Source organism: Falsiroseomonas stagni DSM 19981 (assembly GCF_900114315.1).
Taxonomy (GTDB): domain Bacteria; phylum Pseudomonadota; class Alphaproteobacteria; order Acetobacterales; family Acetobacteraceae; genus Falsiroseomonas; species Falsiroseomonas stagni.
The window spans coordinates 55,328-111,362 of the sequence record NZ_FOSQ01000004.1; the positions used below are offsets into that span (position 1 = coordinate 55,328).

Genomic DNA, 56,035 nt, shown 5'->3' on the forward strand with positions numbered 1-56,035 from the left:
GCGACCAGTTCGTAGGTGCCCTTCGGCTGCCGGTCGACCCATTCCATGAATTCGGGAATGGTCAGCAACCCGGGCGGCATCTCCAGCCGTTCCGACATGGCGCCGATCCTACGCCACCGCCCCCCCTTACCGGCAAGCGCGCATTATGGCACCCAAAGGCCAGGAATCGGGCGGCCCCGGCCGGGGGTGGAAACGCACCGACAGCAACAGGGAAGACCGCCCGAATGACCCAGTGGGACAAGTCCAAGCTGCCCAGCCGCCACACCACCATGGGGCCGGAACGCGCGCCGCATCGCAGCTACTACTACGCGATGGGCCTGACGAAGGAGGAGATCGCCCAGCCCTTCGTCGGCGTCGCCACCTGCTGGAACGAGGCCGCGCCCTGCAACATCGCGCTGTCCCGCCAGGCGCAGTCGGTGAAGATCGGCGTGAAGGAAGCCGGCGCCACGCCGCGCGAATTCACCACCATCACCGTCACCGACGGCATCGCCATGGGCCACCAGTCCATGAAGTCCTCGCTGGCCTCCCGCGACATCATTGCGGACAGCGTGGAACTCACCATGCGCGGCCATTGCTATGACGGGCTGGTGGGCCTCGGCGGTTGCGACAAGACGCTGCCGGGCCTGATGATGGCGATGATCCGCCTGAACGTGCCCTCCGTCTTCATGTATGGCGGCTCCATCATGCCGGGCCGCCACCGCGGCCGCGACGTCACCGTGCTCGACGTGTTCGAGGCCGTGGGCCAGCACGCCGCCGGCAACATGAGCGATGAGGAACTCCAGGAGCTGGAGGAGCACGCCTGCCCCGGCGCCGGCGCCTGCGGCGGCCAGTTCACCGCCAACACCATGGCCTGCATCTCCGAAGTCATCGGCCTGGCGCTCCCCGGCTCCGCCGGCGCGCCCGCGCCCGACCAGCGGCGGGACCATTGGGCGGTCGAATCCGGCCGGGCGGTGGTGGATCTGATCCGCCGCAACCTGCGGCCGCGCGACATCGTCACGATGGACGCGCTGTTCAACGCGGCCGCCATCGTCGGCGCCACCGGCGGGTCCACCAACGCCGCCCTCCATCTGCCCGCCATCGCGCATGAGGCCGGCATCAAGTTCGACATCCATGATGTGGCGGAGATCATGCGCGCCACCCCGCATATCGCGGACCTGAAGCCGGGCGGGAAGTATGTCGCGCTCGATGTCTTCAACGTCGGCGGCGTGCCGGTCATCATCAAGGCGCTGCTGGAAGGCGGCTACCTCCGCGGCGATGCCATCACCGTTACCGGCAAGTCGCTGGCGGAGAACCATCGGGAGGTGATCGTCCCGCGCGACCAGGATGTGGTGCGCCCGACCTCCGACCCCGTCTCCGCCATCGGCGGCGTCGTCTCCCTGAAGGGCACGCTGGCCCCCGAAGGCGCCATCGTGAAGATCGCGGGCATGAAGTCGCTGCGCTTCGAAGGCACGGCGCTGTGCTTCGATTGCGAGGAGGATGCCTTCAAGGCCGTGGACATGCGCGCCTACAAGCCCGGTGACGTCATCATCATCCGCTACGAAGGCCCGAAGGGCGGGCCGGGGATGCGGGAGATGCTGTCCACCACCTCCGCCATCTATGGCCAGGGCATGGGGGACAAGGTGGCCCTCATCACTGATGGCCGTTTCAGCGGCGCGACGCGCGGCTTCTGCATCGGCCATGTCGGGCCGGAAGCGGCGGTGGGCGGGCCGATCGCGCTGCTGAAGAACGGCGACCCGATCGTCATCGATGCCGAGAAGGGCACGATCGACGTGATGATCCCGGAAGCCGAGTTGGCCGCCCGCCGCGCCGCCTGGACGCCCCGGAAGACGGACTACACCAGCGGCGCGCTGTGGAAGTATGCGCAGCTCGTCGGCCCGGCCTCCCACGGCGCCGTGACCCATCCCGGCGCGGCCGGGGAGAGCCACGTCTACGCCGACCAGTAACCCGGTCGTGCCAGGCATGGCGGCCCGCCACGGAGCCGCCATGCGCCCCGGCTGGGGAGGGGGCCGCCATGAACCCGCCGTCATCGCCGTGACATCGCCCTGATCCCGCCCTGCGGCGGGCACGGGCCGGGCGCTTCATGATCAGGCGCGGCGGAATCGCCTTCGACCCTCCATCCCCGCCGCCGGAGACTGGTCATGCAACGCCTTCGCGCGCTGCTCCTCATCCTGCCGCTGGCTGTCGCCCCCGGCTGCGTCGTGGCCGGGGACCTGACCCCGGTGCATGGGGGCGGGTATTACGGCGGCGGCCATGGCTATGGCCGCCCCTACTACGCGCCGCCCCCGCCGCCGCCGGTCTACTACCGTCCGCAGCCGGTCTACCGCCCCTACTACGCGCCGCCGCCCCGCCACTGGGGCCCGCCGCCCCGGCATCATGAGCGGCGTTGGGACCGTCACTGGGACCGCCGCTGGTAGCCCTCCCCACTGCTCCTTCGCCAGGGTCCAACGGAACCTCGGAGCGCGGGACTCATCAATTGATGATGGTCCAGGGGGCTCTGCCCCCTGGCGGATGGGGCGCGGGGAAGGCGGCGCCTTCCCCGCATCACCAGCGCCCCATCCCCTAGCCCGCGCCAGCGCAGGGTACGGGCCTATCCCTCGATCTCGATGATCACCGGCGTGTGGTCGGACGGCGTGTCCTCCGCCCGCGGCGTCACATCCACCCGCGCCGCCACGAGCCGCTCCGCCAGTTCGGCGGAAAGCAAAGCGTGGTCGATCCGCAGCCCCGCATTGCGTTCGAAGGCGCTGCCATAGTCCCAGTAGGTGTAGACGCGTTCCCCGGGATGCAGCGCCCGCAGCGCGTCGGTCAGGCCCAGATTCTCCAGCGCGCGCCAGGCGGCCCGGGTTTCCGGCCGCACCAGCGCATCGGTCGCCGGCAGGGCGCCCGGCGCCAAATCCAGCGCCGTCGGGCAGACATTGAAGTCGCCCAGCACGGCGAAGGGCAGGAAGCGGTCCAGCCGTTCCTTCGCCAGCACCCGCAGGCGTTCCATCCAGGCCAGCTTGTAGGCGTAGCCGTCATCGCCGCCGGAATTGCCGTTCGGCAGGTAGATGCCGGCCACGTGCAGGCCGGCGGCGGCCACCTCGATGTAGCGGGCGTGGGTGTCGCCCTCGTCGCCCGGCAGCGACTCCGCCACCACCTCGAAATCCAGGCCCGGCTTCGCCAGCACGGCCACGCCGTTGCGCCCGCCCGGCTGCCCCACCGCCTTCATCCGGTAGCCGGAGGCGCTGAGTTCGAGTTCGGGGAACTCCTCCGTCTTGCACTTGAGTTCCTGGAGGAACAGCAGGTCCGGCTGCTCCCGCGCCAGGAAGCGCAGGATGTGGGGCGCCCGCTTGCGGACGGAGTTCACGTTGAAGCTGGCGAGGCGGATCATGCGCCCGATCCTACGCCAGGGCGCCCGGCCAGCCTACCCGACGCTGAAGCTGGTCCCGCAGCCGCAGGCGGAGACGGCCTGGGGGTTCTTCACGGCGAAATGGGCGCCGATCAGCGCCTCCGTCCAATCCAGTTCCGCCCCTGCCAGCAGGTCCAGGCTGACGGGATCGACGAAGACGCGGCCCTGCCCCTGTTCCACCACCAGATCGTCCGGCGCCGGCGCATCCTCCAGCCCGAATTTGTACTGGAAGCCGGAACAGCCGCCGGCATCGACCGCGAGCCGCAGGCCGGCATGGGGCTTGCCTTCCCGCGCCGCGATTTCGGCAACCTGCTGCGCGGCGCGGGGCGTCACGCGGAAGGCGGGGCTGATGTTCGTATCCATGGTGGGTCCGGTACTCCTTGAAGGGAAGATAGGACGGTCCCGCCCGGGTTTCCACGCCCAACGCTCTGTTGCCCGCCCGCGGCGGGCGGTGCTACGGCCTTGCGCATGGACCCGACGCGGCTTCCGGACGGCCTGGCCCCTTGGGCGGTCAGGGCCAGCGATTCACGGGGCCGGCTGCATGCCGAGCCCGGTGGCGGTGCTCGTTCGCCCTTCCAGCGCGACCGCGACCGCATCATCCACGCCACGGCCTTCCGGCGCCTGCAATACAAGACGCAGGTCTTCGTCTATCACGAAGGCGACCATTTCCGGACGCGGCTGACCCACAGCCTGGAAGTGGCGCAGATCGCGCGTTCCGTCGCCCGGGAACTGGCGCTGGATGAGGATCTGGCGGAGGCGCTGGCCCTGGCCCATGACCTCGGCCACCCCCCTTTCGGCCATGCCGGGGAGGATGCGCTGGATGCCGCGATGAAGCCCTATGGCGGCTTCGACCACAACGCGCAGTCCCTGAAGGCCGTGACGCTGCTGGAGACCCGCTACGCCGGCTTCGACGGTCTGAACCTGACCTGGGAGACGCTGGAGGGCCTGGCCAAGCACAATGGCCCGCTGCGGCGCCCATCCCCCTACATCGTCGAATATGACCGGCTGCACCCGCTGGACCTGACGACCCATGCGAGTGCGGAAGCGCAGGTGGCCGCGCTGGCCGACGACATCGCCTACAACAACCATGACCTCGATGACGGGGTGAAGGCCGGGCTGTTCACGCTGGAGGAGGCGGCGACGCTGCCGCTGGTGAAGACGGCCTTCGAGGACGCGAAGCGCCAGCACCCGACCCTGCCGAAGGACCGCGCGACCAGCGAGGTCGTGCGCCGCGTCATCAACGCCATGGTGAACGACGTGGTGGCGGAGACGCGCCGGCGAATCGCCGCCCTCAAGCCCGCCAGCGCCGCCGACATCCGCGCGCATGACCGGCCCGTGGTCGCCTTCTCCGACGCCATGATGGAGGCGAACAACGAACTCCGCGCCTTCCTGTTCCAGCGCATGTACCGCCACTGGCGCGTCAACCGCACGACGCAGAAGTGCAAGCGGGCGCTGCAGGTGCTGTTCAGCCTGCTGCATGGCGAACCCCGCCTGCTGCCGCCCTGGTGGCAGGAGAAAGCCGGCGACCCCGGCAGCCAGGCCGCGGCGCGCGCGGTGTGCGACTACCTCGCGGGCATGACGGACCGCTATGCGCTCGAAGAGCACAAGCGCCTCACCGACCCGACCATTCCCGGCTGACCGAAAGCGTTCCCATGACCCCGACTGACGACCTGTTTGCCGCCATGCGCGCCCATGTGGTGGAGGCGCTGGCCGCGCTGCTGCCCGAATTGCCGCCGGAAAACTTCGCGCGCGTGCTGGTGGAGCCGCCGCGTGATGCGGCGCATGGCGACATGGCGACCAATGCCGCGATGGTGGTCGCGAAGGCCGCGAAGCTGGCCCCGCCCAAGCTGGCGGCGAGCCTCTGCGAAAAGCTTTCCGCCCTGCCCATGGTGGTCTCCGCCACCCCCGCGGGCCCGGGCTTCGTGAACATCAAGCTGGCGGATGGTTTCGTCCGCGGCGTGGTGCCGGCCGTGCTCGCCGCCGGCCCGGCCTATGGCGATGGCCCGAAGCGGGAAGGGGGCCCCGTCAACGTCGAATACGTCTCCGCCAACCCGACCGGGCCCATGCATGTCGGCCATTGCCGCGGCGCCGTGGTCGGTGATGCGCTGGCGCTGCTGCTGCGGAAGGCGGGCTTCGACGTCACGCGGGAATACTACGTCAACGACGCCGGCGCGCAGGTGCTGGCGCTCGCCTATGCCGCCTACTGGCGGTACCTCCAGGCCCTCGGCACCACGATGACCGAGGAGGACTACGCCGCCGCCACGCCATCCGGCCTGCAATACCGCGGCGACTATTTGGTCCCCGTCGGCGTCGCCCTGCGGCAGATCTTCAAGGACACGCTCTCCGGCCCTGGTGCGACCCCGGCGGACCCGTCCCTCTGGCTCGACACGGTGCGGGACTTCACCGTGGAGGCGATGATGGCCGCCATCCGCGAGGACCTGGCGGCGCTGGGCGTCCAGCACGACATTTTCGTGAGTGAACGGCAGGTGGTTTCGGAAGGCTGGCTGGAGAAGGCGGAGGCGACGCTGACCGCAAAGGAGCTGATCTACACCGGCGTCCTCGAACCCCCGAAGGGCAAGACGCCGGATGACTGGGAACCGCGCCCCCAGGTGCTGTTCCGCGCCACGCAATTCGGCGACGACGTCGATCGGCCGCTCCGCAAATCCGATGGCTCCGGCACCTATTTCGCCAATGACGTGGCCAACCACCTGGCCAAGATCGATCGCGGCTTCCCGCAACTCGTCCAGGTCTGGGGCGCGGACCATGGCGGCTACGTCAAGCGCATGCAGGCCGCCGTCGCGGCGCTGTCGGACCGCAAGGTCTCGCTGGACGTCGTGCTGACCCAGATCGTCCATGTGATGAAGAACGGGGAGCCCGTGCGCATGTCGAAGCGCGCCGGCACCTACATCACGCTGCGCGACCTGATCGACGAGGTCGGCAAGGACGCAGTGCGCTTCACCATGCTGACGCGCAAGGCGGACGCGCAGATGGAATTCGACCTGGACAAGGTGGTGGAGCAGAGCCGGGACAACCCCGTCTTCTACGTCCAATACGCCCATGCCCGCTGCCGGTCCGTCCTGCGCCAGGCCGGCGACCCCGCGCTGGCGGACCTCGCCTCCGCGCCGCTGGACAGCCTCTCGGACCCCGCCGAACTCGCCCTGATCCGCCGCATGGCGGGCTGGCCGCGGACGGTGGAAGCCGCCGCGGTTGCACGGGAGCCTCACCGAATCGCGTTCTTTCTCCAAGACTTGGCCAGCGACTTTCATGTATTGTGGAACAGGGGGCGTGACGATTCCACGTTGCGCTTCATCCGGGCGGAGGAGCCGGAGGCAACCAAGGCGCGGCTTGCGCTGGTGGCGGCCACGGCGACCATTCTCCGCTCCGGCCTCGCGGTCATGGGGGTGGAACCCGTCGAGGAGATGCGATGAGCGACGCGATGGTGCCTTCCTATCGCCTGCACCGGCCGGCATCCGCCGTGCCATGGCGCATGATCGCCATGGCGGGGGGCGTGCTGGCCTTCGTCGCCGCCGGCGCGGCGGGATGGTGGGCGATCGAGCGAATCGGCGCCCGCAGCGTGCCGGTGGTGGAGGCTGATCCGCGGCCCTTCAAGGTCCGCCCCAGCGACCCGGGCGGCCTTCGCGTTCCCAACCAATCCGAACTCGTCCTCGAACGGCCCGGCCAGCGCGCCCAGGGCAACGCCGCCACCACCCGCGCCCCCGGCCTGGCGCCGGAAGCCGAGGCACCGAATATCGGCGGCCTGCGCGCCGCCGTGGCGCCGCCGCCCGTCGTCGCGCCCGCGCCGACCTGGCCCCCCCAGCCCGCGCCCCGCCCGGGCCAGGCGGTGCCGGGCCAGAACGCCCCCGGCGCCAGCGCGCCCGCCGCCGCCCCGCCAGCGAACGGCAACGCGCCTGCCGCGGCTGCACCCGCCGCGCCCCAGGCCGCCGCCCGGCAGGCGCCCGCCGCCGCGCCCCCGCCGGCGACGCCCGCCCCGGCCGCCACCGCCATCACCCCGCCGGCCCGCCCCGCCGGATCGGGCCGCGTCCAGGTCCAGATCGCCGCCCTGACCAGTGAGGACAGCGCCCGCGCCGAATGGGATCGCGTCGCCCGCCGGGCGCCCGAGCTCTTCCAGGGGCGCAGCCCGGCCGTCACGCGCCTCGACCGCGACGGGCAGGCCCCGCTCTTCCGCCTCCGCACCGGCGGATTCGCGGACCAGGATGCGGCGCGCGAATTCTGCGAACAGGTCCGCGCCCGCGGCGCCACCTGCATCCCGGTCCGCTGAGAGCTTGTGACTTAATGCCCGAAAGCGCCGGAATCCGAGGAAAAAGCCCAATGATTTCAACGGGCATTAATGCTCAAGCTCGATTTTTTCACAGGGTCTGAGGTTTCCATGACCCTTCTCGCCGCCGTGGTCGGCATCGCCGGCACGGCGCTCTCCGCGGAGGAGGCGGCGCTGTTCCGCCGCCATCGCCCGGCCGGCGCCATCCTGTTCCGCCGCAACGTCGAAAGCCCCGCGCAGCTTCGCGCGCTGACCGAGTCGCTCCGCCAGGAACTGGGGGCGGAGGCGCCGATCCTGATCGACCAGGAAGGCGGCCGGGTCGCGCGGCTGCGCCCGCCGCACTGGCCCGAATTCCCCCCCGCCGCCGCCTTCGAGGGCCGGCCCGAGACCACCGCGGAGGCGAATGCGGCGCTGATCGGCATGGCCTGCGCCGAATCGGGCCTTGATGTCGTCTGCGCGCCGCTGCTCGATTTGCGGCTGCCGGGGATGCATCAGGTGATCGGGGACCGCGCCTTCTCGGCCGATCCGGCGGAGGTCGCGCGCCTCGGCGCCGCCTGGATCAGCGGGCTGCGCCAGTCCGGCTGCATCCCCGTCATCAAGCACATCCCCGGCCATGGCCGCGCCCGCGTGGACAGCCACGAATCGCTCCCGGTGGTGGAGGCCGACCGCGCCACCCTGGCCCCGGATATCGAGGCTTTTCGCCTGGTCTGCGCCGAGGGGGCAGGGGACGGCCTCTGGGCCATGACCGCCCATATCCTCTACAGCGCGCTGGACCCCAGGCTGCCCGCCACGCTGTCACCGTCCCTGATCCGGGACGTGATCCGGGGCGAGATCGGCTTCGATGGCGTGCTGGTCTCGGATGACCTCGCCATGGGCGCCATGGCCGGCCTGTCCAACGACCTGGCCGGGGACACGGTGCGCGCGGGCTGCGACCTGGTGCTGCATTGCACGGGGGTGCTGGCGGAAACCGCCGCCGTGCTCGCCACCTGCCCGGCCCTGTCGGAGGATGCGGCGCGGCGCCTGGCCGCCGCCCGCGCCGCCACCGCCGCCGCCGCCCGCCCGCTCAACCCCTCGGCCCTGATTGCCGCGCGGGACACCCTGCTGGCCGCCGCCTCGTGAGCATCGAATGGGTGGGAGAGATCGCGGCCATCGCGCTCGCCGCGATCCTCGCCATCACCCTGCATGAAGCGGCGCATGGCTTCGCGGCCAAGGCGCTGGGGGATGACACGGCGGCGCGGATGGGGCGCGTCAGCCTCAACCCGATCCGCCACATCGACCTGGTCGGCACCATCCTGCTGCCGGCCTTCCTGCTGGTCTCCCAGCTGCTGACGATCGGGCGGGTGGAGGCGATGTTCGGCTGGGCGAAGCCCGTGCCGGTGAACATCTGGCGGCTGCGCAACCCGCGCTGGGGCATGGTGCTGGTGGCGGCCGCGGGGCCGGCCATCAACTTCGCCCTTGCCTGGGGCTTCGGCCTGGCGGCCCATGGGGTGGCGGCGCTGTCCGATTCGCTGCCGGAAGACGGCTCGGAATGGCTGCTCCGCTTCATCGCATTGAGCATGCTCTACAACGTGATTCTCGCCTGCTTCAACCTGCTGCCGCTGCCGCCGCTCGATGGCGGGCGCATCCTGGTCGGCATCCTGCCGGCGCCGCTGGCGCGCGCGGTGGCCAGCACGGAGCGCTTCGGCCTGCTGATCGTCATCGGCCTGATCTTCGTGCTGCCGCACCTCATCACGGGGTTCGATCCGCTGGGCACGCTGATCCGCAACGTGGCCCTGCCGGTGCTGCGCTTCATGTTCATGCTGGCCGGCCACGGGGGGTGATGATGACGGATCCCGTGCTGCATCTCCGGCTTGATGGCTATGAGGGTCCGCTCGACCTGCTGCTGGACCTCGCGCGGTCGCAGAAGCTCGACATCGCCAACATCTCCATCGTATCGCTGGTAGACCAGTATCTGGCGGTGATCGACCAGGCCCATCGGGACAAAGTCGGGGGCATGCGGCTGGAATTGCAGGCGGAATGGCTGGTCATGGCCGCCTGGCTCGCCTGGCTGAAATCCCGCCTGCTGCTGCCGAAGGAGGAGACGGCCGAGCAGGAGGACCCGGAGGCCCTGGCCGCCCGCCTGACCGACCGGCTGGCGGAGCTGGAGGCGATGCGCGCCGGCGCCGCCTGGCTGCAGGCGCGGCCTCAGCTCGGCCGGGATGTCTTCGCCCGCGGCGCGCCGGAAAGCCTGACGGTGGAGGATCGGTCGGGCATCCGTGCGGACCTGGCATCCCTCTGCCAGGCCTACGCCGCCGCCCGCCGCCGCGCGCTGGCGCAGCGGCCCTACCGCCCGAAACCGAGAAAGCTGTTCACGGTGCAGGAGGCGATCCAGCGGCTGACCCAGGTGCTGGGGGAGCTTCCCTCCTGGGCCGTGCTGCAGCGCTTCATGCCGGATGACGCGGCGCTGGACCCGGTGGAGCGCCGCGCGGCCCTTGCCAGCACGCTGATTGCAGGCTTGGAGATGGCCCGCGGCGGCGCGTTGGAACTGCGCCAGGACCGGGCCTTCGGCCCCATCCTGCTGCGCCGTGCGGAGGCCGTGGAGGGTCAGCGGGATGTGCGCGCCGCCTGAGGAGGAAGGGGAACCCCTGATGGTTCCCGACGCGATCGAGCCGCTGCCCGCCGTCTCGGCGGAGGCGATCCGCATCGCCGAAGCGTTGCTCTTCGCCACCGACCGCCCCCTGGCGCCCAACCGCCTGCAACAGGTGCTGCCCGAAGGCCAGGCCGCCGATGCCGTGCTGGCCGAACTCGCCATCCTGCTGGATGGCCGTGGCGTGACGCTGGTGGAAGTCGCCGGCGGCTTCGCGCTGCGCACCGCGCCGGAACTGGCGCCCGCGCTCACCCGCGTGGTGGAGGTGCCGAAGCGCCTTCCCCGCGCGGCGATGGAGGCGCTGGCCGTGATTGCCTGGCACCAGCCCGTGACGCGGGCCGAGATCGAGGAGATCCGCGGCGCCAGCCTGTCCCAGTCCACCCTCGAATCGCTGCTGGAACACGGCCTCGTCGCGCCGCGCGGGCAGCGGGAGGTGCCGGGCCGACCGACGCTGTGGGGCACCACGCCGCGATTCCTGGAACAGTTCGGCCTGAAGTCGCTGCGTGACCTGCCGCGGCGGGAGGAGCTGGTCAGCGCCGACGCCGCCGCGCCGCTGCTGGCGGCGATGCAGGCCCCGAAGGAACCGTACAAGCCGGCCGATCCGCCGGGCGAGGCCCCCACCCCTTGAGCATCCGATTCGAGGGCGTCTCCCATTCCTACCCCGAACGCGGCCAGGTGCTGCGCGGCCTCGACCTTGATGTCGGGCCGGGGGAGATCCTGTGCCTGCTCGGCCCCTCCGGCTGCGGCAAGACCACGCTGCTGCGCCTGGCCTCCGGGCTCGAACCCCTCCAGGCCGGGCGGATCACGCTGGGCGGGCAGCTGATCGCCGAGCCGGGGCGGGAGACGCCGCCGGAAGGCCGCGGCGTCGGATTCGTCTTCCAGGACTACGCGCTGTTTCCCCACCTGACGGTGGAGGAGAATGTGGCCTTCGGCCTGCGCTTCATCCCGCGCGGCCAGCGGAAATGGCGGATCATGGATGCGCTGGCGCGCGTCGGGCTGGAGGGTTTCGCCGCCGCCTGGCCGCACATGCTCTCCGGCGGCCAGCAGCAGCGGGTGGCGCTGGCCCGCGCCCTGGCGCCGCGCCCTTCCGTGCTGCTGCTGGACGAGGCCTTCGCCAGCCTCGACGCCAGGCTGCGCGAACAGGTGCGGGACGACACGCTGCATGTCCTCCAGGAAGCCGGCATCGCGACCCTGATCGTGACGCATGATGCGGAGGAGGCGATGTTCATGGCCGACCGCATCGCCCTGATGAATGCGGGCCAGATCGAACAGCTCGGCACCCCCACCGAACTCTACCTGACGCCCGCCACCCGCTTCGTCGCGACCTTCCTGGGGGAGGTGAATGTCCTGCCCGCGCGGGTCCATGCCGGGCGGGCGGAGACGCCGATCGGCACCGTCCCGGCGCCCGAGGCGCTGGGCAACCAGCCCGTGCAGGTGCTGCTGCGGCCGGAGGGGCTGCGGGTGATGACCGCGCCTTCCGCCGATGGCCCCGCGGCGCCGCTGGCCGGCGATCTGTCCGGCTGCGGGGCGGTGGCGGAGGTCGAGGCCTGCCGGCTGCTCGGCGCCACCACGCTGGTGCACCTGGCGGTGCCGGACGGGCAGGGGGCGCTGCTGCACCTGCATGCCCGGCTGCCGCCCGGGGTCTGGCTGGCCCGGGGGGAGAAGGTTTCCGTCGCGATGGATCCGCAACGGGCCTTCGTATTCCCGGCCGAGGCTCCCTAGATAGGGTTCGGGGTCATCGCCGCCGGATTGGCGCGACGCGGCGATCCTGCTAACGGGATGGGCCCGCAGGCCGGCACGATGCTCGGCGCGGGAATGGGGAAGAATGCTCGGTCTCGACTGGTCCGAACTCGCGCTGATCGCGGTGGTCGCGGTGGTCGTCATCGGCCCCAAGGACCTGCCTGATGCCGTGCGCGGCATCGCCAAGGGTATCCAGAAGCTCCGCCGCATGGCCGGGGAGTTCCAGGGCCAGGTGGATGAGGTGGTGCGCGAGGCGAAGCTGGATGACGTGCGGAACTCGATCAACGAGATCCGCAACTTCAACGTGCGCGACATCGTGGAGAAGGAGATCGACAAGGACGGGTCGATCCGCAAGACCTTCACGGAAGACCCGATCGGCAACCCGCTGCGGGATGCCTTCAACGGCGATTCGGTGCATGGCGCCGCCGTGACGCCGCCTCCCGCCGCCATGCCGGCCGCGCCGCCACCGCCCGCGGCTCCCGCCTTCGTGCCGCCCGGCACCCTGCCGCCCCTGCCGCAGCCGCCGCCGCCGCCCGCCGCCGTGGTGCCGCCCGCCTTCGTGCCACCCGCCTCGGTCCCCCCGGTATCGGTCCCGCCCGTCGCGACGGTGACGCCGCCGCCGGCCCCCGCGACGCCTCCCGCGCCGCCCCCTTCCGCAGCCTGAGATAACGGATCCCCCCCCGTGCCGCGTGATCCGGAAGACCAGATCGACGACAAGCCGATGCCGTTGATCGAGCACCTCATGGAGCTGCGCACGCGGCTCATGTGGTCGATCGGCGCCTTCATCATCGCCTTCGCCGTCTGCTACTATTTTTCCAGGCAGATCTACGGCTTCCTGGCCGCGCCGCTGGCGGACATCCTGCACGCGCAATCCGGCGGGCAGGACCGGCGGATGATCTTCACCGCGCTGTACGAGGCCTTCTTCACCTACCTGAAGGTCGCCTTCTTCGGCGCCACCTTCTTCAGCTTCCCGATGTGGGCGACGCAGCTCTGGCTGTTCATCGCGCCCGGCCTGTACCGGAGCGAGAAGAAGGCGATCATGCCCTTCCTCGTCGCCTCGCCCTTCCTGTTCCTCGCCGGCGCGGCGCTGGCCTACTACTTCATCTTCCCGCTGGCATGGACATTCTTCATCTCCTTCGAGACGCCGGCCGATGCGGGGTCCGTCCCCATCCAGCTGGAAGCGAAGGTCAGCGAGTATCTGTCGCTGGTCATGCACATGATCCTGGCCTTCGGCATCGCCTTCCAGCTGCCCGTGGCGCTGACGCTCATGGTCAAGGTCGGCATCCTCAGCGTGGAGGGTCTGCGCAAGGGCCGGCGCTACGCCATCGTCGGCATGTTCGTCGTCGCCGCCATCATCACGCCGCCCGACATCATCAGCCAGATCGGCTTGGCGGTGCCGCTGATCCTGCTCTACGAACTGTCGATCCTGGCCGCGCTGTGGATGACGCCGAAGCCGCCGAAAGATCAGACGACGAGTTGAAGCGGGCTTCCGGGGGCGAAGGCCCCCATCCCGCCTTCGCTTCCTCGCAGTGACGCCCCAGGGAGGGGCTGCCGACCATGCATGACATCAAGCTGGTGCGCGCCAACCCCGCCGCCTTCGACGCCGCGCTCGCCCGCCGCGGCGCGCCCCCCGCGGCGGCGGAGGCGCTGCGCCTCGATGACCTCCGCGTCGAGGCCATCCGTATCACCCAGGCCGCGCAGACCACGCGCAACGAGCTGTCCCGCCAGATCGGCGCCGCCATGAAGCGCGGCGACGCGCTTGAGGCCGAGCGGCTGAAGGCGGAGGTGAAGGCCGCCGTCGATGCCGCCGCCGCCGCGACGCCGGAGGTGCATGAGGCCGCACGCGACGCGCTGCTGGCAGCCCTGCCCAATGTGCTGGATGCGGAGGTGCCGGAGGGCCTGGACGAGAGCGCCAATGTCGTCCTGCACACCCATGGCGCGCCGGCCAATTTCGCCTTCACGCCGAAACAGCATTTCGAGCTCGGCGAAGCCTTCGGGATGGATTTCGGCAATGCCGCCAAGCTGGCCGGCACGCGCTTCACCATCCTGCGCGGGCCCCTCGCCAGGCTGGAACGCGCGCTCGGCCAGTGGATGCTGAACCTGCACACGGAACAGCACGGCTACACGGAGGTCGCCGTGCCGCTGCTGGTGAATGACGCGACCATGTACGGCACCGGGCAGCTGCCGAAGTTCAGCGAGGATCTGTTCCGCACCACCGATGGCCGCTGGCTGATCCCGACCGCGGAGGTGCCGCTGACCAACCTGGTCCGCGGGGAGATCCTGGCCGAATCCGCGCTGCCGCTGCGCTTCACCGCGCTCTCCCCCTGCTTCCGGAGCGAGGCGGGCTCGGCCGGCCGCGACACGCGGGGGATGCTGCGCCAGCACCAGTTCCCGAAGGTGGAACTGGTCTCCATCTGCCTGCCGCAGGACAGCGCGGCGGAGCATGAACGGATGACCGCCTGCGCGGAGCGGGTGCTGACCGACCTCGGCCTGACCTGGCGGCGCATCATGCTCTCGGCCGGGGATACCGGCTTCGGCGCGGCGAAGACCTATGACCTGGAGGTCTGGCTGCCCGGGCAGCAGGCCTGGCGGGAGATCTCCTCCTGCTCCAATTGCCGGGACTTCCAGGCGCGGCGCATGGATGCGCGCTTCCGCCCCGCCGGGGGGAAGGGCACGGAGTTCCTGCACACGCTGAACGGCAGCGGCGTGGCGGTGGGCCGCGCCCTGATCGCGGTGCTGGAAACCTTCCAGCAGGTCGATGGCTCCGTCCTGGTGCCGGAGGTGCTGCGCCCCTGGATGGGCGGGGTGGAGATGCTGCACCCCGCCTGAGGGGTGCAGCGGCCACCGTCAGTCGCCCGCGGCGGTGGCGAGTTGGATGGGCGCGGGGCGGCCACGCTCCGCCAGCCAGATCATCACGATGGAGCCGAGCATGGCCGCCCAGGCGCCGTAGCCGGGATGGCCGAACAGGGCACAGGCCGCCGTCAGCGCGGTGCAGAGGGCGACGGTCTGCCAGGGGTAGCGCCCGATCAGGCCCACCGGCAGGGTGTAGGGCAGCCACAGGATACGCATCACGTTGGGGGGTGTCCTTCGCGGATCCCTCGCCACCGGATGGGCCGGGCGGATGCGCGGACCACCCTCGGCCCTCCCTTCGCCGGAGACAACGCCAATCGGTGCCCCGTCCGCCGCATGGGATGGTTGCAATCCGCGGCTGAAACACGCTGAAACCGCCCGCGCTCGACAGCGCGCGACGGCAGGGTCCAGGCTGAGGCTTCGGCGGACAGGAGACCCGGCATGGCGGCGGTGGAGTTGCGGGTGCTGGACACGCGTATCGGCGCGCGATTCAAGCGGCCACGGCCGACCGACATCATCGTCGGCACCAGCACGACCCTGACCCGGCTGTTCGACCGGGTCACGGCGGCGCTCGGCTCCAACAGGCTGTCACGCCTGTCCGTCTGCTGCCATGGCTATGAGGGTGGCGTGGCCGATGAGCGCATGGCGATGTCGCGCATGGGTGGCGGCTTCGGGCTGCAACTCGGACAGGATGACCTGACCTTCGATACCGTCGGTGCCTTCAACGCGCTGTCGGGCCGCTTCATGGCCGGCGGGCAGATGGACATCTATGCCTGCGCGGCGGCGGAGGACAGTTCCTCCACCGGCTTCACCGGCAATGGGCGGCTGCTGATGCGGGAACTCGCGGGGCAGATCAACGCGACGGTCCGCGCTTCCGACTCCATCCAGATCTACAACCACGGCGTGGTGACCACGACCGTCTTCGGCATCCCCGTCTTCTCGGAATATGAGGGCGTCGATTTCGGGGATTGGGAGGGGAATGTCTGGCTCTTCCTGCCCGATGGCAGCCGGCGGCAGGACAGGCGGCCGGGGCGCGGCGTGAACTGACCGGGCCGGGTGCCGTCCTGGCGCCCGGCCCGCCCGGCTCAATCGCCGGCGGCCACGCCTTCGTCGATCGCGCGGGGGCTGGTCGTCTCGTCGATCCAGATCATCACCATGGACCCCACCAGCGCGCAGGTGACGCCGATGACGTCATGGCCGGTGAGGAAGCCGATCGGCGTACCGGCGGCGCAGGCGATGGTCGTGGGCCAGGGGTAGCGGCCGATCAGCCCGAAGATCATGCCGAAGGGGGCGTAGAGGGCAGCCATCAAGGCCGTGATCCTTTGCAAGCCGGCGCCGGGCTTGTCGCCACCATGGCGAGGCGTGCGCGCCGGGGCACGCTCTCGCCGGCGTGAGGATGACGCAAGGCACAGGTCCAAAGGATGCGGCGAATTCACCCGCGCGACAGGCCCAGGGGAAAATCCGCAATGAATGGCGGATTTTCCTGTGTATACCGTAACTTATCGGGCAAGTTTCACGTCATGAGAAGCCCGTCACCTGGCGGACATGCTCACCCGTCCAGCCGGACTCCGAGACGCCCGGCCATCTCCTGCACGAATTGCCAGGCCACGCGGCCGGACCGCCCGCCGCGGGTGACGGACCATTCGACAGCGGCCTTGCGGAGCTCCTCCGGCCCGACCGGCAGGCCGAAGGTGGCGGCGTAGCCCTCGATCATCGCGAAGAAGGTGTCCTGGTCGCAGTTGTGGAAGCCGATCCACAGGCCGAAGCGGTCGCTGAGGCTGACCTTCTCCTCCACCGCCTCCCCGGGGTTGATGGCGGTGCTGCGCTCATTCTCGATCATGTCGCGGGACATGAGGTGGCGGCGGTTGGAGGTGGCGTAGAACAGGACATTGGCGGGCCGGCCCTCGATCCCGCCATCCAGCACGGATTTCAGCGCCTTGTAGTCCGCGTCCTCGCGCTCGAAGGACAGATCGTCGCAGAAGACGAGGCAGCGGCGGGGCTGGGCGCGCAGGATGTTGAGCAGGTCGGGCAGGGTGCGGACATCCTCCCGCTGGATTTCCACCAGCGCCAGGCAGCCCGGATTCTCGGCATTGGCGGCGCCGTGGGCGGCCTTCACCAGGGACGACTTGCCCATGCCGCGCGCGCCCCAGAGCATGGCGTTGTTGGCCGGCAGGCCGCGGGCGAAGCGCAGCGTGTTCTCCAGCACCAGGCCCTTCTGGCGGTCCACGCCCTGGAGCAGCGCGATATCCACGGCGGAGACGCGCTTCACCGGCGCCAGGCGTGCGGGCGGGCCGGGATGCCAGACGAAGGCATCGGCGCCGCGCAGGTCGGGCGCCGGCGGCGGCGGGGGCGCCAGGCGTTCCAGGGCCTCCGCGATGCGGGTGAGGGTCGGGAGGAGGGCGTGCGGATCGGTCAAGGCGGGGCCCCGGCTGCTGCGGCGTATTGACGGAAAGGGGGCGGAAGCTAGGTTGCGGGCCGAGGCGCCGCAACCCCGGCGCAGCCCCAAGAAAGCCGGACCCAACCCCATGTTCATTTCGCCTGCCTACGCCCAGACCGCCGATGGCGGCACCACGGCTGTGATCATGCAGCTGCTGCCGCTGATCCTGATCTTCGCGGTCTTCTACTTCCTGCTGATCCGGCCCCAGCAGAAGAAGATGAAGGAACACCGGGCGCTGCTCGGCCAGCTGAAGCGCAACGACAAGGTCATCACCGCGGGCGGCATCGTCGGCACCATTTCCAAGGTGCGCGACGACAGCGACGAGATCGAGGTGGAGATCGCGCCCGGCGTGCGCGTGACGGTGGTGCGCGGCACCATCGCCAGCGTGGTGAAGCCGCCGGAGCCCGCGAACGACACCAAGGCCTGATGGCGTCTGCGACGCCAGGGCCTGCCGGCGTCTGCGACGCCAGGGCCTGCCGGCGTCTGCGACGCCAGGGCCTGAAGGCACCCTTTGGTGTCACGGGGGCGGGCCGCAAGGTCCGCCCCTTTTTCATGCGCGCATGGCGGCCCTTCGGCGGCATGCGCCCTGCGCGCGGGACAGGCGGCGCGGCGGGTGTCAGAAGGGCGCGGACATCAGCGGAGAGTGACGATGAGCGAGCCCAGGACCCTGCTGCAGATGGCCGGCGCCAGCCTGGCCCCGCCCGCCCTGGCGGAGGCCGTGCTGCTGGTGATCGATGCGCAGGGCGAATACCGCACGGGGAAGCTGCCGCTGGAGGGCATCGAGGACTCGCTGCCCGTGCTTGCCGGCCTCATCGCCCGCGCGCGGGCGGGCGGCGCCGTGGTGATCCATGTCGCGCATAAGGGCCGCGCCGGCGGGTTGTTCGACCGCGATGCCGCGGGCGGCGCCATCCTGGCGGAGGTCGCGCCGGCCGGGGAGGAGGCGGTGGTGGAAAAGCCGCTGCCCAACGCCTTCGCGGGCACCGACCTGGCGCAGCGCCTGGCCGCCATCGGGCGGAAGGAGCTGATCGTGGCGGGCTACCAGACGCATATGTGCGTCAGCAGCACGGCGCGGGCGGCGCTCGACCTCGGCTATCGGGTGACGGTGCCGCATGATGCCTGCGCGACGCGGGCGCTGCCCGATGCGCTGGGCGGCCCCGCGATCAGCGGCGCGGCGATCCACCGCCACGCGCTGGCGGAACTGGCGGACCGTTTCGCCGTGGTGCTGCCGGCCGCGGCGATCGGCTGATCCGGGCATGAAAAAGGGGCGCCGGATGGCTCCGGCGCCCCCTGTTCCTGGACCCTGGAAGGGTCAGGCCGCCTGGCCGCTGCTCAGGCCGCCCTTGTCCATCAGGCCCTCGACCACTTCCCAGTCCACGAGCTTGTTCAGGAAGTTGTCGAGGTAGTTCGGGCGGACGTTGCGGAAATCCAGGTAGTAGGCGTGTTCCCACACATCGACGCCGAGGATCGGCGTGCCTTCGCCGGTGGCGACGGGGTTGGAGCCGTTCGGGGTCTTGGTGACCTTCAGCTTGCCGTCGGTGCCGATGACCAGCCAGGCCCAGCCGCTGCCGAACTGCGTCACGCCGGCCTGCTTGAAGGCGTCCTTGAAGGCCTGGAGGCCGCCGAGGTCGCTGTCGATCTTCGCCGCCAGCTTGCCCGGCAGCTTGTCCCCGCCGCCCTTGGGCGACATCACCTGCCAGAACAGGATGTGGTTCCAGTGCTGGCCGGCCTGGTTCAGCACGGGCAGGCCATCGGCGCCGGCCTTGCCGGCTTCCGCCACGATCTGCTCCAGCGTCTTGCCGGCCAGGCCCTTGGATTCGATCAGGCCGTTCAGCGCCGTCACATAGGCATTGTGGTGCTTGCCGTGATGGAGCTCGAGCGTCTCCTGGCACATGCCCTGGCCCGCGAGGGCGTTGGTGGAATACGGCAGGGGCGGCAGGCTGAAGGGCATGGGGGACTCTCCCGTTGGAGGTTCTTGCCCCCGTGTCACGCCGGAGGCCGACGACTGACCTAGGCGTGGTGCTTCAGGGCGTCAACCACGCTTGCCCGCTTGGCGCGGGACGCTTGCCGGGCCTGCGCGGGACCGTCATCAAGCCGCCATGGCCACCACCGCGCTTTCGCCCATCGCAGCCTTCGCCCGCGCGCATGACCCGGACCGGTTCCTGACCGCGATCTTCATGCCGGCAGCGGTCCGGGAGGCGTTCTTCTGCCTCATCGCCCTCAATCACGAACTGGCCCGCGCGCGGGAGGCGACGATCAACCCCGTCGCCGCGCTGATCCGGCTGCAATGGTGGCGGGACGCCATCGGCGAGGCAGCTTCCGGCGCGCCCGCCCGGCGGCATGAGGTGGCGGCGCCGCTCCATGCCGCGATCGTGTCCGGCGCGCTGGCGGCGGATGACCTGCTGGGCCTGGTCGATGCGCGGGAGCCGGAGACGGAGGAGGAGGGGATCCCGACGCGGGAAGCCTTCGGGTCCTATCTCCGCGCGGGTGCCGGCGGCTTCGCGGTGGTGGCGGGGCGGCTGGCCGGGGCACCGTCGGAATCCCTGCCCCTGCTGCAGCGCCTGGGCGCCCTGCACGGGCTTTCGGGGGTGCTGCGCAGCGTGCCCGCCCATGCCGCCCAGGGCCGCTGCCTGCTGCCGCGGGACGCCCTGGCGGAAGCGGGCCTGATCACGGAGGCGGTGGTGGCGGACCCCGCCATCGCCGCGCCCCTGCTGCGGGCGCTGGCGGAGGAAGGGGGCGTGATGATCGGCAAGGCGATGGCGGAGGCCTTGCCCCACGCCGCGCTGCCGGCGGCGCTGCCCGCCGTGCTGGCGCGGCGCGACCTCCGCCGCATCGCCGCCGGGCAGCCCGTGCCGCGGCCGCGCGGCGTGGCGGACCGGCTGGCGGTGGCGTGGGCGGCATTCCGGGGCCGGTTGTAGCGGGCCACGGCCGCAGGCGGGCATTTCCAGCCAGGCGGAAGCCATGGCACCCTTCGCGCAACAAAAGGGAGGATCATGTCCATGCCGTCTCGCCGCGCCCTGCTGGCCGCGCCGCTGCTGATGCTGCCGGGGATCGCCCGGGCGCAGGACACGCCCGCGATCTTCGCGGCGGGCGCCACCAAGCATGCGGTGGAGGAGTTGCAGGCGGCGGAGCGTGCCGCCGGCCGGCCCGTCCCCTCCGCCGCCTTCGACACGGTCGGCGCGCTGCGGGACCGGATCCTGGCGGGTGAACGCCCGGCGGTGACGCTGCTGTCGGCGGAGGCGGTGGCGGCGATCCGCGGCCGCGGCATCGGGCCGGCCGATGGCGCGGTGGATGTCGGGCGCACCGGCGTCGGCCTCGCGGCCCCGGCCGGGCGGCCGGCGCCGGATATCGGGACGCCGGAGGCCTTCCGGAACGCGCTGCTGGCCGCCGAGACCATCGCCTATGCCGACCCCGCCCGCGGCGCGACCGCCGGGCGGCATGTGGCGGTGGTGATCGAGCGGCTCGGCCTGACGGAGGCGCTGCGGCCGAAGCTGCGGCTCGTCTCCTTCGGCGTCGAAGGCGTGGCGATGGCGGGGCGCGGGGAGGTGACGCTGGCCTTCAGCCAGGCGACCGAGATCATCGACCGGCCCGGCGTCCAACTGGTGGGGCTGCTGCCGGAGGCGCTGAACCTCTGGACCGTCTATCGCGCCGCCATCGTGCAGGACGGGCCGGCGGCGCGGGCGCTGCTGGCGCTGCTGTCGGGGGAGGCCGCGCGGGCGGCCTATGCGCGGATCGGGTTCCGGCCGGCGTGAGGCGCACGCCGGTGAGAGCATGATCTAGTCGGGGCATGATCGAGTCGGGCCGAATCACCCGACGAGGCGGACACTGCGCCGATGCAGGTCGCGAGGCCCCTTTCGGCGTCGCTTCCGACATGGGTCCAGGGCCTGTGGAGACCTGGCTGCGGGCGCGCCCGGCGGTGGAACCCCATCGCCCCGCCCGCCGCGAGCCCCCGCCTGGCAGGCCCGAATATCCACGCACCGATCGCAGCCCGGGCCAAACCCTATGCCGAGGAGGAGTGGCGCGTGACGGCGTGGCCCAGCACCGGCAGCGCATGCGCCGCGAACCAGCGTTCATAGGCCAGTTCGTGCATGACGGCGGCGGTGACGTCGCCGAAATAGTGGCCCTGGCGTCCGGGGGCGAAGAAGTCGAAGCCGAACAGCGTGACCGGCCGCGCGAAGACGACCGCCGCCAGGATGATCGCCGTGAGCCCCGTGGTTGGCCAGGGATAGGCGATGCCGGAGACCAGGTCGATCAGCCCGTTGGGCAGGCGCGGGGGGCCGGGGGGGGCCGGATCCTCGAAGGCGATGCCGCGGATGCCGAGCGCGGGCAGGGTGTCGAAGCCGGGTTCGCGCGTGACCAGGCTGGGCAGGATCGGGCGCTTGGTCTCGTGGAACAGCATCAGGTCGCAGCGCCGCCCCGCATCGGCCTCATGCCCGGTCAGCAGCGGGTAGTTCATGCGGATGACCATGTCATGCGCTTCGATCGCCGCGCCGGCGCCGCTGCCGCGAAGGCCGGAGCCGTTGCCGACCACGGCCACGTCGCGCGCCATCGCCAGGCGCTCCAGCGCCGGCGGCATGCCCTGCGCCATGATGCCCGGCAGGCGCTTGGCCAGCACTTCCCGCACCGGCCCGGCATCGGCGGGGCGACCCTGAAGGCAGTGGTGCTGCAGGCGAAGCGAGCGGCGGGTGAGGGGCGACAACTCTGCCATCGCCAACGCCCAGTGCCGGACCGCCTCCGCTGAGGGGGCGAGGAGTTCGGTGCGGAGCAGGGCTCGCAGCCATTCCGGCCGGGGAACCGGCGGTGCGGGCAGTTCCGAGAGGATCAGGGCGCGCAGGGCATCGAACTCGCCGAGCCGGTTGTGCAGCCGCGCCAGGGCCATTGCCGCGAAGGGGCGGCTCGGCGCATGGGCCAGAAGTGCCGTCGCGGCGGCGCGGAGGGGCTCCGGATGCGTTTCGAACAGCGCCTCCGCGACATGCCAGGCATAGCGCCGGTCGGCGTCCGGCTTGGTCTCCAGATGGTGTCGCAGCCAGTCGGCCCGCTCGCCCTGCGGCCGGGCCGCGACCGCCATGCGGAGGAGGTAGTGCGGGGAGTGGACGGTGGCCGTCACGCCTTCTTCCGCTTCCTCGCCACGATGGGGGCCGCCACGCTGCCGTCGCGCGCGATGATGGGCTTCAGGAAGCGGCCGGTATGGCTTTCCGGTGCCTCCGCCACCTCCTCCGGCGTCCCCTGCGCCACGATCCGGCCACCGCCCTCGCCGCCCTCCGGCCCCAGGTCGAGGATCCAGTCGGCGGTCTTGATGACCTCCAGGTTGTGCTCGATCACCACCACCGTGTTGCCCTGGGCCACCAGCGCGTGCAGCACTTCCAGCAGCTTGCGCACATCCTCGAAATGCAGGCCCGTCGTCGGCTCATCGAGGATGTAGAGCGTGCGGCCGGTGGCGCGGCGCGACAATTCCTTCGACAGCTTGATGCGCTGCGCCTCGCCGCCCGACAGCGTCGTCGCCTGCTGGCCGAGATGGATATAGCCGAGGCCGACATCACGGAGCACGACGAGCTTGTCGCGGATCGACGGCACGGCGGAGAAGAACTCCACCCCCTCATCCACCGTCATGTCCAGCACGTCGGCGATGGATTTTCCCCTGAATTTCACATCAAGGGTTTCGCGGTTGTAGCGCTTCCCTTTGCAGGTATCGCAGGTCACGTAGACATCGGGAAGAAAGTGCATCTCGATCTTCAGCACGCCATCGCCCTGGCAGGCCTCGCAGCGGCCGCCCTTGACGTTGAAGCTGAAGCGGCCGGCCTGGTAGCCGCGGGCGCGGGATTCCGGCATTTCCGCGAACCAGTCGCGGATCGGGCCGAACAGGCCGGTATAGGTCGCGGGGTTGGATCGCGGCGTGCGGCCGATCGGCGACTGGTCGATGTCGATGATCTTGTCGAGGTGTTCGAGACCCTCGATCCGCTCATGCGGCCCCGGCACCTCCCCGCTGCCCATCAGACGGCGGGACGCGGCCTTGAAGAGCGTCTCGATCACCAGCGTCGACTTCCCGCCGCCGGAGACGCCGGCGACGCAGCAGAAGGTGCCGAGCGGGATCTCCGCGGTGACGTCCTTGAGGTTGTTGCCCCGCGCGCCGACGACGCGGATGACGCGCTTCGGGTCGATGGGCCGGCGCGTGGCGGGCATCGGGATGCGCCGCGCGCCGGACAGGTACTGCCCCGTGATGCTGTCGGGATTCGCCTCCACCGCCGCGGGCGTGCCCTGGGCGATGATGCGCCCGCCGCCCTTGCCGGCGGCGGGGCCGATATCGATCAGATGGTCGGCGCTGCGGATCGCGTCCTCATCGTGCTCCACGACCAGTACCGTGTTGCCGATGTCCCGCAGGCGCCGCAGCGTCTTGAGCAGGCGTTCATTGTCCCGCTGGTGCAGGCCGATGCTGGGTTCGTCGAGCACATACAGCACGCCGGTGAGGCCACTGCCGATCTGGGATGCCAGGCGGATGCGCTGCGATTCGCCGCCGGACAGCGTGGCGGAGGAACGGCCGAGCGAGAGGTAGTCGAGCCCCACATCCACCAGGAACTGCAGCCTCTCCTCGATCTCCCGCAGGATGCGGCGGGCGATTTCCTGGCGCTGCGGCGTCAGCGTCGGCATCACCTGCGCGAACCAGTCCCGCGCCTTGCGGATGGACAGGTTGTTGACGTGGCCGATGTGGCATTCCGCCACCTTCACCGACAGGCTTTCCGGCTTCAGGCGATGGCCCTGGCAGGCGGGGCAGGGGCGGTCCGCCTGGTAGCGGGACAGGTCCTCCCGCACCCAGGGATTGTCCGTCTCGCGGTAGCGGCGCTCAAGGTTCGGGATCACGCCCTCGAACGCCTTCTTCACGTCATAGGCGCGAAGCCCGTCCTTGTATTTCAACGTGACCACTTCGCTGCCCGTGCCGGTCATGACGACCGAACGGAATGCCTTGGGCAAATCGGCCCAGGGCGTCGTCATCGCCACCTTGTAGTGGCGCGCCAGGCTTTCCAGCGTCTGGTCGTAATAGGGCGATGACGCGCCGGACCAGGGCTGCACCGCGCCGTCCTTCAGCGACTTGGTGTCATCCGGCACCACCAGCATCGGATCGAAGAAGGATTGCGTGCCGAGGCCGTCGCAGGTGGGGCAGGCGCCCTGGGGGGAGTTGAAGCTGAACAGCCGCGGCTCGATCTCCTCGATCGTGAAGCCGCTGACGGGGCAGGCGAATTTCTGGCTGAAGACGGTGCGCTTCTGGTCGTCCGCACCCTCCGCATAGGCGACGCCATCGGCCAGCGCGAGCGCGGTTTCCAGGCTGTCCGCCAGGCGCGATTCGATGCCTTCGCGGACCACGATGCGGTCCACCACGACCTCGATATCGTATTTCAGCTTCTTGTTGAGCGCCGGCACCTCACCGACCGAGTAGAGCGTGCCGTTGACCTTGACCCGTTCGAACCCGCGCCGTTGGAATTCGAGAAAATCCTTCTTGAACTCGCCCTTCTTGCCCTTGGCAACGGGGGCCAGCAGCAGAAGCCGCGTGCCTTCCGGCATGGCCATGATGCGGTCCACCATCTGGGAGACGGTCTGCGCCTCGATCGGCAATCCCGTGGCGGGCGAATAGGGCACGCCGACCCGCGCCCAGAGCAGACGCATGTAGTCGTGGATCTCGGTCACCGTCCCGACGGTGGAACGCGGGTTGTGGCTGGTGGTCTTCTGCTCGATGGAGATGGCGGGGCTCAGGCCCTCGATGCTGTCCACATCCGGCTTCTGCATGAGCTGGAGGAACTGCCGGGCATAGGCGCTCAGGCTCTCGACATAGCGGCGCTGGCCCTCGGCATAGATGGTGTCGAAGGCCAGCGACGACTTGCCCGACCCCGACAGCCCCGTGACCACCGTCAGCGTGTCCCGCGGGATGTCGATGTCGATGTTCTTGAGGTTATGCTCCCGCGCGCCGCGGACGCGGATCAATCCGCTCATGAGGTCACCGATCGGTCTGGGTGGGCCGTAGGGGCGCCGCCCCGTGGAGTCGGGACGGCGTTCGCGTCTTGTTCTAGATGATGCGAAGCCCTATAGGTAGTGCTTCAACGGATTTTGCGAGACCGGCGGGGACAGCTAAGTTGCACCCCGCAGTGAGGGGATGTTGCGATGGCTGGCGTCAACAAGGTGATCCTGGTGGGGCGGCTCGGCCGCGATCCGGAGATCCGCAACTTCCAGAATGGCGGCCGCGTGGTGAACCTGCGGCTTGCGACCAGCGAGCGCTACAAGGACCGCGAGGGCAACCAGCAGGAGCGCACCGAATGGCATTCGGTGGCGATCTTCAACGAGAAGCTGGGCGAGATCGCGGAGAAGTACCTGCGCAAGGGCAGCGAGGTCTATGTCGAGGGCCAGCTCGAGACCCGCAAGTGGCAGGACCAGGCCGGCGCCGACCGCTACACCACGGAAATCGTGCTGCGCCAGTTCCGGGGCGAGATCGCGCTGCTCGGCGGCCGCGGTACGGGCGGTGAGATGGGCGGCGACCCCGGCGAGGGCGGCGGCGGCTATGCCGGTGGTGGCGGCGGGGGCGGCGGCTATGGCGGCGGGGGTGGTGGTGGCCGTTCCGCCGGCGGCGGCGGCCGGTCCTCCGGCGGCTGGGACAACAGCGGCGGCGGCAGCCGGGCGCCCGCCGGTGGTGGCCGCAGCGCGCCGCCCAAGGGCGGCAGCGACCTGGACGACGATATTCCGTTCTGATCTTGCCGGGGCAGCCTGCTGCCCGTGCCTGGGTGTGCAGGGCCGTCGCCATCGCGGCGATGGTCCTCGGCGCCATCGGCAGCATGCCCGTCATCGTCTTCCTGGCGGGCCTGTGGGCCGAGTTCTTCCCGGATGCTGCGGGACTGCTCGGCCTGCCGGGGCTCCAGATCGACAAGCTCCTGCCCGAAGCCAGCGGCGCGCCCCTCATCGGACCTCCGCTGCCGCTGCTCAGCGGCGTCGTGGCGCCGACGATGTTCCTGTGGGGCCTGATGCGTCTGCCGCGCAGTGCGGAGGCACGCCGCCGCGTCACCGCCTGCGCCTTCGCCGCCTTCTTCGCCACCACGCCGCTCTTCATCGGCCTGGTGCTGGCCGTGCCGCTGATCCTGCTGGTGCTGCTGCCCGCGGTCGCGGGCTTCAGGCGGGATTTCCTGCCGGCGCATCGCCCCTGATCCACGCCCTGTTCCCCCGGGAACACGGCCCCGGCCCCATCCCCCGTCATTCTCCCCCCACGCCGCGGATGGTCGCGGCACCGGATGATGGAGACGACGATGGGCCTGTTCGATCCCAAGGGTGGCGCCGGCAATGACCGCTTCCTGGCCTGGCGCGCGACCGGGATGTTCGGCGAGTTCATCGACCTGGGCGATGGCAACAACGCCGTCCACGGCTTCGGCGGCGATGACCTGATCTTCGGCGGCAATGGCCGGGACACGATGTTCGGCGGCGAGGGGAATGACTACCTCAGCGGCGGCGACGGCGCCGATGTGCTGCGGGGGAATGAGGGCGACGACATCCTCTTCGGCCACAAGGGCGGGGACAGCCTGGATGGCGGGGAGGGCGATGATGAGCTGCGCGGCTTCGAGGATGACGACACGCTCTCCGGCGGCGATGGCGATGATGACCTCTATGGCGGCATCGGCGCGGATACGCTGGATGGCGGCAATGGCGCCGACCTGCTGAAGGGGGAACAGGGCGCCGACAGCATGGATGGCGGCGCGGGCAACGATGTCCTCGAAGGCGGCATCGACGAAGACACGCTCAAGGGCGGCGCCGGGAACGATCACCTCGATGGCGGGGACCAGGCCGATTGGATGGATGGCGGCGCCGGCGAAGACCAGATGATCGGCGGGCAGGGGGCGGATACGCTGTTCGGCGCCTCGGGCAACGACAACCTGGCGGGCAGCCAGGGGAATGACAGCCTGGCGGGCGAACAGGGCAACGACGTGCTGGATGGCGGCCAGGGCTTCGACACGCTCCAGGGCGGCATGGGGGCCGACCTGCTGCGCGGCGGGGATGAGGACGACCTGCTGGTCGGCGATGTGATCGGGGAGTCGGGGTTCGGCGCCGATACCCTCCAGGGCGGCAACGGGCGGGATACCTTGCAGGGCGCCGGCGGCAATGACCGGCTGGATGGCGATGCGGGGGACGACCTGCTGGAAGGCGGCGCTGGCCGCGATGTCCTGAATGGTGGCGCGGATGATGACCGGCTGCTGGGCGGGGCGGATGACGATACGCTGCGCGGCGATGCGGGGCTGGATACGCTGGAAGGCGGCAATGGCCGCGACCTGCTGGAAGGCGGCGCTGGGAATGACAGCCTGCTCGGCGGCGCGGATGCCGACCAGTTGAAGGGCGGCGCCGGCGACGATGTGCTGATGGGCGGCGCGGGCACGGATACGCTGGCGGGCGGCCTCGGCCTCGACCAGCTCTTCGGCGGCGGGGATGGCGACCTCTTCGTCTGGACGCAGGCGGATGTCGGCAAGCTGAGCTCCGCCGGCCAGGTGAAATATGCGGGGGTGCGGGACGTGGTGCGGGATTTCCAGGCGGGGGACCGGCTGGATTTCTCCGCCATCGATGGCCAGGCCGGCGGCGCCGATGATGCCTTCCTGTTCCTGGGCACGGACCGCTTCCTGGCCGGCGGCAACCACGGCCAGCTGCGCTTCCAGGCCCAGGGCGACGACACGCTGGTGCAGCTGGAGATCAATGGGGACGGAATCGCGGACCTGGAGGTGCTGCTGACCGGCAGCCACGCGCTGCGCTTCGATGCGCAGGTGCAGGATTTCATCCTCTGAGGGACGGTCGGCCAGGCGGGCGCCGGTGGGGCGACCCCCCGGCGCCCGACGGCGTTAGAGGGACATTCAGCCTTCCCGGCGATGGTGCGGCCGGTTGGATGAGCCAGGCCCGCCCAGGGCCGGGAGGAGTGACCATGCCCCGTTCCCGACACGCCGCGCCGATGGCGCTGTCGATCCGTGCCGCGCTGCTGGGGGTGATGGCGCTGCTGTCCCTGCTGGCGGTCAGCCTGGCCGGGCTGCATGCCGTGAATGCCTGGACCGTGCTGCGGGAGGCGGAGGAAGCCCAGGCTGCCGACCGCGCCGCGAACCGCTTCGCCGCGGGGCTGCACGAGTTGCTGCTGGAACGCCTCTTCGCCGGGAACGCCGTGCAGGCCCCGGCGCCCATGCCGGCCGAGCTGAGGCAGCGGATGGAGCGCCACCGCCAGGCTGCCCGCGATGCCCTGCGCGCCGAAGGCCTGCCCGGTGCCGAAACCCTGCCGGGCGGCGCCACGCTGCTGGAGAATTTCCGCACCGCGCTGCGGGAGGCGGAGGGCCTGCGCCAGCAGGTGGACCAGGCGCTGTCCCTGCCAAGGGACCAGCGACAGGCCGCGATCATGCAGGGCTATGTGCCGGGCATGTCGCGGCTGCTGGAGGCCTCCACCCGGCTCTGGGCGGCCTATACGCATGACGCGGCCGGGCGTGACCCGGTGCTGGCGCGGCTGGCCAGCCTGAAGGAGATCGGCTGGCGGATGCGCGAAGCCTCGGGCTTCGAACTCGGCGTGGTCGGTGCGGCCATCAGCGGGGAACGGGCGCTGGAGCCGGGCCAGCAGACCAGCATTGCCGCCATGCGGTCACGCATCGATGCGCTGTGGTTGCAGGTGGAGAACCTGGCCCCGGCCGCGGACCCCGCCACCCACCCCGCGCTCCGTGCCGCCGCCACCGCCGCCCGCCAGCAGTATTTCGAGGGCTTCCGCCGGCGGGTGGATGAGGCGGTTCGCCGCGGGGCCGAGGCGCCGGGCGGGCGCTACGGCATGACGGGGCGGGAGTGGATCGAGGGGGGCAACCCGCTGGTGGGCACTCTGCTGCAGGTGCGCGATGCCGCGGGCACGGCGAGCGAGGACCATATGGAAGCGGTCGTCGCCGCCAAGCGCGCCGCCCTGGCCTTCGCGGGCGTAGCCGCCCTGATGGTGCTGCTGGTGGCCGCCGGCGCGGCCTGGATCGTACTTCGCCGGGTCACCGCGCCGCTGGCCGAGTTGGCGGCGGCGACGGAACGGCTGGGCGCCGGGGAGCTGGACACGCGGATCCCCGGCCTGGATCGCAGGGATGAGGTCGGGGCCGTGGCCCGCGCCCTCGGCAGCCTGCGCGACTGGTCCCGCCGCGCGAAGGAACTGGAGGAAGCCGCCGCCGCCGACCGTGTTGCGCGGGAGGCCCGGCACCAGGCGATCGAGCGGGAGACGGGCAGCTTCGGCGGGGCGACCGCCGGCATCCTGGCGCGGCTTGGCGAATCCGCCGCCGAGCTTCGCCAGGCGGCCGATGTCATGGCGACCGGCGTCGCCAGCGCGGGGCAGGCCGCGACGGCGACGGCGGAAGGCGCCGAGCGCAACGCCGCCAACCTCTCCTCCGTCGCGGCGGCGACCGAGGAACTGACGGCCAGCATCGGGGAGATCAGCCGCCAGGTCGCCTCCGCCGCCGGCATGGCGCGGGAAGCGGATGAACGCGCGCGCAGCACCAACGGCACGGTGCTGACCCTGGCGGATGCCGCGTCCCAGATCGGCGACGTGGTGCGCCTGATCGGGGAGATCGCGGGGCAGACCAACCTCCTCGCGCTGAATGCGACGATCGAGGCTGCGCGCGCGGGCGATGCGGGCAAGGGCTTCGCGGTGGTGGCGAGCGAGGTGAAGACCCTGGCCGGCCAGACCGCCAAGGCCACGGAACAGATCACCGCGCAGATCGGCGCCATCCAGTCCGCGACGGACCTGGCGGTCTCCGCCATCCGGGAGGTCGGCGGCAGCATCGCCAAGGTGAGCGAGGTGGCGACCGCGATCGCCGCGGCGGTGGAGGAACAGGGCGCCGCGACGCGGGAGATCGCGGGCAGCGTGCAGGTGGTGGCCCGGCAGAATGACGAGGCAACCCGCATGATGCAGCAGGTCCAGGCCGCGGTGCGGTGGACGGAGGCGCAGGCCCAGGCCGTGCTGGCGACCGGCGATGGCGTCTCCGCGGCTTCCTCGGAGCTGCGCGGCCAGGTGGACCACTTCCTGGCGGCGGTCCGGGCGGCGTGACCGCCGCCTCTTCGGGCTTCGACATCCCGGCCGGGATCGGCTAGACCCGGCCGGACAGGAACGAAGCACGAATCTGACCCATGCCGGATGACATCAAGTCCCTTCCGCCGAACGGCAATGAGCGTGAGACGCGCCTGGCCGATGCGCTGTCGGAGCGCTATCTGGCCTATGCGCTGTCCACCATCGTCAGCCGGTCCCTGCCGGATGTGCGGGACGGTCTGAAGCCGGTCCATCGGCGGCTGCTCTACGCCATGCACCAGTTGAAGCTGGACCCGGCCTCCGGCTTCAAGAAATGCGCCCGCATCGTCGGCGACGTGATGGGCAAGTACCATCCGCATGGCGACAGCAGCATCTACGAAGCCCTGGTCCGCCAGGCGCAGGAATTCGCCGCCCGCTATCCGCTGGTCGAGGGCCAGGGCAATTTCGGCAATATCGACGGCGATAACGCCGCGGCCATGCGCTACACGGAAGCCCGGCTGACGGAGGTCGCGCAGGCGCTGCTCGAGGGGATCGAGGAGAACGCCGTCGATTTCCGCGCCACCTATGACGGGGAGGAGAAGGAGCCGCTGGTCCTGCCGGCCGCCTTCCCGAACCTGCTGGCCAATGGCGCGGCCGGCATCGCGGTGGGCATGGCGACCTCCATCCCGCCGCATAATGCGGGGGAGCTCTGCGGCGCCGCCATCGCGCTGATCAACAACCCCGACGCCTCGGTCGATGACCTGCTGGCCCATGTGAAGGGCCCGGATTTCCCGACCGGCGGGCTGATGGTGGAATCGGCCGACAGCATCCGCGAAGCCTATGTCACCGGCCGCGGCGGCTTCCGGCTGCGCGCGCAATGGAAGACGGAGCCGCTGAAGAACGGCACCTGGCAGATCGTCGTCACGGAGATCCCCTACCAGGTCCAGAAGTCGCGCCTGATCGAGCAGATCGCGCAGCTGATGGAGGAGAAGAAGCTCCCGCTGCTCGGCGACGTGCGCGACGAGAGCACGGACATCGTCCGCCTGGTGCTGGAGCCCAAGACGCGGGCCGTCGACCCGAAGATGCTGATGGAGACGCTGTTCCGCAATTCGGCGCTGGAGACGCGCTTCCCGCTGAACATGAACGTGCTCGACGCGGATCGCACGCCGCGCGTCATGGGGCTGAAGGAGGTGCTGCGCTGCTGGCTGGACCACCGCCATGTGGTGCTGGTGCGGCGGTCGGAACATCGCCTGGCGGCCATCGCGCGGCGGCTGGAGATCCTGGACGGCTACCTGATCGTCTACCTCAACCTCGATGAGGTGATCCGCATCGTCCGCTATGAGGACAAGCCGAAGGAGGCGCTGATGAGCACCTTCTCGCTGACCGATGTGCAGGCGACCTCCATCCTTGACATGCGGCTGCGCGCGCTGCGCAAGCTGGAGGAGATGGAGATCCGGAAGGAGCACAAGAAGCTCTCGACGGAGCAGAAGCGCCTCCAGGGCCTGCTTTCCAGCGAAGCGAAGCGCTGGGCCGCGATCGCCGAGGAGGTGGCGGAGACGCGCCGCAAATTCGGCGAGGAGACAGTGCTCGGCAAGCGGCGCACGGAAGTCGGCGCGCCGCTCGGCGAGATCATCGTCGATGAGAACGCCTTCGTGGAGCGCGAGCCCATCACCGTGATCCTGTCGGAGAAGGGCTGGATCCGCGCGCAGAAGGGTCACCTGGCCGCGGATGCGGAGCTGCGCTTCAAGGAAGGCGACGCGCTGAGTTTCGCTTTGCACGCCGAGACGACGGACCGCATCGTGGTCTTCGCCACCAACGGCAAGGCCTTCACGCTCAAGGCCGATGCCATCCCGCGCGGCCGCGGCGATGGCCAGCCCGTGCGCCTGCTGCTCGACCTGACGAATGAGGATGATGTGGTGACGATGTTCGTCCACAAGGACGGCATCCGCTACCTCGTCGCCGCGCAGGATGGGAAGGGCTTCCTGGTGAAGGCGGATGACCTGCTGGCGGAGAAGCGCACGGGCAAGCAGGTGCTGGTGCTGGAAGCGGGGAAGGAAGCCGCCTGCTGCAAGGTGGCGGATGGCGACATGGTCGCGGTGGTCGGCGACAACCGGAAGCTGCTGGTCTTCCCGCTGGAACAGGTGCCGGAGATGACGCGCGGCCGCGGCGTGCAGCTGCAGGGCTACAAGGATGGCGGCCTCGCGGATGTGCAGGTCTTCTTCGCCAAGGCCGGGCTGCGCTGGAAATACGGATCTGGCGTGCGGACGGAAACCGATTTGCGGGAGTGGCGCGGCAACCGCGCCGGCGCCGGCAAGCAGCCGCCCAACGGCTTCCCGCGGAGCAACCGGTTCGAGTAGCCGCTAAGCCTTGCCGGCTTCCAGCACATCCATGGTGCGGGTGAGGAAGTCGAGGAAGGCGCGGACCTTGGGGCTGGTCCCGCCTTCCGCACTGAACAGCGCATGCAGCGCGATGGGGCCGAGCGGCGCGCCCGGCGTGAGGTCCACCAGATCGCCCCGCGCCGCCGCCGCGCGGCAGAGGAAGGCCGGCAGCCAGGCGGCGCCGGCGCCGGCCATGACGATGCCATGGCGCACCAGCGGCTCCAGCGCCTCCATCCGCCGCACGGGGCGCCCTTCCTCGAAGGCCACGATGCTGCGGTGGTGGCCGAGTGGCGCGGCCTCCGCCAGCCCGGCGTCGCGGATCAGCGCCACGGCCACGTCCGGCGCCAGGCCATGCAGCGCGGCGGGGGTGGCGTAGAGCCGGACCTCGCTGTTGCCGAGGCGCCGGGCGATCAGCGAACTGTCCTCCAGCGGGCCGACGCGGATCATCACATCCGGCTCCGCGGCCTGGGCGCCGACCGGCACGGGGGCGACATCCAGCACCACCGTGACGCCGGGATGGGCGGCGAGGAAGCCGGGCAGGCGCGGCGCCAGGAAATGCGTGGCGAAGAGATGCGGCGCATTCACCCGCAGCACGCCGCGCGGCGTCACCAGCGATGCCTGCACCGCCGCCGCCGCGCCATCGATCAGCGCCGCCACCTGGCGTGCATGGTCCAGCAGCACGCGGCCCGCATCGGTCAGGCGGATGCCATCCCGCCCGCGTTCCACCAGCATGGCGCCGGCCTCCTCCTCCAGCCGCGCCAATTGCCGGCTGACGGAGGATTTGGGCCGGCGCAGCACGGCCGCGGCGCGGGACAGGCTGCGCGCCTCCGCCACCCGGAGGAAGACGCGCAGGTCGTCGCTGTTCAAGGGGCCGCCCCGTTCCAGGACGGGAACGGCCGGTTCCGCCGGCGTGGCTGCCAGGGCGCGGGCAGGGGGGCCAAGTGATCCGCCGGTGCAACAGCCAGGGACAATGCTTCCATGACCTCTCCTGCCTTGCGGCGCATGGCGCCGGACAGCGCGGCCATCGCCTATGTCGACTACGTCACCGGGCTCGATAACCTCATCACGACCATCCCGGGCCCGCAATTCCGCAACAACATCCAGGCCTTCGCGAAATTCAGCGGGCTGTTCGGCCTGCCGACGGCGGTGTTCGGGGAGGAGAACGACTACTACGGCACCTTCCTGCCGGAAATCCGCGCGCTGATCGATGCGGGGGCGGCCACCTTCCCGCGCAGCACGCCATCGGGCTGCACGCCGGCCTTCATGGAATGGCTGCGCGCGACGGGGTGGCGGGACGTCATCATCGGCGGCATCTCGATCGACAACTGCACGCTTCACACGGCGCTCGACCTGCTGCGGGCCGGCTACAACGTGCAGGTCGTGGTCGACGTCTCCGGCAGCAACAGCAAGCTGGCGGAGGACATGGCCATCCAGCGCCTGGCGGCGGCGGGGGCGGTGAATGCGGGGTGGCTGAACACGCTGACCGAACTCGGCGCGGATTTCGCGGGGCCCTTCGGGCGGGGGATGATGGGCATCATCCAGGCGCACTGGCCGGCTTCCACGGTTGGGGAGGTCTCCGACACCACGCCGGACGGGCACGGGATGCAACTGCCGCGCGCCTGAAGCGCCGCGGCGGGGGGTCAGCCGGTAACGCTGACCCTCTCATGCCCCTCGGTGGCGGCGCTGTCCGCGCCATCCTCCGGCAGCACGCGCCAGACGCCGCCGGACAGCGTCTCGCTCAGCCGGTAGCGGGCCTTGTAGGCCATCTTCGGGCTCTGGGGGACCCAGTAGCCGAGATAGACGTAAGGCAGGCCGAGCCTGCGGGCGCGCGACACCAGCCAGAGGATGGCATAGGTGCCGAGGCTGCGGCGCGTCTCCTCCGGCGCATAGAAGGAATAGACGGCGGACAGGCCATCGCTCAGCCAATCCGTCAGGCAGGCGCCGAGCAGCCGGCCGCCGCCGTCGCGGAATTCGACGACGCCGGTGGTGATCGGCGTGTCCTCCACCATGGCGCGATAGTCGTAGAACCCCATCGCCGCCATGTCGCCATCGCCATGGCGGGCACCCTGGTAGCGCTGGAACAGGGCGAATTGCTCGGCGCTTGCCCGCGCCGGCATCTCCGCCGTCACCAGGTCGGCGTTGAAGCGCATCACCTTCCGCTGGGTGCGGTCGGGCGTGAAGGCATTGGCGACGATGCGGATGGGGATGCAGGCGCGGCAGCCCGGGCAGACCGGCGAATAGGCGATGTTGTGGCTGCGGCGGAAGCCGGCGCGGGACAGCCGGTCATGCAGCGCTTCCGCATCCCCGCCGGCCAGTTCGGTCACGATCTTCCGCTCCGTCCGGCCTGCCAGATAGGGGCAGGGCAGCGGCGCGGTGGTGTAGAAGAATTGCGGACGGCGGGTGGCGCGCTGGAGCATGTCTGTCAGGCTCTACTGTCCGCGCTGGCCGCTGGCAAATCAACCATCCTCCGCGATGAATCGGCCCTGGCGCCCCTCGGGCTGCAGTGCCGCGGCCCGCACCACGAGGGTGTCGGAGAAGAGGTCATGTAGGGTGCGGGAGCGGGAGGAGAAGAAGGCCGCGAGCAGCGGCACGCCGCCCGCCGCCCAGGACAGGGCCAGCAGGGTCGTGCTGGTGAAGGCCTGGCCGAAGCTGGGATGGCCCGTATCGGATTCGGACCGCACCACCAGCCCCATCAGCGCCTGCCCCGGCGTGGCGGAGAGCGGGGAGCCGATGGAGAGCGTGCCGTAGAGGATGGGCAGCACCAGCCCCCATGGCAGCAGGAACAGCCCGCCCGCCAGGCCCAGCGTGAACAGCGCCAGCAGACCCGTGCCGCCCCAGACCAGCCAGGACAGGATGAACAGGATTGCGCCATCGATCAGCCAGGCGAGGACGCGCCGGCCGATCACACCCTCGAAGGGGGGCGGCCGGTCAACGGCGTCGCTGGCGCGGTTCTGGTTCACTCGGCACTCCGGCGGCTTCGGGCTTCAGGCGGATGGTCCCGGCCACCATGGCCGGTTCCCGTCCCAGGCGCACAACGTCACCATCCCGCCAGCGTTGCAGCAGGTCATCCCAATGCTGTGAAAAAGGGTGGCCCGACTGGCCGGTGGCGATGATCGCGACCGCGCCATCGGGATCGCCGAGGTCGAAGGCCGCGCGCAGCCCCGCGCCATGCAGATGGGCATAGGGCGTGTCCCCGCCGCCCCGCATGCCGCCGCGCGACAGCGTCTCCCCATCCCCCGGGCTCGGCGCCGCCAGCCGCGTCATGCCGCCGAGGATGGGGATGAAGCGCAGGATCGGTTGTTCGAAGGTGGCGAGATGGGCGCGGCCCCAGGCCCATTTGGCGGGGTCGCCGCCCTGGGCGGACTCGATCTCCGCGGTGGCCTCGACCAGGGCGCGGGCCAGGATCGGCGCGCAGCCCGCCGCGCCGCACCAGGCGGCGCCGCGGGCGGGGTCGGTCAGCAGCAGGCGGGTGAATTCGGGGCCGGCGCTCGTGCCCTCCGGCGCGCCGCCCTGGGCCAGCGCCAGGCGGCGGAAGGCGCGCAGCCAGGCGTGGTAGATCATGGGCTGCGGCGCCTCCGCCCGCATCGCGCCATCCCAGTCCCGCAGCAGCGCCTGGGCGCGGCCGGGCAGGCCGGGGGGCGGGGGCACGGCCAGCAGGGCGGGCAGGATGTCGCGTGCCAGCAGCGACACCACGTCGTTCTGCATGGCGGCGAAGCCGGCGAGGTCATGCTTCGGCCGTTCCGCGAGCAATTCGCGGATCCGGCGCAGGCGCCAGTCGCCATACCAGTCCACGCCCAGGAACACCGGATGATCCGCCGGCGCCGGGCGTGAATTGGCATTGGCGATCTGCCCGCTGGCCGGGTTTTCGATGTGGGGCATGGCGTCGAAGGGCACGAAGCCGGTCCAGTCCATGCTGCCATCCCAGCCGCGGGAGGGCAGGCGCCCATCCCCCGCGCGGCGGATCGGCGTGCGGCCGACCAGGTATTGCGCGATGCTGCCCTCCGCCGAGGCCACCATCAGGTTCTGCGGCGGGCTGGTGAACAGCGCGGCCGCGGCCCGCGCCTGCGCCAGCGTGGTGGCGCGGTTCAGCGCCAGCAGCGCCTCCGCCGCCGTGTCGCGCGGCGCGAGGTTGGCCATGGACACGGCCAGCACATGGCCCTGCGCCGCGGCGATGCCATCGAGGCCGGAGATCACCGGCCCGTGCCGCGTCTCCCGCACAAGGAGCACCTCCGGCTCCGCCCGGCCGCGCACGGCGATGCGTTCCTCCCGGATCGTGAAGGGGCGGGGGCCGTCGGGGGTCTCGTAGGAATCGGCACCGGAGAGGCGTTCGACGAAGACGTCCTGCGTGTCCGAATGGGTGGTGGTGAAGCCCCAGGCCAGGCGCTGGTTGCGGCCGATGACGATGGCCGGCACCCCCGGCGCGCTGGCGCCAGCGCGGAAACTGCCATCCGGGAAGTCGATGCGGGCGAGGTACCAGAGGATGGGCGCCTGGAAGCCGAGATGCGGGTCGTTGGCCAGCAGGGCCGCGCCCGATGCGCTGCGCGCCCCCGTCACGGCCCAGGCGTTGGAGGCACTGTCCGGCAGCGGCGCATCCACGCCGAAGACCGGCACCGCCTCCAGGATGCGGGCGAGCGGGACGGCGCCCGGCAGCGCGGCCAAATCCGGCCGCCCGGCGCTGGCATCGCGCGGCCAGAGGTCATCCAGCCGGTCCGCCGGCAGCACCTGCGCCTGGCGGGCGTATTCCAGTTCCCGCCGCCAATTGCCGGACAGCCACAGCCCCATGACCTTGCCCCAGAGCAGGCTGTCCACGGGCCGCCAGGGCTCGGGTTCGCCCAGCGCCAGGAATTCCGGCGCCGCCAGCCGCCCGCGCGCGGCGATCAGCGCGTTCACGCCTTCCGCATAGGCGTCCAGTAGGTCCCGCGCCTGGGGTGAGAGCGCCGCGAGGTCTGATTCGGCGGATTGCACCAGGCCGAGGGTGCGGGAGAAGCGGTCGAGGCGGAGCGCCGAGGGGCCGGCGATCTCCGCCAGCCGCCCGGCGGCGCCGCGGCGCATCGCCTCCATCTGGAACATCCGGTCCCGCGCATGCAGCCAGCCCAGCGCCACGGCCGCATCGCGTTCGTTCATGGCCTGGATGCGGGGGATGCCGTGTTCGTCGAGGGTGATGGCGACGGCGGCGGAGAGCGTCGGGATGCCAGGCTCCTCCCGCGAGTCGGGAAGGCTGGAATTGACCATCGCAAGGCCGAAGGCCACCGCGATGCCCGCGAAGATGACCAGCAGGATGAGAAGGCGGCCGGCGAGGCTGAGGGCGATGCGCATGGCCGGGGAGATGGACCGCCGGGGCGGGAAAGGGAAGCGGCGGCCCTTGAACGATGGGGCCGCCGCCGCGGGATCAGCCCTTGCGGGGCGTCCCGATCGCGTCCAGCCGCTTCACGAAGGCATCCCGTGCGGCCTCGAAGCTGTCTTCCAGCTTTGATGGCAGGGTGTCCGCATTCTGCTGGTCCACATACCAGGCGCCGCCCGTCTCCGCTTCCTCATCCAGCCGGCGGAGGAAGCCGATGGCGGCGATCGCATCGCCGCGGCGGTGGGAGAGGTAGCGGTCCACCGCCACCGCCTTGCTCCGCTGCCGCCCGCCGACCTTGGGCTTGCCGTCGGACCCCGTGAATTTATGCGGCTGGCTGGTGCCCTCCGGCGGGGAGAGGTTGAAGATCCCCGCCAACTCGGTCGCCAGCGCCGTCAGCTGCTCCACCGCCGCCGTGGTGGCGGTGGCGGCCGCCGCGCTGCCGCCGCGCGTGGGCGCGGGCGGCGGGGGCAGGTTTTCCAGCATGGCGCGCGCCTGCGCATGCAGCTTGGACCGCTTCGGGTCGGCCAGGATGCGTTCGGCATTGGCGCGGAGGTTGGCGAGTTCCGCCTTGTCCTTGCCGGCGTAGTTGGAGGATCCGCTCACGACATGTTCACCATGATGGTCTTCTTATGCGTGAAGTGTTCCAGCATGGCTTCCAGCGAGGCCTCCTTGCCGAGCCCCGAGGACTTCACGCCGCCGTAGCTGAGATTGGCCTGCACCACGAGGTTCTGGTTGATCTGCACCAGCCCCGCTTCCAGCCGGTGCGCCAGGTCGAGGCCCACCTTGAGGTTGTTGGTCCAGAGCGACGCGGCCAGGCCGTAGTCGCTGTCATTCGCCTCCGCCAGCACGGCCTCGGGATCGTCGAAGGGCTGGATGACGGTGACGGGTCCGAAGATCTCCTCCCGCACCAGGCGGGACTTGCCGTCGAGGCCGGTGAAGATCACGGGCTGGATGAACAGGCCCTTCCGCAGCGCCGGGTCGGTCGGCATGGCGGAGCAGACATGGGCCGTCGCCCCCGGCGTCGCGCTGCCTTCCGCGATATACGCGCGCACCTTCTCCAGCTGGCCCTCGCTGACGATGGTGCCGATGTCGGTCTTCTCATCGAGGGGATCGCCCATGACCATGGCGTCCACCGCCTTCTTCATCTCGCCCACGAAGCGGTCGAAGATCGGGCGTTCCACATAGATGCGCGACGCCGCCGTGCAGGACTGGCCCTGGCGCGTGAAGCGCATGGAGGTCAGCGCGCCGGACACCGTCTTGTCGAAGTCGCAGTCGGCGAAGACGATCATCGGCGACTTGCCGCCGAGTTCGAGGGTGACGGGGATCAGCTTCTCGGCCGCCGCCTTGGCGACGATCTTCCCGGTCTCCACGCTGCCCGTGAAGGTCACCTTGCGGACCTTGGGGTGGCTGACCAGCGGCGCGCCGCATTCCGGGCCGAAGCCGGAGACCATGTTGAAGACGCCGGGCGGCAGGATGCGGTTCATGATCTCGCAGATCCGGAGCACCGCGAGGGGGGCTTCCTCCGCCGACTTCACCACCACCGCATTGCCCGCCACCAGCGCCGGCGCGACCTTCAGCGCCATCAGCAGCATGGGCACGTTCCAGGGGATGATGGCGCCGACGACGCCCAGCGGCTCCCGCACCGTCACGGACAGGACGTTGGGGGCGAAGGGCACGCTTTCGCCCTTCAGCTCGGACCCCAGCCCGCCGAAGAATTCGAACACATCGGCGACGACGTTCGCCTCGACGCGGGATTCGGTGCGCAGCGCCTTGCCCGTCTCCAGCGCGATCAGCCGGCCGAGTTCGTCCACATGGGTGCGGATGGCGGCGGCGCAGGCATGGACCAGGGCGCCGCGCTTGCGGGCGGGCACCTTGGCCCAGGCCTTCTGGGCCTCCACGGCATCGGCCACGGCGGCATCCACATCGGCCGCATCACCCTCCGCGGCGCGGGCAACCTCGGCCCCTGTCGCGGGATTGACCACGGCGAAGGTCTTGCCGGACCGGGCGGGGACATAACGTCCGCCGATGAAATGCACGCCGGACAGCGCCTTGGCGAGGGCGAAGCAATCGGTCGTCGGGGCATCCGGGGTCGGGTGGGGCAGGTCGAGCATGGGTTTCCTCCGCCGCAAACACGGCACTATAAGCGCGGGCCGCACCATGCGTCGCCCGCCGGCCGGCGGCAATGCTGCGGTTTGATGCGCGAAATCCGGGCAGCCCGCCTTGGGCGCCTGGCCAATGATGGATTGAAGGGGCGATTGACTGATGGAGAAGGCACCGAGCGGGCCGCTGCGCGGCCTCAGGGTCCTCGATCTGACCCGGGTGCTGGCCGGGCCGACCTGCACGCAGATGCTGGGCGACATGGGCGCCGAGGTGATCAAGATCGAGCGCCCCGAATCCGGCGACGACACCCGCGGCTTCGCGCCGCCGGTCTGGCCGGGCACGACGGAAAGCGCCTACTTCCTGGGCGTCAACCGGAACAAGAAGTCCCTCACCCTCGACATCGCGAAGGAGGAAGGGCAGGCGATCATCCACCAGCTGCTCGAGACCTGCGACATCCTGGTCGAGAACTTCAAGGTGGGCGCGCTGGCCAAGTACGGCCTCGGCTTCGACCAGCTGAAGGCGAAGTATCCGGGCCTGATCTACTGCTCCATCACCGGCTTCGGGCAGACCGGCCCCTACGCCCCGCGCCCGGGCTATGACGCGTTGATCCAGGGCATGGGCGGCGTCATGTCCCTGACCGGGGAGCCCGAGGGCCTGCCGCAGAAGGTGGGCGTGCCGGTCGCGGATCTGTTTGCCGGTCTCTATGGCTGCATCGGCATCCTGGCGGCGCTGCGCCACCGCGAACGCACGGGGCAGGGGCAGCAGATCGATATCGGCATGCTCGATACCTCCGTCGCCTGGCTGGCCAACCAGGGCATGAACTACCTGGCGACCGGGGAGAACCCGCCCCGGCTCGGCAACCAGCATCCGAACATCGCGCCCTACCAGGTCTTCCCGACCAAGGACGGGCACATCGTGCTCTCCGTCGGCAACGACCCGACCTTCGAGCGGTTCTGCAAATCCTTCGGCTGCGAGGCGATGCTGGAAGACCCCCGCTTCGCCACCAATGCCGAACGCGTGGCCAACCGGGACGCGGTGACGGCGACGCTGACGCCGGTGATGCAGTCGAAGACCACCGCCGAATGGGTGGCGGCGCTGGAGGAGCGGAAGATCGGCTGCGGCCCGATCAACAAGCTGTCCGACGTCTTCGCCGACCCGCATGTGAAGGCGCGCGGCTGCACGGTGGACCTGACGCTGAGCAACGGCGCGGCGGTCACCGTCATCGCCAACCCCGTGCGCCTGTCGGCGACGCCGGCGGATTACCGTATCGCGCCGCCGCTGCTCGGCGAACACAGCGAGGAAGTGCTGACCGGCCTGCTCGGCATGACGGAAGCGCAGGTCCAGGCGCTGAAGGACAAGGGCGTCGTCTGAAGGACGCGGGATATCGTCTGAGGGCGAGGTCGCACGCTACCCCCACCCCGACCCTCCCCCGCCAGCGCGGGGGAGGGAGCAACTGAGGACCTTCCCCGTGCGCCACGGCCATCTGCGTTACCTGCTGGCCGGGGCCTTCCACCGGATGGCCTGGGTGGAATGGGGGCCGGCGGACGGCGCGCCCGTCATCTGCGTGCATGGCCTGACCCGCAACGGGCGGGATTTCGACGTGCTGGCGCAGGCGCTGGCCGGGCAGGGGCGGCGGGTGATCTGCCCGGATCTGCCCGGGCGCGGGGCCTCCGACTGGCTGGCGGAGCCGATGCTCTACCAGCCCCCCAGCTATGTGGCGGCGCTGGCGCATCTGCTGGCGCGGATCGACGGGCCGGTCGATTGGGTCGGCACCTCGCTCGGCGCCATCTGCGGCATGGGGATCGCGGCGGCGAAGGGCCACCCCATCCGGCGCATGGTGATGAACGACCTCGGCCCCTTCGTGCCGCAGGCCGCCATGGCCCGCATCCGCGACTACATCGCGGAGGTGCCGCGTTTCGCCGATCTGGCGGCGCTGGAAGCCCATCTCCGCCGCGTCCATGCCCCCTTCGGCCGGCTGACCGATGCCCAGTGGCGGCACCTGGCGGAACATTCGGCCCGCCCCGCCGGCGATGCCGGCCTGCTGCTGCACTACGACCCCGCCATCGCCACCCCGATCCGGGCGCAGGAGGCCCAGGCGCTGGACATGCGCTTCCTCTGGAACGCGCTGGACCTGCCCATCCTCGCGATCCGGGGCGCGGAGAGCGACCTGCTGCTGGCGGAGACGGCGGCGGAGATGGCGACGAAGCCGGGCGTGCGGCTTGAGGTCATCCCCGATGCCGGTCACGCGCCGGCGCTGATGGACCCGGTCCAGGTCGCGATGGTCGCGGACTTCCTGGGCTAGCCCCGGTCAGGTTGCCGCCGCGCCTGGCGGGGGTTCCGCGCTGGGCCGCCGCCGCCGCACCCAGCCGGCGACCCCGCGCACCACGATCCCCGCGCGCCGCTTGATGTCGCGCAGCCCCTCCTTCGCCTCCGCCCGCCAGAAGAAGGGCTTCACGGGGTGCCACAGCATGTCCGGCCGCCGCCCCATCCGGTAGAGCGCCGGCTTGAAGACCAGCGTGCCGGGGGCGAGGTGAACCTGCCGCGGGCAGTTCAGGTAGAAGCGGCCGCGGTAGCGGTCCGGCGTGAATTCGCCCTCACCCCCCAGATCCACCACCGACAATCCCCGCGCCAGCGCCACCGTGCCCCAGGTGGCTTCGCAATGCCCGGCCCAGCCGGCGCGATAGGCACCGTCCATCGCCGCCACCATCGCGCGGCTCGCGCGGAAGATCGGCAGGAAGACGCGCAGCGTGCGGTCCTCCGCCAGCGGTTCCGGCGCCGACAGGCTCGGCCAGTTGAACCAGGCGGGATCGTCGCGGCGGCGCAGGACGGAGGAGATGAGGAGGTCCGCGTCATCGCCCTCGAAGGCGCGCAGGAAGCGGGACCAGGGCCCGCTGAAGCGGACATCGTATTCGACCGCCCAGTAATGGTCATGGCCGGGATGGGCGAGGAAGGCGTGCAGCGCGATGAGGTCGGTATGCCCGCCGCGCCAGAGATCCCAGTCCGGCCCGGCCGACTTGCCGGGATAGGCGGGGCTGCGGAGGTCGGCGGTCGGCACGATGTGGTGTGCGACCCGCGCCAGGCGCTTCGGGATCGCCACGCGCGGTGCCTGGTGGAAGGCGACGATCGGCGTGACATGCGGCGGGCATCCCGCCGCGACCTGGCGGAAGGCGGCTTCGCACCAGCGGTCGAAGAAATGGGTCTGGAAGACCAGCAAGACGCGCGGCTGCCCCTGTTCCTGCACTGATCCCTGCCCTGGCCCTGGATGCCGGCGGAACACGCGGGCGGGCCGTGCCGTTCCGGCATCGCTCCGTCACGAAAGCCGGAGGGTGGAAACCCCGGCCCGCGATGCGCGTCGTGCCCCCGTCGTTGCAGGGCGCGACCTATCCGCCCGGGGAGATCAGGCATGGGGACCAGCAGGCCAGACCGATGCCCGGGCGCGGATGCGGGATGAACACGCTCGCCCCGCCCGGCGCCGGCATCCGCTTCCAGGAGACGCCCGTCGCCGGCTGCTTCATCATCGATCCCATCCGCCGCGGCGATGATCGCGGCTTCTTCGCCCGCGCCTTCTGCGAAGCGGAGTTCGCGGCCGCGGGCGTCGAATCCCGCTTCGTGCAGGCCAATAACTCCCTGACGCGCAAGCCCTTCACGCTGCGCGGCCTGCACTACCAGCTGCCCCCGGCGGCAGAGGTGAAGCTGGTGCGCTGCCTGGCCGGCGCGCTGTTCGACGTGGTGGCGGATCTCCGCCCGGACAGCCCGAGCCACGGCCAGTGGTTCGGCGCCACGCTGACGGCCGAGAACCGGCAGATGATGCTGGTCCCCCGCGGTTGCGCGCATGGCTTCCTGACCATGGCGCCGGATACGGAGGCGCTCTACCTCGTCAGCGCGCCCTATGCGCCGGCGCAGGAACGCGGGCTGCGCTGGGACGACCCTTTCCTCGGCATCGAATGGCCGGAGGATCCGGCGGAGCTGTCGGCGAAGGATGCCGCCTGGCCGGCCTTCGATCCCGCCTTCCATGGCACCGACCAGCTGCGCGGCCTGATGTGACGGGCGGGGACAGGACATGATCATCATCGACCGGCTGCTGGCGCAGCGCGCGGCCGAGGGCCGTCCCATCCGCGTCGGCATGGTCGGCGCGGGCTTCATGGCGCGCGGCATCGCCAACCAGATCGTCAATTCGACGCCCGGCATGGACCTGGTAGCCATCGCCAACCGCACGCTCTCCCGCGCTGCCGCCTGCTATGCGGAAGCCGGTGCCGGCGCGCCGGTCGCCGTCACCAGCCGCGCCGCGCTGGAACAGGCGATCCGTGATGGCCGCCCCGCCATCACCGACGACCCGATGCTGCTGGTGGAGGCCGGGGGCATCGACTGCCTGGTGGATGTGACGGGGGCGGTGGAACACGGCGCGCAGGTGACGCTGGCGGCGATCCGTCACGGCCGCCCCGTGGTGTCCATGAATGCGGAGCTGGACGGCACCGTCGGGCCGCTGCTGAAGCGCCTGGCGGACCAGGCCGGCGTGATCGTCACGGGCAGCGACGGCGACCAGCCCGGCGTGCAGATGAATCTGTTCCGCTTCGTGCGCTCCATCGGCCTGACGCCGCTGGTCTGCGGCAACATCAAGGGCCTGCAGGACCCCTATCGCACGCCGGAAACCCAGGCCGCCTTCGCCGCCACCTGGGGGCAGGACCCGCACATGGTCACGAGCTTCGCGGATGGCACCAAGATCAGCTTCGAACAGGCCATCGTCGCCAATGCCACGGGCATGACGGTGTCGAAGCGCGGCATGATGGGGCGCGACCATGCCGGGCATGTCGATGAGCTGGCGCGGATGTACGATGTCGATGCGTTGCGACGCCTCGGCGGCGTGGTGGACTATGTCGTGGGATCGAAGCCCGGCCCCGGCATCTATGTGCTGGCCACGCATGACGATCCGAAGCAGCGGCACTACCTCAACCTCTACAAGCTGGGGCAGGGGCCGCTCTACAGCTTCTACACGCCCTACCACCTCTGCCATTTCGAGGTCCCTGCCTCCGTCGCGCGCGTCGTGCTGTGCGGGGATGCCGTGATCCAGCCGATCGGCCCGCCGATGGTGGAGGTGGTGGCGACCGCCAAGCGGGACCTGAAGGCCGGGGAGATCGTCGATGGGCTCGGCGGCTTCATGACCTATGGCCAGGCGGAAGCCTGTTCGGCCGCGCGGGCCGAGGGGCTGCTGCCGATGGGCGTGTCGGAAGGCTGCCGCCTGAAGCGGGACCTGCCGAGGGATTCCGTGCTGACCTATGCCGATGTCGACCTGCCCGCCGGGCGGCTGATCGACCGGCTGCGGGCAGAGCAGGATGCGGTCTTCCCCGCCGCGGCGGCCAATGACGCCACGGCGCGGGTGGCCGCCGCGGAATAGCGCGCTGGCGGCTTGACGGGGTTGCGGGCGCGGCGGAGGGTTTCCTTACAGCGCCGCAACCCAACGGACGGCGCAACCGGAGGAAACCCCATGCGCCTGACCCGCCGCGTCCTTGCCGTCGCCACAGCCGGGCTCTTCGCCGCCCCCGCGCTGCGCGCCCAGGGCACCTGGCAGCCCACCGCGCCTATCCGCATCGTCGTGCCCTTCCCGGCCGGGGGCACCACCGACATCCTCGCCCGCCTCTACGCGCAGCGGCTGGGGGAGACGCTGGGCGTTTCCGTCGTGGTGGAGAACCGCGGCGGCGCGGGCGGGTCCATCGGCGCCGATGTGGTGGCGAAGGCGCCGGCGGATGGGCAGGTGCTGCTGTTCCACAACCTCACCTTCTCCACCACCACCGCCGCGCTGGAATTCGTCGGCCGCGCGCCGCATTCGATCGAGCGTGACTTCGCGCCCATCAGCCTCGGCGCCAATGTGCCGATGATGCTGCTGGTGAACGCGCAGGTGCCGGCGACCAATCTGGCGGAACTGATCGCCTGGGCGAAGGCGCAGCCCTCGCCGCCCTTCTACGGTTCGACCGGCCCCGGCAGCACCATCAACCTGATCGGGGAAGTGCTGAAGCGCGACGGCGGCTTCGCCATGGAACACGTCCCCTTCCGCGGCGCGGCGCCGCTGGTGCAGGAGATGCTGGCCGGGCGCATCGCCTTCGGCGGCGACCAGCTCTCCTCCTCCCTCCAGCACATCCGGGGCGGCGCGCTACGGCCGATCGCGACGCTGGCGGCCAGCCGCGCCAGCGCCCTGCCCAACATCCCGACGGTGCGGGAACAGGGCTTCCCCAATGCGGAACTGCTGGGCTGGAACGGCTTCTTCGCGCCTTCCCGGACGCCGCAGCCGGTGCTGGCGCGGCTGCACGCCGAAATCGCCGCCGCCGCCCGCCACCCGCCGCTGGCGTCGCGCATTGCGGAACTGGGCGCGGAGCCCGGCGGCAACAGCGCGGCGGAATTCACCGCGCAGGTGCATGGCCAGATCGCGGCGGTGCGGCCGCTGGTGCGGGATTTGCGCATGCAGGTGGAATGATGGACCGGCCTGGACCGGCTGATTAACGGCCGGTCCATGTCGTGTCGCTACGCTCTGCCTTCGCGACCCTCCCCGTCGAAGGCATCCTTATGCGCATCCGCCAGGTCTTCCTCCTCTCCACACTGCTCGGGTCGCTGATCGGCATCGCCGCCGCGATCCTTTTCGCGGCCGGGCAGTGGAGCAGCCTGAAGCGGGAACAGTTGGCGTTGCGGGACAGCCGGCTGCTGGCGGAATCGCTGCGCCTGCCGGAGGCGCTGAACTTCGAACGCGCCTTCATCAACCCCCTCCTGGTCGCGCCCGGGGTCGCGACGGTGGAGCAGATGGCGCCGGTGCGCCAGCATGTGGCGGCGGGCGACGCGGCCCTGGCGCAGGCGCGCCTGCTGGCCGGGGGCGCGGCGGATCTGGCGGCGCTGGACCGCATCCAGGCCGCCATGGTCGGCCTGCGCAGCGCCGCCCTGGCGGCGATCGCCCAGCCCCGGGAAGCCCGCGACGCCGCCCTGATGCGGGACTATGTGGCGCGGATGTTCGCGACTCAGGAACAGGCCGCCGCCTTTGCCGGGTCCGTGCAGCGGCGGATCGCCGCCACCGATGGCGACCTGGCGCCGGCCGCGCGCCTGGCCCTGCTGGCGTGGGAGATGCGGGACTTCGCGGGGCGCCAGATCTCCCTGGTGGTGCGGGCCACGGGGCTGCGCCAGCCCATGCAGGGGGAGTTGGCGGAACAGGTGGCGCTGCTGCGCGGCCAGGTGGAAGCCGCCTGGGCGGCGCTGCGCGAACTGGCGCTGGAGGTCGACAGCCCCGCGGTGAACGCCGCCATGGCCGCCGTGCAGAACGGCTACTGGACCCGCGGCGGCGACATGTACGCCACCTATGTCGAACAGGGCCGCGGCAACCCCCCGAACACGACGGTCGATGACCTGTTCCGGATGGTCGTGCCGCTGGCCAACACCATCACCCCGCTGCGCGACGCGGCGCTGGCCGAAACCATGCGCCGGGGCGAAGCGGCCATGGCGGAAGCCCGGCTGAACTTCATCCTCGCCTGCCTCCTGGCCGTGACCTCCATCCTCGCCAGCCTGGCCGGCGCCTGGTGGTTCAACCGCCGTGTCGTCGCCCCGGCCGGGCGCCTTACCGAGGCGGTGCGGGGCCTGGCCGGCGGCGCGCGGGAAGCTGCCATGCCGCTGATGGACCGCGGCGACGAACTCGGCGAACTGGCCCAGGCCATCGATGCGATGCGGCGGGACGCCCTGGCGGCGGAGGCCGGGACGCAGGCGCGGCTGGCGGCGGAGCAGGCCCGCGCGGCGCGCGGTGCCGCGCTGGAACAGGCGGCCCGGGCCTTCGAGGGCGAGGCCGACCGCGCGCTGGGCGCCGTGACGCGTGCCACCGGCCTGTTGCAGGACCAGGCGCGGACGCTGACGGCGGCCGCCGGGGATGGCAACCGCCGGGCGGATTCGGTGGCCGGCGCGGCCATGACCGCCTCCGACAACGTCCAGGTCGTGGCCGCCGCGATCGAGGAACTGACCGCCAGCATCGGGGAGGTGCATCGCCGCGTGGCCGATGCAGCGCGCATCGCCTCCGGCGCCGCCGGCGCCGCGCGGGACGGCAATACGGCCATGACGAGCCTGGCCGACAGCTCCCAGCGCATCGGCGATGTGGTGAAGCTGATCAGCGACATCGCCGGCCAGACCAACCTCCTCGCGCTGAACGCCACCATCGAGGCAGCGCGCGCCGGCGAGGCCGGCAAGGGCTTCGCCGTGGTGGCGCAGGAGGTGAAGGCCCTGGCCTCGCAGACCGCCAAGGCGACGGAGGAGATCTCCGCCCAGATCGGCGCCATGCAGGGCGCGACCGATGGCGCCGTCTCCGCCATCCGCGCCATCGGCGACACGGTCGGCCAGCTGGAAGGCGTGACCGTCGCCGTGGCCGATACCGCCCGCGAACAGGCGGAGGCGACCCGCAGCATCGCGGAGGCGATCAGCCGCGCCGCGACCGGCGCCCAGGATGCCGCCCGCCATGCGGAGGCCGTGCGCCAAGGCGCCGGCCGCACGCGGGAGACGGCGGAGGCGGTGCAGGGCGCGACCGGGGAACTCGCCGGCCGCGGGGATGAATTGCAGGCCGGCGTGCAGCGCTTCCTGACGGCGTTGCGCGCCGCCTGATCAGCGCAAAAGCCGCGCCAGCCGGGCCGGCGGCGCGGCGCGGTCGAGGTCGAGCCAGCCGAGGCGCAGCCGCAGCTTCTGCCACGGGCCGAGCGCGCCTTCCGGCGGCGCGGGCAGGGGGGAGAGGCGCGCCGCCTCCTCCGCCCCCAGCAGGGCCGTCCGGCCCTGGCGCACGCCATGCAGGCGCCACCAGGCGATCGCCTTGGCCTCCCCGTCCGGCGCGTGGCGGAAGGCCAGCAGCGCATCCACCTCCGCCCGCTGCGCCCGCAGCGCCGCGACGGCCGGGGTTTCCGGCCGGTCGGAGGCGCCATGCCAGGGGCGGCGGAGCGGGATGGGGTCAGGCACGGCGCAGGACCTGCGCGGCTTCCACCGCGAAATAGGTCAGCACGCCATCGGCGCCGGCGCGCTTGAAGCCGAGCAGGCTTTCCATCATCGCGCGTTCCCGGTCCATCCAGCCGCGCTCCACCGCCGCCATGATCATCGCGTATTCCCCGCTGACCTGGTAGGCGAAGGTCGGCACGGCGTAGGCATCCTTCACACGGCGGACGATGTCGAGATAGGGCATCCCCGGCTTGACCATGACCATGTCCGCGCCCTCAGCCAGGTCCAGCGCCACTTCGCGCAGCGCCTCATCCGAATTGGCGGGGTCCATCTGGTAGGTCTTCTTGTCGCCGCCCTTGAGGCTGGCGCCCGACCCCACCGCCTCCCGGAACGGGCCATAGAAGGCGGAGGCGTATTTGGCGGCGTAGGACATGATCCGCGTGTGGATCAGCCCCCGCGCATCCAGCGCCGCCCGGATGGCGCCGACGCGGCCATCCATCATGTCCGACGGCGCGATGACGTCGATGCCGGCCTCCGCCTGGATCACCGCCTGGGTGCAGAGGATGTCCACCGTCTCGTCATTCGCGACATACATGCCGCCCGGGCCTTCGCGCAGCACGCCGTCATGCCCGTGGTCGGTATAGGGGTCGAGCGCCACGTCCCCGATCAGGCCGAGATGCGGGTATTCGTGCTTCAGCAGCCGGGCGGCGCTGCACATCAGGTTCTGGGGGTTCTTGGCCTCCGTCCCCTCGCCATCCTTCTTCTCGGACGGCGTGGCCGGGAACAGCGCCACGGCGGGCACGCCGGCCGCCACGGCCGGCGCCACGTGATGCGCCAGGCGGTCCAGGGTCACGCGCTTCACGCCGGGCATGGAGGCGACGTCGGTCTCGATCCCCGTCCCCTCGATGACGAAGATCGGCCAGATCAGGTCATCGACGGAAAGCTTGTTCTCCGCCACCAGGCGCCGGGTGAAGGCATCCACCCGGTTGCGCCGCGGGCGGATGGCCGGGAAGGCGCCCCCCGCCGCGAGGATCGGCGTCGCGGGGCTCGATTTGTCAAAGGCGTTCATGCGGCGGCGTCCAGGGCTTGGCTCAGGTCGGCCAGGATATCGTCGATATGCTCGATGCCAATGGACAGCCGCACATAGCCCGGGGAGACGCCGGAAGCCGCCTGTTCCTCCGCGTTCAACTGGCTGTGGGTGGTGGTGGCGGGGTGGATCGCCAGGCTGCGGGCATCACCGATATTGGCGACGTGGTAGAACATCTTCAGGGATTCGATGAACTTGCGGCCTGCCTCGGCACCCGCCTTCAGCTCGAAGCCCAGCAGGCTGCCATAGCCGCCCTTCAGGGCCGCGTCGGCGCGGCGCTTGTTCTCCCCGGTCATCAGGCTGGGATGGGTGACGGAGGCGACGGCGGGGTGGCTGGCCAGGAAGGACGCCACCTTGATGGCGTTGGCGCAGTGCCGCTCCATCCGCAGCGGCAGCGTCTCCAGCCCCTGCAGGGTCAGGAAGGCGTTCATCGGCGCCATGGGCGCGCCGAGGTCGCGCAGCAGGATCACCCGCATGCGGATGATGTAGGCGATGGGGCCGAGCGGCTTCACCGCCTGGGTCCAGACCGCGCCGTGATAGCTGGAATCCGGCTTGTTCAGCGTCGGGAATCGGGCGGCATTGGCTTCCCAGTCGAAATTGCCGCCATCCACCACCATGCCGCCGATGCTGGTGCCATGGCCGCCGATCCACTTGGTCGTGGAATGCATGACGACCGCCGCCCCCAGCGCCAGCGGCTTGCACAGCACCGGCGCGGCGGTGTTGTCCATGATCAGCGGCACGCCGATCCTGCGCCCCAGCGCCGCCACTTCCGCGATCGGGAAGACGCGGAGCTTCGGGTTGGGCAGCGTCTCCGCATACCAGCAGCGGGTGCGGTCATCGGTCGCGTTGACGAAGTTCTGCGGATCGACCGGATCGACGAAGCGGACCTCGATGCCGAAGCTCTTCAGCGTATTGGCGAACAGGTTCCAGGTGCCGCCGTAGAGATCGGTGGAGGAGACGATGTTGTCCCCGGCCTCGCAGAGGTTCAGCACCGCGAAGGTCGTCGCCGCCTGGCCGGAGCCGAGCGCCAGGCCCGCCACGCCCCCCTCCAGCGCCGTGACGCGCTTTTCCAGCACATCCACGGTCGGATTCATGATGCGGGTGTAGATGTTCCCCAACTCCGCCAGGCCGAAGAGGCGGGCGGCATGGCCGGTATCCTGGAACTGGAAGCTGGTGGTCTGGTGGATCGGCACGGCGACGGAGCCCGTGGTCGGGTCCGCCCGCCACCCCGCATGCAAGGCGATGGTCTCCGGGTTCGTCGAATCCACCATGTGGCCCTCCTCCTGCCCGCCTCTGGCGGTGCGTTGATGCCGCATCCGTTCCACGCCGGCGGGGGGGGGCGCAAGGCGGGATGCAACCTGCCGTGGTGATGGGGCAGGGGAGGCGGCCCTGCTGCCGGGTGGGGGTGAAGAGAGAGGTTTCATCTCCCGCCCCGCGCGGGTCTGGGTTGCGCCCCCAAGGGGTGGGGTCGGTGGTTTCGGCGGGCCACCCGCCGTGGTAGTCCTCGCGCCATGAACCCTGCGAACACCCCCATAGCCCCCCCGGTTGCCCTGGGCGCGGACCATGCCGGCGTGGCCCTGAAGGCCGCGATCCGGGAGGCGCTGGAGGCCGCCGGCCATCCGGTGATGGACCTCGGCACCCATGGGACGGACAGCGTGGACTACCCCGATTTCGGCGCGGCCGTGGCCAGCGCCGTGGCGGAGGGCCGCGCCGCCTTCGGCGTGCTGGTCTGCGGCACCGGCATCGGCATCTCCATCGCCGCCAACCGCAACCCCGCCATCCGCTGCGCCCTGGTGCATGATGTCACGGGCGCGCGGCTGACCCGGCAACACAACGACGCCAACGTCATCGCCCTCGGTGCCCGCATGACGGGCGTGGAGGTGGCGCTGGATGCCGTCCGAACCTTCCTCACCACCCCCTTCGAAGGCGGCCGCCATGGGCGCCGCGTGCAGAAGCTCAGCCCCGGTTGGAGCGCGTCCCCATGAACGAGACCACGCCCGCGGTCACCCCCGCCCGCTTCTTCTCCGCCCCGCTGTCGGAGACCGATCCCGAGCTCGCCGCCTCCATCCGGGATGAACTGATCCGCCAGCAGGACGGGATCGAGCTGATCGCGTCGGAGAACATCGTCTCCCGCGCCGTGCTGGAAGCCCAGGGCAGCGTGATGACCAACAAGTACGCGGAGGGCTATCCCGGCCGCCGCTACTATGGCGGCTGCGAATTCGTGGACGTGGCGGAAACGCTGGCGATCGAGCGCGCGAAGAAGCTGTTCGATTGCGGCTTCGCCAATGTCCAGCCGCATAGCGGCGCCCAGGCCAACCAGGCCGTGTTCCTGGCCCTCCTCCAGCCCGGCGACAGCTTCATGGGCCTGGACCTCGCCGCCGGCGGCCACCTGACCCATGGCGCGCCCGCCAACATGTCCGGCAAGTGGTTCAAGCCCGTGCCCTACACGGTGCGGCGCGAAGACCAGCGGATCGACATGGCGGAGGTCCGGCGCATCGCGCTGGAGAACAAGCCGAAGCTCATCATCGCGGGTGGCTCGGCCTACGCCCGCACCTGGGATTTTGCCGCGTTCCGGGCGATCGCGGACGAGATCGGCGCCTGGTTCATGGTGGACATGGCGCATTTCGCGGGCCTGGTGGCCGGCGGCGCGCACCCGTCGCCCTTCCCCCACGCCCATGTCGCGACGACCACCACGCACAAGACGCTTCGTGGCCCCCGCGGCGGCATGATCCTGACGAATGACGAGGCGCTGGCCAAGAAGTTCAACAGCGCGGTGTTCCCGGGCCTCCAGGGCGGCCCGCTGATGCATGTCATCGCCGCCAAGGCTGTGGCATTCGGGGAGGCGCTGCGGCCTGAATTCCGCGCCTATGCCAGGCAGGTCGTGGCGAATGCCAATGCGCTGGCGGTGGAGCTGAAGTCCCAGGGGCTCGACCTGGTGACGGGCGGCACGGACAACCACCTGGTGCTGGTGGATTTGCGGCCGAAGAAGCTGACGGGCAAGGCGGCGGAAGGTGCGCTGAACCGCGCCCACCTGACCTGCAACAAGAACGGCATCCCCTTCGACCCGGAGAAGCCGATGACCACCTCCGGCGTCCGCCTCGGCAGCCCCGCCGCGACGACGCGCGGCTTCGGGGAGGCGGAGTTCAAGCTCGTCGGCCAGATGATCGGGGAGGTGCTGGACGGCCTCGCCAAGGCGAATGCGCCGGACGCCAACGCCGCGGTGGAAGCCGCGGTGAAGGGCCGCGTGCTGGAGCTGTGCCGGCGCTTCCCGATCTACTGAGAGACGGCGCCAGACCATGACCACCGCCCGGACCGCCAGTGCCAAAACTGGAACTGGCGGCCCGCGCACTACAGCGGGCCGAGCGGCCGAATGGCCGCCGCGCCCAGCGCATGCGCATGGCCCTGCACGCCAGTGCAAGGCGCGAAGGCAAGCGCGCGGAGCGCGCGCCCGCCGTTTGAGGGTCTGAAAAGATGCGCTGCCCGTTCTGTGGGAACGAAGACACGCAGGTGAAGGACAGCCGCCCTGCGGAGGATGGGGCCTCCATCCGGCGCCGGCGGTCCTGCCCGGCCTGCGGCAACCGCTTCACCACCTTCGAACGGGTCCAGCTGCGCGAATTGCTGGTCATCAAGACCGATGGCCGCCGCGTGCCCTTCGACCGCGACAAGCTCGCGCGCTCCGTCCGCGTCGCGCTCCGCAAGCGCCCCTTCGACGAGGAACGGATCGAGCGCATCGTGTCGGGCATCCAGCGGCGCCTCGAAGTGGAGGCCGACAGCGAAGTCACCAGCCGCCGCGTGGGCGAGGTGGTGATGGAAACGCTGCGCGACGTGGATGAGGTCGCCTATGTGCGCTTCGCCTCCGTCTATCGCAATTTCCGCGAGGCCAAGGATTTCCGGGCGTTCCTGGGCAAGATCGAAGGCTCCTGATCCGCGTGGATGATGCGACTCACATGCGGGCCGCGCTCGCCCTGGCGGCGCGCGGACTCGGCAATACCTGGCCCAACCCCGCGGTCGGCTGCGTGATCGTGGCGAAGGATGGCCAGGTGGTCGGCCGTGGCTGGACCCAGCCCGGCGGACGCCCCCATGCGGAGACGGAGGCGCTGAAGCGCGCCGGCGACCGCGCGCGGGGTGGCACGGCCTATGTCACGCTGGAACCCTGCTGCCATTGGGGCCGCACGCCCCCCTGCACCGATGCCCTGGCCGCCGCCGGGGTGGCGCGGGTGGTGGTCGCCTTGCGGGACCCCGATCCGCGCGTCGATGGGGAAGGCTTTCGCAAGCTCGCCGCCGCGGGGATCGTGGTGGAGGAAGGGCTGCTGCGGGAGGAAGCGGAGCGCGTGACGGCGGGCTTCATCAAGCGCCTGCGCCACGGCCTGCCGATGGTGACGCTCAAGCTCGCGACCACGCTGGACGGGCGGATCGCGACAGCCGCCAAGGAAAGCCGCTGGATCACCGGCCCCGCCGCGCGCCGTGCCGCCCATGGCCTGCGCGCCCGGCATGACGCGATCCTCGTCGGCAGCGGCACCGTCATCGACGACGACCCCGACCTGACCTGCCGCCTGCCCGGCGGCGTGCCCGTCCCCGCCCCCCGCGTGGTGGCGGATGCCCGGCTGCGCATTCCCCTCGCATCGAAGCTGGTCCGCACGGCGCGGGATGTCCCGACGCTGGTCTGCACCGCCCCGGGCCACCCGGAAGTGGCGCTGGCGCCGCTGCGGGAGGCGGGGGTGGAGGTGATCGAGGTCGCGGCCGGTCCGGGCGGCCTGTCCACGCATGGCGTCCTTGCCGCCCTGGCTGAGCGCGGCATCACGCGGGTGCTGGCGGAAGGGGGCTCGGGCATCGCGGCCTCCCTGCTGCGGGAGGGGCTGGTCGATCGTCTTGCCTGGTTCCATGCGCCGATGGTCATCGGCGGGGACGGCATTCCCGCAAGTTACGCGTTACCATTGCCCGATCTCGCTTCCGCGCCCAAGTTCCGCCGCGTGGCGGTGCGGACCCTGGGGCCTGACCTGCTGTCCGAATACGAATGCGAGGCCGGCTGAATGTTCACGGGTATCGTCACCGCGCAGGGGACCATCACCGCCATCACGCCGATCGGCGGCGGGCAGGACATGCGCATCACCATCGCGACGCCGCCGGGCTGGCTGCAGGGGGCGGCGATCGGCGCCTCCATCTGCTGTTCCGGCTGCTGCCTGACGGCCATCGAATACGGCGCCAACAGCTTCGTGGTCGAAGCCTCCGCCGAGACGCTGTCGAAGACCACGCTCGGCACCTGGCAGCTGGGGCGACGGATCAACCTGGAACGGTCCCTCAAGCTCGGCGACGAGATGGGCGGCCACATCGTCTCCGGCCATGTGGACTGCGTCGGCACCGTCGTCGCGGTGGTGCCGGAGAATGGCTCCACGCGCTGGACCTTCGCCATGCCGCGGGACTTCATCCGCTTCGTCGCGCGAAAGGGCAGCATCGCCATTGATGGCTGCTCCCTGACGGTCAATGAAGCGACGGACGAAACCTTCGGCGTCAACATCATCCCCCACACCGCGGAGGTCACGGGCTTCGGCACCTTGCGGCCCGGCGACGCGGTGAACATCGAGATCGACATGCTGGCGCGCTACGTCGCACGCCTCGCGGAGTTCAAGGCATGAACGTGCAGCCCCGGACCACCAGCTTCGCCGAGTTCCTCAGCCCGACCGAGGATCTGATCGAGGAAGCCCGCCGCGGCCGCATGTTCATCCTGGTGGATGACGAGGACCGGGAGAATGAGGGCGACCTCGTCATCCCCGCGCAGTTCGCGACACCGGACGCCATCAACTTCATGGCCAAGCACGCCCGCGGGCTGATCTGCCTGGCGATGGCGCGGCACCGCGTGGAACAGCTCGGCCTG

General features: G+C 70.8%; 55 protein-coding genes (2 of these 55 cut by a window edge). 36 read left to right on the forward strand and 19 right to left on the reverse strand.

What is annotated here, in order from left to right; all coding sequences use genetic code 11:
- On the reverse strand, window positions 1-98 hold the 5' portion of the coding sequence (locus tag BM041_RS12635) for a Uma2 family endonuclease (RefSeq protein WP_092959978.1). 472 nt of this gene lie to the left of the window's left edge; 98 of the gene's 570 nt are visible here — the first part of the coding sequence; the start codon lies at window positions 96-98; the stop codon falls past the left edge of the window.
- Window positions 99-224: 126 nt separating this feature from the next.
- Here BM041_RS12635 and ilvD point away from each other — a divergent pair, with 126 nt between their 5' ends.
- A complete protein-coding gene (ilvD, locus tag BM041_RS12640; RefSeq protein WP_092959980.1) occupies window positions 225-1,943 on the forward strand; it encodes a dihydroxy-acid dehydratase in 1,719 nt (572 codons plus the stop codon).
- Between the two features lie 195 nt (window positions 1,944-2,138).
- A complete protein-coding gene (locus BM041_RS12645; RefSeq protein WP_092959982.1) occupies window positions 2,139-2,414 on the forward strand; it encodes a hypothetical protein in 276 nt (91 codons plus the stop codon).
- A gap of 173 nt (window positions 2,415-2,587) precedes the next feature.
- Here the strand turns inward: BM041_RS12645 and BM041_RS12650 are convergent, their stop codons facing one another.
- Together BM041_RS12650 and BM041_RS12655 are read right to left on the reverse strand one after the other, a co-directional pair.
- The gene (locus BM041_RS12650; protein ID WP_092960512.1) at window positions 2,588-3,364 is read right to left on the reverse strand and encodes an exodeoxyribonuclease III; all 777 of its coding nucleotides are present in this window, start codon (window positions 3,362-3,364) and stop codon (window positions 2,588-2,590) included.
- A gap of 36 nt (window positions 3,365-3,400) precedes the next feature.
- The gene (locus BM041_RS12655) at window positions 3,401-3,748 is read right to left on the reverse strand and encodes a HesB/IscA family protein (RefSeq protein ID WP_092959984.1); all 348 of its coding nucleotides are present in this window, start codon (window positions 3,746-3,748) and stop codon (window positions 3,401-3,403) included.
- Window positions 3,749-3,853: 105 nt separating this feature from the next.
- Between BM041_RS12655 and BM041_RS12660 the strand changes: the two genes are divergently transcribed.
- The 11 genes from BM041_RS12660 to serS all read left to right on the forward strand — a co-directional run bounded on the left by BM041_RS12660 (window position 3,854) and on the right by serS (window position 14,856).
- The gene (locus tag BM041_RS12660; RefSeq protein WP_092959986.1) at window positions 3,854-5,023 is read left to right on the forward strand and encodes a deoxyguanosinetriphosphate triphosphohydrolase; all 1,170 of its coding nucleotides are present in this window, start codon (window positions 3,854-3,856) and stop codon (window positions 5,021-5,023) included.
- A gap of 14 nt (window positions 5,024-5,037) precedes the next feature.
- A complete protein-coding gene (argS, locus tag BM041_RS12665; RefSeq protein ID WP_092959987.1) occupies window positions 5,038-6,813 on the forward strand; it encodes an arginine--tRNA ligase in 1,776 nt (591 codons plus the stop codon).
- On the forward strand, window positions 6,810-7,664 hold the full coding sequence (locus tag BM041_RS12670) for an SPOR domain-containing protein (RefSeq protein WP_092959989.1): 855 nt from the start codon (window positions 6,810-6,812) through the stop codon (window positions 7,662-7,664). The genes argS and BM041_RS12670 overlap by 4 nt, the downstream gene beginning before the upstream one ends.
- A gap of 108 nt (window positions 7,665-7,772) precedes the next feature.
- Window positions 7,773-8,780 (forward strand): beta-N-acetylhexosaminidase, encoded by a 1,008-nt coding sequence (nagZ, locus tag BM041_RS12675; RefSeq protein WP_092960513.1) that lies wholly within the window; start codon window positions 7,773-7,775, stop codon window positions 8,778-8,780.
- Window positions 8,777-9,481, forward strand: a complete 705-nt coding sequence (locus BM041_RS12680; RefSeq protein ID WP_245762066.1) for a site-2 protease family protein — start codon at window positions 8,777-8,779, stop codon at window positions 9,479-9,481. Before nagZ ends, BM041_RS12680 begins: the two co-directional genes overlap by 4 nt.
- The gene (locus BM041_RS12685) at window positions 9,481-10,269 is read left to right on the forward strand and encodes a segregation and condensation protein A (protein WP_408735404.1); all 789 of its coding nucleotides are present in this window, start codon (window positions 9,481-9,483) and stop codon (window positions 10,267-10,269) included. The genes BM041_RS12680 and BM041_RS12685 overlap by 1 nt, the downstream gene beginning before the upstream one ends.
- Window positions 10,270-10,288: 19 nt before the next feature.
- Window positions 10,289-10,915 carry an SMC-Scp complex subunit ScpB gene (gene scpB, locus BM041_RS12690; RefSeq protein ID WP_092960515.1) on the forward strand — a complete coding sequence of 209 codons (627 nt, stop codon included), beginning with the start codon at window positions 10,289-10,291 and terminating at the stop codon, window positions 10,913-10,915.
- Window positions 10,912-12,009: an ABC transporter ATP-binding protein gene (locus BM041_RS12695; RefSeq protein ID WP_092959993.1), complete on the forward strand. Its 1,098-nt coding sequence runs from the start codon at window positions 10,912-10,914 to the stop codon at window positions 12,007-12,009. The genes scpB and BM041_RS12695 overlap by 4 nt, the downstream gene beginning before the upstream one ends.
- Window positions 12,010-12,112: 103 nt before the next feature.
- The gene (gene tatB, locus BM041_RS12700; protein WP_092959995.1) at window positions 12,113-12,691 is read left to right on the forward strand and encodes a Sec-independent protein translocase protein TatB; all 579 of its coding nucleotides are present in this window, start codon (window positions 12,113-12,115) and stop codon (window positions 12,689-12,691) included.
- 18 nt (window positions 12,692-12,709) lie between these two features.
- Window positions 12,710-13,507, forward strand: a complete 798-nt coding sequence (gene tatC / locus BM041_RS12705) for a twin-arginine translocase subunit TatC (RefSeq protein ID WP_245762067.1) — start codon at window positions 12,710-12,712, stop codon at window positions 13,505-13,507.
- 77 nt (window positions 13,508-13,584) lie between these two features.
- Window positions 13,585-14,856, forward strand: coding sequence for a serine--tRNA ligase (gene serS / locus BM041_RS12710; RefSeq protein ID WP_092959997.1), 1,272 nt, complete (start codon window positions 13,585-13,587; stop codon window positions 14,854-14,856).
- Between the two features lie 18 nt (window positions 14,857-14,874).
- Here serS and BM041_RS12715 read toward each other — a convergent pair whose 3' ends face one another.
- Window positions 14,875-15,099, reverse strand: a complete 225-nt coding sequence (locus BM041_RS12715; protein ID WP_139226044.1) for a hypothetical protein — start codon at window positions 15,097-15,099, stop codon at window positions 14,875-14,877.
- Window positions 15,100-15,318: 219 nt separating this feature from the next.
- Between BM041_RS12715 and BM041_RS12720 the strand changes: the two genes are divergently transcribed.
- Window positions 15,319-15,924, forward strand: a complete 606-nt coding sequence (locus tag BM041_RS12720; RefSeq protein ID WP_092960001.1) for a hypothetical protein — start codon at window positions 15,319-15,321, stop codon at window positions 15,922-15,924.
- A gap of 38 nt (window positions 15,925-15,962) precedes the next feature.
- Here BM041_RS12720 and BM041_RS12725 read toward each other — a convergent pair whose 3' ends face one another.
- Together BM041_RS12725 and BM041_RS12730 are read right to left on the reverse strand one after the other, a co-directional pair.
- Window positions 15,963-16,184 (reverse strand): hypothetical protein, encoded by a 222-nt coding sequence (locus BM041_RS12725; RefSeq protein WP_092960003.1) that lies wholly within the window; start codon window positions 16,182-16,184, stop codon window positions 15,963-15,965.
- Window positions 16,185-16,426: 242 nt separating this feature from the next.
- Window positions 16,427-17,293, reverse strand: coding sequence for an ATP-binding protein (locus BM041_RS12730; protein ID WP_245762068.1), 867 nt, complete (start codon window positions 17,291-17,293; stop codon window positions 16,427-16,429).
- A gap of 109 nt (window positions 17,294-17,402) precedes the next feature.
- Here BM041_RS12730 and yajC point away from each other — a divergent pair, with 109 nt between their 5' ends.
- Both yajC and BM041_RS12740 read left to right on the forward strand, forming a co-directional pair.
- Window positions 17,403-17,741, forward strand: a complete 339-nt coding sequence (gene yajC / locus BM041_RS12735) for a preprotein translocase subunit YajC (RefSeq protein ID WP_092960007.1) — start codon at window positions 17,403-17,405, stop codon at window positions 17,739-17,741.
- Between the two features lie 222 nt (window positions 17,742-17,963).
- Complete coding sequence (locus tag BM041_RS12740) at window positions 17,964-18,560, forward strand: cysteine hydrolase family protein (RefSeq protein WP_092960009.1); 597 nt, start codon at window positions 17,964-17,966, stop codon at window positions 18,558-18,560.
- Between the two features lie 63 nt (window positions 18,561-18,623).
- Here BM041_RS12740 and BM041_RS12745 read toward each other — a convergent pair whose 3' ends face one another.
- Window positions 18,624-19,262 (reverse strand): superoxide dismutase, encoded by a 639-nt coding sequence (locus BM041_RS12745; protein ID WP_092960011.1) that lies wholly within the window; start codon window positions 19,260-19,262, stop codon window positions 18,624-18,626.
- 148 nt (window positions 19,263-19,410) lie between these two features.
- On the opposite strand from BM041_RS12745, the gene BM041_RS12750 reads away from it, so the two are divergent.
- Both BM041_RS12750 and BM041_RS12755 read left to right on the forward strand, forming a co-directional pair.
- Window positions 19,411-20,229, forward strand: a complete 819-nt coding sequence (locus tag BM041_RS12750) for a squalene/phytoene synthase family protein (RefSeq protein WP_092960013.1) — start codon at window positions 19,411-19,413, stop codon at window positions 20,227-20,229.
- A gap of 81 nt (window positions 20,230-20,310) precedes the next feature.
- Window positions 20,311-21,063, forward strand: coding sequence for a molybdate ABC transporter substrate-binding protein (locus BM041_RS12755; RefSeq protein WP_175533900.1), 753 nt, complete (start codon window positions 20,311-20,313; stop codon window positions 21,061-21,063).
- A 248-nt stretch (window positions 21,064-21,311) separates the two neighbouring features.
- Here the strand turns inward: BM041_RS12755 and BM041_RS12760 are convergent, their stop codons facing one another.
- Complete coding sequence (locus BM041_RS12760) at window positions 21,312-22,418, reverse strand: glycosyltransferase family 29 protein (RefSeq protein WP_092960017.1); 1,107 nt, start codon at window positions 22,416-22,418, stop codon at window positions 21,312-21,314.
- Window positions 22,415-25,291, reverse strand: a complete 2,877-nt coding sequence (gene uvrA, locus BM041_RS12765) for an excinuclease ABC subunit UvrA (protein WP_092960019.1) — start codon at window positions 25,289-25,291, stop codon at window positions 22,415-22,417. The genes BM041_RS12760 and uvrA overlap by 4 nt, the downstream gene beginning before the upstream one ends.
- A 168-nt stretch (window positions 25,292-25,459) precedes the next feature.
- Here uvrA and ssb point away from each other — a divergent pair, with 168 nt between their 5' ends.
- The 5 genes from ssb (at window position 25,460) to parC (ending at window position 32,680) form a co-directional block, all read left to right on the forward strand.
- Window positions 25,460-26,041, forward strand: a complete 582-nt coding sequence (gene ssb, locus BM041_RS12770; RefSeq protein WP_092960021.1) for a single-stranded DNA-binding protein — start codon at window positions 25,460-25,462, stop codon at window positions 26,039-26,041.
- 32 nt (window positions 26,042-26,073) lie between these two features.
- Entirely contained in the window at window positions 26,074-26,490 is a 417-nt protein-coding gene (locus BM041_RS12775; protein WP_092960023.1) for a hypothetical protein, read from the forward strand.
- 84 nt (window positions 26,491-26,574) lie between these two features.
- Window positions 26,575-28,107 carry a calcium-binding protein gene (locus BM041_RS31820; RefSeq protein WP_092960025.1) on the forward strand — a complete coding sequence of 511 codons (1,533 nt, stop codon included), beginning with the start codon at window positions 26,575-26,577 and terminating at the stop codon, window positions 28,105-28,107.
- A 134-nt stretch (window positions 28,108-28,241) separates the two neighbouring features.
- Entirely contained in the window at window positions 28,242-30,365 is a 2,124-nt protein-coding gene (locus tag BM041_RS12785; RefSeq protein ID WP_175533901.1) for a HAMP domain-containing methyl-accepting chemotaxis protein, read from the forward strand.
- Window positions 30,366-30,445: 80 nt separating this feature from the next.
- A complete protein-coding gene (gene parC, locus BM041_RS12790) occupies window positions 30,446-32,680 on the forward strand; it encodes a DNA topoisomerase IV subunit A (protein ID WP_092960029.1) in 2,235 nt (744 codons plus the stop codon).
- 3 nt (window positions 32,681-32,683) lie between these two features.
- Here parC and BM041_RS12795 read toward each other — a convergent pair whose 3' ends face one another.
- On the reverse strand, window positions 32,684-33,568 hold the full coding sequence (locus BM041_RS12795; protein WP_175533902.1) for a LysR family transcriptional regulator: 885 nt from the start codon (window positions 33,566-33,568) through the stop codon (window positions 32,684-32,686).
- A gap of 111 nt (window positions 33,569-33,679) precedes the next feature.
- On the opposite strand from BM041_RS12795, the gene BM041_RS12800 reads away from it, so the two are divergent.
- The gene (locus BM041_RS12800) at window positions 33,680-34,324 is read left to right on the forward strand and encodes an isochorismatase family protein (protein WP_092960031.1); all 645 of its coding nucleotides are present in this window, start codon (window positions 33,680-33,682) and stop codon (window positions 34,322-34,324) included.
- Window positions 34,325-34,341: 17 nt separating this feature from the next.
- Here the strand turns inward: BM041_RS12800 and BM041_RS12805 are convergent, their stop codons facing one another.
- From BM041_RS12805 to BM041_RS12825, 5 genes are all read right to left on the reverse strand, one after another.
- Window positions 34,342-35,118: an arginyltransferase gene (locus BM041_RS12805; protein ID WP_092960033.1), complete on the reverse strand. Its 777-nt coding sequence runs from the start codon at window positions 35,116-35,118 to the stop codon at window positions 34,342-34,344.
- Between the two features lie 39 nt (window positions 35,119-35,157).
- Window positions 35,158-35,661 carry an RDD family protein gene (locus BM041_RS12810; RefSeq protein WP_092960035.1) on the reverse strand — a complete coding sequence of 168 codons (504 nt, stop codon included), beginning with the start codon at window positions 35,659-35,661 and terminating at the stop codon, window positions 35,158-35,160.
- Window positions 35,630-38,017, reverse strand: a complete 2,388-nt coding sequence (locus BM041_RS12815; RefSeq protein WP_092960037.1) for a penicillin acylase family protein — start codon at window positions 38,015-38,017, stop codon at window positions 35,630-35,632. Before BM041_RS12815 ends, BM041_RS12810 begins: the two co-directional genes overlap by 32 nt.
- A gap of 73 nt (window positions 38,018-38,090) precedes the next feature.
- On the reverse strand, window positions 38,091-38,645 hold the full coding sequence (locus BM041_RS12820) for a hypothetical protein (protein ID WP_092960039.1): 555 nt from the start codon (window positions 38,643-38,645) through the stop codon (window positions 38,091-38,093).
- Complete coding sequence (locus BM041_RS12825) at window positions 38,642-40,153, reverse strand: aldehyde dehydrogenase family protein (RefSeq protein ID WP_092960041.1); 1,512 nt, start codon at window positions 40,151-40,153, stop codon at window positions 38,642-38,644. Before BM041_RS12825 ends, BM041_RS12820 begins: the two co-directional genes overlap by 4 nt.
- Before the next feature lie 151 nt (window positions 40,154-40,304).
- Here BM041_RS12825 and BM041_RS12830 point away from each other — a divergent pair, with 151 nt between their 5' ends.
- Both BM041_RS12830 and BM041_RS12835 read left to right on the forward strand, forming a co-directional pair.
- Entirely contained in the window at window positions 40,305-41,513 is a 1,209-nt protein-coding gene (locus BM041_RS12830; RefSeq protein ID WP_092960043.1) for a CaiB/BaiF CoA transferase family protein, read from the forward strand.
- Window positions 41,514-41,610: 97 nt separating this feature from the next.
- A complete protein-coding gene (locus BM041_RS12835; protein WP_342713790.1) occupies window positions 41,611-42,444 on the forward strand; it encodes an alpha/beta fold hydrolase in 834 nt (277 codons plus the stop codon).
- 6 nt (window positions 42,445-42,450) lie between these two features.
- On the opposite strand, the gene BM041_RS12840 is transcribed toward BM041_RS12835, so the two are convergent.
- The gene (locus tag BM041_RS12840; RefSeq protein WP_139226045.1) at window positions 42,451-43,356 is read right to left on the reverse strand and encodes a hypothetical protein; all 906 of its coding nucleotides are present in this window, start codon (window positions 43,354-43,356) and stop codon (window positions 42,451-42,453) included.
- Between the two features lie 233 nt (window positions 43,357-43,589).
- Here BM041_RS12840 and rfbC point away from each other — a divergent pair, with 233 nt between their 5' ends.
- The 4 genes from rfbC (at window position 43,590) to BM041_RS12860 (ending at window position 48,755) form a co-directional block, all read left to right on the forward strand.
- Window positions 43,590-44,186 carry a dTDP-4-dehydrorhamnose 3,5-epimerase gene (rfbC, locus tag BM041_RS12845; RefSeq protein WP_217648708.1) on the forward strand — a complete coding sequence of 199 codons (597 nt, stop codon included), beginning with the start codon at window positions 43,590-43,592 and terminating at the stop codon, window positions 44,184-44,186.
- A 16-nt stretch (window positions 44,187-44,202) separates the two neighbouring features.
- On the forward strand, window positions 44,203-45,534 hold the full coding sequence (locus BM041_RS12850; RefSeq protein ID WP_092960047.1) for an NAD(P)H-dependent oxidoreductase: 1,332 nt from the start codon (window positions 44,203-44,205) through the stop codon (window positions 45,532-45,534).
- 90 nt (window positions 45,535-45,624) lie between these two features.
- Window positions 45,625-46,608, forward strand: coding sequence for a Bug family tripartite tricarboxylate transporter substrate binding protein (locus BM041_RS12855; protein WP_092960049.1), 984 nt, complete (start codon window positions 45,625-45,627; stop codon window positions 46,606-46,608).
- A gap of 89 nt (window positions 46,609-46,697) precedes the next feature.
- Entirely contained in the window at window positions 46,698-48,755 is a 2,058-nt protein-coding gene (locus BM041_RS12860; protein WP_092960051.1) for a methyl-accepting chemotaxis protein, read from the forward strand.
- Here BM041_RS12860 and BM041_RS12865 read toward each other — a convergent pair whose 3' ends face one another.
- From BM041_RS12865 to BM041_RS12875, 3 genes are read right to left on the reverse strand one after another with little or no spacing between them, the layout of a single operon-like run.
- Entirely contained in the window at window positions 48,756-49,100 is a 345-nt protein-coding gene (locus BM041_RS12865; protein WP_092960053.1) for a hypothetical protein, read from the reverse strand.
- The gene (gene hemB, locus BM041_RS12870; protein WP_092960055.1) at window positions 49,093-50,145 is read right to left on the reverse strand and encodes a porphobilinogen synthase; all 1,053 of its coding nucleotides are present in this window, start codon (window positions 50,143-50,145) and stop codon (window positions 49,093-49,095) included. Before hemB ends, BM041_RS12865 begins: the two co-directional genes overlap by 8 nt.
- The gene (locus tag BM041_RS12875) at window positions 50,142-51,434 is read right to left on the reverse strand and encodes an O-acetylhomoserine aminocarboxypropyltransferase/cysteine synthase family protein (protein WP_092960057.1); all 1,293 of its coding nucleotides are present in this window, start codon (window positions 51,432-51,434) and stop codon (window positions 50,142-50,144) included. The genes hemB and BM041_RS12875 overlap by 4 nt, the downstream gene beginning before the upstream one ends.
- A gap of 240 nt (window positions 51,435-51,674) precedes the next feature.
- On the opposite strand from BM041_RS12875, the gene rpiB reads away from it, so the two are divergent.
- The 6 genes from rpiB to ribB form a co-directional block, all read left to right on the forward strand.
- Window positions 51,675-52,148, forward strand: coding sequence for a ribose 5-phosphate isomerase B (gene rpiB, locus BM041_RS12880; RefSeq protein ID WP_092960059.1), 474 nt, complete (start codon window positions 51,675-51,677; stop codon window positions 52,146-52,148).
- The gene (glyA, locus tag BM041_RS12885; protein ID WP_092960061.1) at window positions 52,145-53,443 is read left to right on the forward strand and encodes a serine hydroxymethyltransferase; all 1,299 of its coding nucleotides are present in this window, start codon (window positions 52,145-52,147) and stop codon (window positions 53,441-53,443) included. The genes rpiB and glyA overlap by 4 nt, the downstream gene beginning before the upstream one ends.
- 191 nt (window positions 53,444-53,634) lie before the next feature.
- Complete coding sequence (gene nrdR / locus BM041_RS12890; RefSeq protein WP_092960063.1) at window positions 53,635-54,087, forward strand: transcriptional regulator NrdR; 453 nt, start codon at window positions 53,635-53,637, stop codon at window positions 54,085-54,087.
- Window positions 54,088-54,092: 5 nt separating this feature from the next.
- Window positions 54,093-55,193, forward strand: a complete 1,101-nt coding sequence (ribD, locus tag BM041_RS12895; RefSeq protein WP_342713791.1) for a bifunctional diaminohydroxyphosphoribosylaminopyrimidine deaminase/5-amino-6-(5-phosphoribosylamino)uracil reductase RibD — start codon at window positions 54,093-54,095, stop codon at window positions 55,191-55,193.
- Entirely contained in the window at window positions 55,194-55,796 is a 603-nt protein-coding gene (locus tag BM041_RS12900) for a riboflavin synthase (protein ID WP_092960067.1), read from the forward strand.
- Window positions 55,793-56,035: the 5' end (the start) of a 3,4-dihydroxy-2-butanone-4-phosphate synthase gene (gene ribB / locus BM041_RS12905; RefSeq protein WP_092960069.1), read on the forward strand. The gene runs 876 nt beyond the window's last position; only the first 243 of its 1,119 coding nucleotides appear in the window; its start codon is at window positions 55,793-55,795; its stop codon lies off the right edge, out of view. The genes BM041_RS12900 and ribB overlap by 4 nt, the downstream gene beginning before the upstream one ends.

Coding starts and splice junctions, on each gene's coding strand:
- BM041_RS12900 (WP_092960067.1), top strand. CDS start 55,194: ATGTTCACGGGTATCGTCACCGCGCAGGGGACCATCACCGCCATCACG.
- ilvD (WP_092959980.1), top strand. CDS start 225: ATGACCCAGTGGGACAAGTCCAAGCTGCCCAGCCGCCACACCACCATG.
- BM041_RS12805 (WP_092960033.1), bottom strand. CDS start 35,118: ATGCTCCAGCGCGCCACCCGCCGTCCGCAATTCTTCTACACCACCGCG.
- BM041_RS12875 (WP_092960057.1), bottom strand. CDS start 51,434: ATGGTGGATTCGACGAACCCGGAGACCATCGCCTTGCATGCGGGGTGG.
- rfbC (WP_217648708.1), top strand. CDS start 43,590: ATGAACACGCTCGCCCCGCCCGGCGCCGGCATCCGCTTCCAGGAGACG.
- BM041_RS31820 (WP_092960025.1), top strand. CDS start 26,575: ATGATGGAGACGACGATGGGCCTGTTCGATCCCAAGGGTGGCGCCGGC.
- nrdR (WP_092960063.1), top strand. CDS start 53,635: ATGCGCTGCCCGTTCTGTGGGAACGAAGACACGCAGGTGAAGGACAGC.
- BM041_RS12800 (WP_092960031.1), top strand. CDS start 33,680: ATGACCTCTCCTGCCTTGCGGCGCATGGCGCCGGACAGCGCGGCCATC.
- BM041_RS12850 (WP_092960047.1), top strand. CDS start 44,203: ATGATCATCATCGACCGGCTGCTGGCGCAGCGCGCGGCCGAGGGCCGT.
- serS (WP_092959997.1), top strand. CDS start 13,585: ATGCATGACATCAAGCTGGTGCGCGCCAACCCCGCCGCCTTCGACGCC.
- ssb (WP_092960021.1), top strand. CDS start 25,460: ATGGCTGGCGTCAACAAGGTGATCCTGGTGGGGCGGCTCGGCCGCGAT.
- BM041_RS12750 (WP_092960013.1), top strand. CDS start 19,411: ATGGCCACCACCGCGCTTTCGCCCATCGCAGCCTTCGCCCGCGCGCAT.
- BM041_RS12830 (WP_092960043.1), top strand. CDS start 40,305: ATGGAGAAGGCACCGAGCGGGCCGCTGCGCGGCCTCAGGGTCCTCGAT.
- BM041_RS12685 (WP_408735404.1), top strand. CDS start 9,481: ATGATGACGGATCCCGTGCTGCATCTCCGGCTTGATGGCTATGAGGGT.
- BM041_RS12855 (WP_092960049.1), top strand. CDS start 45,625: ATGCGCCTGACCCGCCGCGTCCTTGCCGTCGCCACAGCCGGGCTCTTC.
- hemB (WP_092960055.1), bottom strand. CDS start 50,145: ATGAACGCCTTTGACAAATCGAGCCCCGCGACGCCGATCCTCGCGGCG.
- BM041_RS12745 (WP_092960011.1), bottom strand. CDS start 19,262: ATGCCCTTCAGCCTGCCGCCCCTGCCGTATTCCACCAACGCCCTCGCG.
- rpiB (WP_092960059.1), top strand. CDS start 51,675: ATGAACCCTGCGAACACCCCCATAGCCCCCCCGGTTGCCCTGGGCGCG.
- BM041_RS12815 (WP_092960037.1), bottom strand. CDS start 38,017: ATGCGCATCGCCCTCAGCCTCGCCGGCCGCCTTCTCATCCTGCTGGTC.
- parC (WP_092960029.1), top strand. CDS start 30,446: ATGCCGGATGACATCAAGTCCCTTCCGCCGAACGGCAATGAGCGTGAG.
- BM041_RS12720 (WP_092960001.1), top strand. CDS start 15,319: ATGGCGGCGGTGGAGTTGCGGGTGCTGGACACGCGTATCGGCGCGCGA.
- glyA (WP_092960061.1), top strand. CDS start 52,145: ATGAACGAGACCACGCCCGCGGTCACCCCCGCCCGCTTCTTCTCCGCC.
- BM041_RS12645 (WP_092959982.1), top strand. CDS start 2,139: ATGCAACGCCTTCGCGCGCTGCTCCTCATCCTGCCGCTGGCTGTCGCC.
- BM041_RS12785 (WP_175533901.1), top strand. CDS start 28,242: ATGCCCCGTTCCCGACACGCCGCGCCGATGGCGCTGTCGATCCGTGCC.
- tatB (WP_092959995.1), top strand. CDS start 12,113: ATGCTCGGTCTCGACTGGTCCGAACTCGCGCTGATCGCGGTGGTCGCG.
- BM041_RS12660 (WP_092959986.1), top strand. CDS start 3,854: ATGGACCCGACGCGGCTTCCGGACGGCCTGGCCCCTTGGGCGGTCAGG.
- BM041_RS12755 (WP_175533900.1), top strand. CDS start 20,311: ATGCCGTCTCGCCGCGCCCTGCTGGCCGCGCCGCTGCTGATGCTGCCG.
- BM041_RS12670 (WP_092959989.1), top strand. CDS start 6,810: ATGAGCGACGCGATGGTGCCTTCCTATCGCCTGCACCGGCCGGCATCC.
- yajC (WP_092960007.1), top strand. CDS start 17,403: ATGTTCATTTCGCCTGCCTACGCCCAGACCGCCGATGGCGGCACCACG.
- BM041_RS12740 (WP_092960009.1), top strand. CDS start 17,964: ATGAGCGAGCCCAGGACCCTGCTGCAGATGGCCGGCGCCAGCCTGGCC.
- BM041_RS12725 (WP_092960003.1), bottom strand. CDS start 16,184: ATGGCTGCCCTCTACGCCCCCTTCGGCATGATCTTCGGGCTGATCGGC.
- uvrA (WP_092960019.1), bottom strand. CDS start 25,291: ATGAGCGGATTGATCCGCGTCCGCGGCGCGCGGGAGCATAACCTCAAG.
- BM041_RS12860 (WP_092960051.1), top strand. CDS start 46,698: ATGCGCATCCGCCAGGTCTTCCTCCTCTCCACACTGCTCGGGTCGCTG.
- argS (WP_092959987.1), top strand. CDS start 5,038: ATGACCCCGACTGACGACCTGTTTGCCGCCATGCGCGCCCATGTGGTG.
- BM041_RS12825 (WP_092960041.1), bottom strand. CDS start 40,153: ATGCTCGACCTGCCCCACCCGACCCCGGATGCCCCGACGACCGATTGC.
- BM041_RS12655 (WP_092959984.1), bottom strand. CDS start 3,748: ATGGATACGAACATCAGCCCCGCCTTCCGCGTGACGCCCCGCGCCGCG.
- scpB (WP_092960515.1), top strand. CDS start 10,289: ATGGTTCCCGACGCGATCGAGCCGCTGCCCGCCGTCTCGGCGGAGGCG.
- nagZ (WP_092960513.1), top strand. CDS start 7,773: ATGACCCTTCTCGCCGCCGTGGTCGGCATCGCCGGCACGGCGCTCTCC.